The sequence below is a fragment of the Shewanella sp. ZOR0012 genome, from assembly GCF_000798835.1.
Classification (GTDB): domain Bacteria; phylum Pseudomonadota; class Gammaproteobacteria; order Enterobacterales; family Shewanellaceae; genus Shewanella; species Shewanella xiamenensis.
The window spans coordinates 1-55,289 of the sequence record NZ_JTLE01000018.1 but is presented as its reverse complement, the minus strand read 5'-3'; the positions used below and the strand labels follow the sequence as shown (position 1 = coordinate 55,289).

At 43.3% G+C, this 55,289-nt stretch carries 70 protein-coding genes (1 of these 70 running past the window's edge); 29 read left to right on the top strand and 41 right to left on the bottom strand.

Going from position 1 to position 55,289, the window contains the following annotated elements; translation table 11 throughout:
- From L976_RS00730 to L976_RS00645, 18 genes are all read left to right on the top strand, one after another.
- Positions 1-3, top strand: partial view of a hypothetical protein gene (locus L976_RS00730; RefSeq protein WP_052183933.1) — the 3' portion only. It extends 405 nt beyond the left edge of the window; only the last 3 of its 408 coding nucleotides appear in the window; its start codon lies beyond the left edge, outside the window; it ends in the stop codon at positions 1-3.
- Between the two features lie 474 nt (positions 4-477).
- The gene (locus L976_RS00725; protein ID WP_047533119.1) at positions 478-1,422 is read left to right on the top strand and encodes a DNA-binding protein; all 945 of its coding nucleotides are present in this window, start codon (positions 478-480) and stop codon (positions 1,420-1,422) included.
- Positions 1,423-1,864: 442 nt separating this feature from the next.
- Positions 1,865-2,107 carry a hypothetical protein gene (locus tag L976_RS00720; RefSeq protein WP_047533116.1) on the top strand — a complete coding sequence of 81 codons (243 nt, stop codon included), beginning with the start codon at positions 1,865-1,867 and terminating at the stop codon, positions 2,105-2,107.
- A gap of 24 nt (positions 2,108-2,131) precedes the next feature.
- Positions 2,132-2,668 (top strand): hypothetical protein, encoded by a 537-nt coding sequence (locus L976_RS00715; RefSeq protein WP_047533112.1) that lies wholly within the window; start codon positions 2,132-2,134, stop codon positions 2,666-2,668.
- Positions 2,669-2,681: 13 nt separating this feature from the next.
- Entirely contained in the window at positions 2,682-3,152 is a 471-nt protein-coding gene (locus L976_RS00710; RefSeq protein ID WP_047533109.1) for a hypothetical protein, read from the top strand.
- A 25-nt stretch (positions 3,153-3,177) separates the two neighbouring features.
- Positions 3,178-3,492: a hypothetical protein gene (locus tag L976_RS00705; RefSeq protein WP_047533105.1), complete on the top strand. Its 315-nt coding sequence runs from the start codon at positions 3,178-3,180 to the stop codon at positions 3,490-3,492.
- 75 nt (positions 3,493-3,567) lie between these two features.
- Complete coding sequence (locus L976_RS00700; RefSeq protein WP_047533103.1) at positions 3,568-4,158, top strand: hypothetical protein; 591 nt, start codon at positions 3,568-3,570, stop codon at positions 4,156-4,158.
- Positions 4,159-4,806, top strand: coding sequence for a hypothetical protein (locus L976_RS00695; RefSeq protein ID WP_047533100.1), 648 nt, complete (start codon positions 4,159-4,161; stop codon positions 4,804-4,806). It abuts the gene before it with no gap.
- Between the two features lie 15 nt (positions 4,807-4,821).
- The gene (locus L976_RS00690; RefSeq protein WP_047533096.1) at positions 4,822-5,019 is read left to right on the top strand and encodes a hypothetical protein; all 198 of its coding nucleotides are present in this window, start codon (positions 4,822-4,824) and stop codon (positions 5,017-5,019) included.
- On the top strand, positions 5,009-5,179 hold the full coding sequence (locus L976_RS23045; RefSeq protein ID WP_156143127.1) for a hypothetical protein: 171 nt from the start codon (positions 5,009-5,011) through the stop codon (positions 5,177-5,179). Before L976_RS00690 ends, L976_RS23045 begins: the two co-directional genes overlap by 11 nt.
- A 34-nt stretch (positions 5,180-5,213) precedes the next feature.
- Positions 5,214-5,585 carry a hypothetical protein gene (locus L976_RS00685; RefSeq protein ID WP_047533093.1) on the top strand — a complete coding sequence of 124 codons (372 nt, stop codon included), beginning with the start codon at positions 5,214-5,216 and terminating at the stop codon, positions 5,583-5,585.
- A gap of 17 nt (positions 5,586-5,602) precedes the next feature.
- A complete protein-coding gene (locus tag L976_RS00680; protein ID WP_052183932.1) occupies positions 5,603-6,226 on the top strand; it encodes a recombinase family protein in 624 nt (207 codons plus the stop codon).
- Positions 6,227-6,777: 551 nt separating this feature from the next.
- Entirely contained in the window at positions 6,778-7,161 is a 384-nt protein-coding gene (locus L976_RS00670) for a hypothetical protein (protein ID WP_047533086.1), read from the top strand.
- Positions 7,161-7,433 (top strand): hypothetical protein, encoded by a 273-nt coding sequence (locus L976_RS00665; RefSeq protein ID WP_047533084.1) that lies wholly within the window; start codon positions 7,161-7,163, stop codon positions 7,431-7,433. The genes L976_RS00670 and L976_RS00665 overlap by 1 nt, the downstream gene beginning before the upstream one ends.
- Positions 7,434-7,547: 114 nt before the next feature.
- Positions 7,548-7,877 carry a hypothetical protein gene (locus L976_RS00660; protein ID WP_052183931.1) on the top strand — a complete coding sequence of 110 codons (330 nt, stop codon included), beginning with the start codon at positions 7,548-7,550 and terminating at the stop codon, positions 7,875-7,877.
- A 171-nt stretch (positions 7,878-8,048) separates the two neighbouring features.
- Positions 8,049-8,708, top strand: coding sequence for a DUF3560 domain-containing protein (locus tag L976_RS00655; RefSeq protein ID WP_047533081.1), 660 nt, complete (start codon positions 8,049-8,051; stop codon positions 8,706-8,708).
- Between the two features lie 88 nt (positions 8,709-8,796).
- On the top strand, positions 8,797-10,389 hold the full coding sequence (locus L976_RS00650; RefSeq protein ID WP_047533078.1) for a DNA sulfur modification protein DndB: 1,593 nt from the start codon (positions 8,797-8,799) through the stop codon (positions 10,387-10,389).
- A 62-nt stretch (positions 10,390-10,451) separates the two neighbouring features.
- On the top strand, positions 10,452-10,802 hold the full coding sequence (locus tag L976_RS00645) for a hypothetical protein (protein ID WP_047533073.1): 351 nt from the start codon (positions 10,452-10,454) through the stop codon (positions 10,800-10,802).
- 215 nt (positions 10,803-11,017) lie between these two features.
- Here the strand turns inward: L976_RS00645 and L976_RS23040 are convergent, their stop codons facing one another.
- Complete coding sequence (locus L976_RS23040; RefSeq protein ID WP_156143126.1) at positions 11,018-11,158, bottom strand: hypothetical protein; 141 nt, start codon at positions 11,156-11,158, stop codon at positions 11,018-11,020.
- Here L976_RS23040 and L976_RS00640 point away from each other — a divergent pair.
- From L976_RS00640 to L976_RS00610, 7 genes are all read left to right on the top strand, one after another.
- The gene (locus tag L976_RS00640; protein WP_047533070.1) at positions 11,157-11,645 is read left to right on the top strand and encodes a hypothetical protein; all 489 of its coding nucleotides are present in this window, start codon (positions 11,157-11,159) and stop codon (positions 11,643-11,645) included. The genes L976_RS23040 and L976_RS00640 overlap by 2 nt on opposite strands.
- A 95-nt stretch (positions 11,646-11,740) precedes the next feature.
- A complete protein-coding gene (locus L976_RS00635) occupies positions 11,741-12,052 on the top strand; it encodes a type II toxin-antitoxin system RelE/ParE family toxin (protein ID WP_047533067.1) in 312 nt (103 codons plus the stop codon).
- On the top strand, positions 12,049-12,357 hold the full coding sequence (locus L976_RS00630) for a helix-turn-helix domain-containing protein (protein ID WP_047533064.1): 309 nt from the start codon (positions 12,049-12,051) through the stop codon (positions 12,355-12,357). The genes L976_RS00635 and L976_RS00630 overlap by 4 nt, the downstream gene beginning before the upstream one ends.
- Positions 12,358-12,461: 104 nt before the next feature.
- The gene (radC, locus tag L976_RS00625) at positions 12,462-12,908 is read left to right on the top strand and encodes a RadC family protein (protein ID WP_047533061.1); all 447 of its coding nucleotides are present in this window, start codon (positions 12,462-12,464) and stop codon (positions 12,906-12,908) included.
- A 75-nt stretch (positions 12,909-12,983) separates the two neighbouring features.
- A complete protein-coding gene (locus tag L976_RS00620) occupies positions 12,984-13,319 on the top strand; it encodes a hypothetical protein (protein ID WP_052183936.1) in 336 nt (111 codons plus the stop codon).
- Between the two features lie 11 nt (positions 13,320-13,330).
- Positions 13,331-13,738: a hypothetical protein gene (locus tag L976_RS00615; protein ID WP_052183930.1), complete on the top strand. Its 408-nt coding sequence runs from the start codon at positions 13,331-13,333 to the stop codon at positions 13,736-13,738.
- Between the two features lie 196 nt (positions 13,739-13,934).
- On the top strand, positions 13,935-14,204 hold the full coding sequence (locus tag L976_RS00610; protein ID WP_047533058.1) for a PapB/FocB family fimbrial expression transcriptional regulator: 270 nt from the start codon (positions 13,935-13,937) through the stop codon (positions 14,202-14,204).
- Positions 14,205-14,270: 66 nt separating this feature from the next.
- Here the strand turns inward: L976_RS00610 and L976_RS00605 are convergent, their stop codons facing one another.
- Genes L976_RS00605 through L976_RS00595 form a run of 3 tightly spaced genes read right to left on the bottom strand, consistent with a single transcriptional unit; the run spans position 14,271 to position 15,838 of the window.
- Positions 14,271-14,720: a hypothetical protein gene (locus tag L976_RS00605; RefSeq protein ID WP_047533055.1), complete on the bottom strand. Its 450-nt coding sequence runs from the start codon at positions 14,718-14,720 to the stop codon at positions 14,271-14,273.
- Positions 14,717-15,442, bottom strand: coding sequence for a nucleotide-binding protein (locus L976_RS00600; protein ID WP_047533052.1), 726 nt, complete (start codon positions 15,440-15,442; stop codon positions 14,717-14,719). Before L976_RS00600 ends, L976_RS00605 begins: the two co-directional genes overlap by 4 nt.
- Positions 15,443-15,451: 9 nt before the next feature.
- Positions 15,452-15,838 carry a TraK family protein gene (locus L976_RS00595; protein WP_052183929.1) on the bottom strand — a complete coding sequence of 129 codons (387 nt, stop codon included), beginning with the start codon at positions 15,836-15,838 and terminating at the stop codon, positions 15,452-15,454.
- 357 nt (positions 15,839-16,195) lie between these two features.
- On the opposite strand from L976_RS00595, the gene traJ reads away from it, so the two are divergent.
- Positions 16,196-16,585, top strand: a complete 390-nt coding sequence (gene traJ / locus L976_RS00590; RefSeq protein ID WP_047533050.1) for a conjugal transfer transcriptional regulator TraJ — start codon at positions 16,196-16,198, stop codon at positions 16,583-16,585.
- Positions 16,582-18,735, top strand: coding sequence for a TraI/MobA(P) family conjugative relaxase (gene traI / locus L976_RS00585; RefSeq protein WP_047533047.1), 2,154 nt, complete (start codon positions 16,582-16,584; stop codon positions 18,733-18,735). The genes traJ and traI overlap by 4 nt, the downstream gene beginning before the upstream one ends.
- Before the next feature lie 45 nt (positions 18,736-18,780).
- On the opposite strand, the gene L976_RS00580 is transcribed toward traI, so the two are convergent.
- From L976_RS00580 to L976_RS00410, 36 genes are all read right to left on the bottom strand, one after another.
- Entirely contained in the window at positions 18,781-19,029 is a 249-nt protein-coding gene (locus L976_RS00580; protein ID WP_047533044.1) for a hypothetical protein, read from the bottom strand.
- The gene (locus L976_RS00575; RefSeq protein ID WP_047533041.1) at positions 19,022-19,222 is read right to left on the bottom strand and encodes a hypothetical protein; all 201 of its coding nucleotides are present in this window, start codon (positions 19,220-19,222) and stop codon (positions 19,022-19,024) included. Before L976_RS00575 ends, L976_RS00580 begins: the two co-directional genes overlap by 8 nt.
- Before the next feature lie 28 nt (positions 19,223-19,250).
- Positions 19,251-19,550 (bottom strand): hypothetical protein, encoded by a 300-nt coding sequence (locus L976_RS00570; protein WP_156143125.1) that lies wholly within the window; start codon positions 19,548-19,550, stop codon positions 19,251-19,253.
- A 159-nt stretch (positions 19,551-19,709) separates the two neighbouring features.
- Positions 19,710-22,967: a zincin-like metallopeptidase domain-containing protein gene (locus L976_RS00565; RefSeq protein ID WP_047533036.1), complete on the bottom strand. Its 3,258-nt coding sequence runs from the start codon at positions 22,965-22,967 to the stop codon at positions 19,710-19,712.
- On the bottom strand, positions 22,960-23,145 hold the full coding sequence (locus tag L976_RS00560; protein WP_047533034.1) for a hypothetical protein: 186 nt from the start codon (positions 23,143-23,145) through the stop codon (positions 22,960-22,962). The genes L976_RS00565 and L976_RS00560 overlap by 8 nt, the downstream gene beginning before the upstream one ends.
- Positions 23,146-23,197: 52 nt before the next feature.
- Positions 23,198-25,255, bottom strand: a complete 2,058-nt coding sequence (locus L976_RS00555; RefSeq protein ID WP_047533031.1) for a DNA topoisomerase 3 — start codon at positions 25,253-25,255, stop codon at positions 23,198-23,200.
- 12 nt (positions 25,256-25,267) lie between these two features.
- The gene (locus L976_RS00550; RefSeq protein WP_052183928.1) at positions 25,268-25,597 is read right to left on the bottom strand and encodes a single-stranded DNA-binding protein; all 330 of its coding nucleotides are present in this window, start codon (positions 25,595-25,597) and stop codon (positions 25,268-25,270) included.
- 88 nt (positions 25,598-25,685) lie between these two features.
- Positions 25,686-27,572: a type IV secretory system conjugative DNA transfer family protein gene (locus tag L976_RS00545; protein WP_047533028.1), complete on the bottom strand. Its 1,887-nt coding sequence runs from the start codon at positions 27,570-27,572 to the stop codon at positions 25,686-25,688.
- A 24-nt stretch (positions 27,573-27,596) separates the two neighbouring features.
- A complete protein-coding gene (gene traF / locus L976_RS00540; RefSeq protein WP_047533025.1) occupies positions 27,597-28,124 on the bottom strand; it encodes a conjugative transfer signal peptidase TraF in 528 nt (175 codons plus the stop codon).
- Between the two features lie 11 nt (positions 28,125-28,135).
- Entirely contained in the window at positions 28,136-28,756 is a 621-nt protein-coding gene (locus L976_RS00535; RefSeq protein WP_156143124.1) for a hypothetical protein, read from the bottom strand.
- An 11-nt stretch (positions 28,757-28,767) separates the two neighbouring features.
- Entirely contained in the window at positions 28,768-28,959 is a 192-nt protein-coding gene (locus tag L976_RS00530) for a hypothetical protein (protein WP_047533021.1), read from the bottom strand.
- Between the two features lie 2 nt (positions 28,960-28,961).
- The gene (locus L976_RS00525) at positions 28,962-29,621 is read right to left on the bottom strand and encodes a hypothetical protein (protein WP_047533019.1); all 660 of its coding nucleotides are present in this window, start codon (positions 29,619-29,621) and stop codon (positions 28,962-28,964) included.
- 59 nt (positions 29,622-29,680) lie between these two features.
- Positions 29,681-30,109, bottom strand: a complete 429-nt coding sequence (locus L976_RS00520) for a hypothetical protein (protein WP_047533017.1) — start codon at positions 30,107-30,109, stop codon at positions 29,681-29,683.
- Positions 30,102-31,121: a trypsin-like serine protease gene (locus L976_RS00515; protein WP_047533015.1), complete on the bottom strand. Its 1,020-nt coding sequence runs from the start codon at positions 31,119-31,121 to the stop codon at positions 30,102-30,104. The genes L976_RS00520 and L976_RS00515 overlap by 8 nt, the downstream gene beginning before the upstream one ends.
- Before the next feature lie 361 nt (positions 31,122-31,482).
- A complete protein-coding gene (locus L976_RS00510; protein ID WP_047533013.1) occupies positions 31,483-32,160 on the bottom strand; it encodes a hypothetical protein in 678 nt (225 codons plus the stop codon).
- 11 nt (positions 32,161-32,171) lie between these two features.
- Positions 32,172-33,035 carry a hypothetical protein gene (locus L976_RS00505; protein WP_156143123.1) on the bottom strand — a complete coding sequence of 288 codons (864 nt, stop codon included), beginning with the start codon at positions 33,033-33,035 and terminating at the stop codon, positions 32,172-32,174.
- Between the two features lie 104 nt (positions 33,036-33,139).
- A complete protein-coding gene (locus L976_RS00500) occupies positions 33,140-33,652 on the bottom strand; it encodes a hypothetical protein (RefSeq protein ID WP_047533011.1) in 513 nt (170 codons plus the stop codon).
- Between the two features lie 8 nt (positions 33,653-33,660).
- Complete coding sequence (locus L976_RS00495) at positions 33,661-34,155, bottom strand: hypothetical protein (RefSeq protein WP_197062259.1); 495 nt, start codon at positions 34,153-34,155, stop codon at positions 33,661-33,663.
- Positions 34,156-34,265: 110 nt separating this feature from the next.
- Positions 34,266-35,297 (bottom strand): hypothetical protein, encoded by a 1,032-nt coding sequence (locus L976_RS00490; RefSeq protein WP_047533008.1) that lies wholly within the window; start codon positions 35,295-35,297, stop codon positions 34,266-34,268.
- A 9-nt stretch (positions 35,298-35,306) separates the two neighbouring features.
- Positions 35,307-36,923 carry a GspE/PulE family protein gene (locus L976_RS00485; protein ID WP_047533005.1) on the bottom strand — a complete coding sequence of 539 codons (1,617 nt, stop codon included), beginning with the start codon at positions 36,921-36,923 and terminating at the stop codon, positions 35,307-35,309.
- An 8-nt stretch (positions 36,924-36,931) separates the two neighbouring features.
- The gene (locus tag L976_RS00480) at positions 36,932-37,528 is read right to left on the bottom strand and encodes a hypothetical protein (RefSeq protein WP_047533002.1); all 597 of its coding nucleotides are present in this window, start codon (positions 37,526-37,528) and stop codon (positions 36,932-36,934) included.
- An 11-nt stretch (positions 37,529-37,539) separates the two neighbouring features.
- Positions 37,540-38,667, bottom strand: a complete 1,128-nt coding sequence (locus L976_RS00475) for a hypothetical protein (RefSeq protein ID WP_047533000.1) — start codon at positions 38,665-38,667, stop codon at positions 37,540-37,542.
- Positions 38,664-40,160, bottom strand: a complete 1,497-nt coding sequence (locus tag L976_RS00470) for a type II and III secretion system protein (RefSeq protein WP_047532997.1) — start codon at positions 40,158-40,160, stop codon at positions 38,664-38,666. The genes L976_RS00475 and L976_RS00470 overlap by 4 nt, the downstream gene beginning before the upstream one ends.
- Positions 40,161-40,172: 12 nt before the next feature.
- Positions 40,173-40,970 (bottom strand): hypothetical protein, encoded by a 798-nt coding sequence (locus L976_RS00465; protein ID WP_231570462.1) that lies wholly within the window; start codon positions 40,968-40,970, stop codon positions 40,173-40,175.
- Positions 40,971-41,035: 65 nt separating this feature from the next.
- Complete coding sequence (locus L976_RS22165) at positions 41,036-42,367, bottom strand: TrbI/VirB10 family protein (protein ID WP_081990882.1); 1,332 nt, start codon at positions 42,365-42,367, stop codon at positions 41,036-41,038.
- Positions 42,360-42,803: a hypothetical protein gene (locus tag L976_RS00455; protein WP_047532993.1), complete on the bottom strand. Its 444-nt coding sequence runs from the start codon at positions 42,801-42,803 to the stop codon at positions 42,360-42,362. The genes L976_RS22165 and L976_RS00455 overlap by 8 nt, the downstream gene beginning before the upstream one ends.
- A gap of 4 nt (positions 42,804-42,807) precedes the next feature.
- The gene (trbG, locus tag L976_RS00450) at positions 42,808-43,689 is read right to left on the bottom strand and encodes a P-type conjugative transfer protein TrbG (protein ID WP_052183925.1); all 882 of its coding nucleotides are present in this window, start codon (positions 43,687-43,689) and stop codon (positions 42,808-42,810) included.
- Positions 43,689-44,408 carry a type IV secretion system protein gene (locus L976_RS00445; protein WP_052183924.1) on the bottom strand — a complete coding sequence of 240 codons (720 nt, stop codon included), beginning with the start codon at positions 44,406-44,408 and terminating at the stop codon, positions 43,689-43,691. Before L976_RS00445 ends, trbG begins: the two co-directional genes overlap by 1 nt.
- Complete coding sequence (gene trbL / locus L976_RS00440; protein ID WP_047532991.1) at positions 44,408-46,060, bottom strand: P-type conjugative transfer protein TrbL; 1,653 nt, start codon at positions 46,058-46,060, stop codon at positions 44,408-44,410. The genes L976_RS00445 and trbL overlap by 1 nt, the downstream gene beginning before the upstream one ends.
- A gap of 10 nt (positions 46,061-46,070) precedes the next feature.
- Positions 46,071-46,829 carry a P-type conjugative transfer protein TrbJ gene (gene trbJ / locus L976_RS00435; RefSeq protein ID WP_081990881.1) on the bottom strand — a complete coding sequence of 253 codons (759 nt, stop codon included), beginning with the start codon at positions 46,827-46,829 and terminating at the stop codon, positions 46,071-46,073.
- A gap of 22 nt (positions 46,830-46,851) precedes the next feature.
- Entirely contained in the window at positions 46,852-49,287 is a 2,436-nt protein-coding gene (locus tag L976_RS00430) for a TraG/VirB4 family ATPase (protein ID WP_047532986.1), read from the bottom strand.
- A gap of 2 nt (positions 49,288-49,289) precedes the next feature.
- Positions 49,290-49,583, bottom strand: a complete 294-nt coding sequence (gene trbD / locus L976_RS00425) for a conjugal transfer protein TrbD (protein ID WP_047532983.1) — start codon at positions 49,581-49,583, stop codon at positions 49,290-49,292.
- 10 nt (positions 49,584-49,593) lie between these two features.
- On the bottom strand, positions 49,594-49,941 hold the full coding sequence (locus L976_RS00420; RefSeq protein ID WP_081990880.1) for a TrbC/VirB2 family protein: 348 nt from the start codon (positions 49,939-49,941) through the stop codon (positions 49,594-49,596).
- Between the two features lie 10 nt (positions 49,942-49,951).
- Positions 49,952-50,893: a P-type conjugative transfer ATPase TrbB gene (trbB, locus tag L976_RS00415; RefSeq protein WP_047532970.1), complete on the bottom strand. Its 942-nt coding sequence runs from the start codon at positions 50,891-50,893 to the stop codon at positions 49,952-49,954.
- A 716-nt stretch (positions 50,894-51,609) separates the two neighbouring features.
- Positions 51,610-51,807, bottom strand: coding sequence for a TraY domain-containing protein (locus L976_RS22580; protein ID WP_081990879.1), 198 nt, complete (start codon positions 51,805-51,807; stop codon positions 51,610-51,612).
- 102 nt (positions 51,808-51,909) lie between these two features.
- Entirely contained in the window at positions 51,910-52,176 is a 267-nt protein-coding gene (locus L976_RS00410) for a helix-turn-helix transcriptional regulator (protein WP_047532968.1), read from the bottom strand.
- Positions 52,177-52,304: 128 nt separating this feature from the next.
- Between L976_RS00410 and L976_RS00405 the strand changes: the two genes are divergently transcribed.
- Positions 52,305-52,487, top strand: coding sequence for a hypothetical protein (locus L976_RS00405; protein ID WP_047532966.1), 183 nt, complete (start codon positions 52,305-52,307; stop codon positions 52,485-52,487).
- Positions 52,488-52,937: 450 nt separating this feature from the next.
- A complete protein-coding gene (locus L976_RS00400; RefSeq protein WP_047532963.1) occupies positions 52,938-53,690 on the top strand; it encodes a hypothetical protein in 753 nt (250 codons plus the stop codon).
- Between the two features lie 617 nt (positions 53,691-54,307).
- Here the strand turns inward: L976_RS00400 and L976_RS00395 are convergent.
- Entirely contained in the window at positions 54,308-54,979 is a 672-nt protein-coding gene (locus L976_RS00395; RefSeq protein WP_047532960.1) for a DNA adenine methylase, read from the bottom strand.
- Positions 54,980-55,289 lie beyond the last annotated feature (310 nt).

Below are 55,289 nucleotides of genomic sequence, written 5' to 3'. Positions count from 1 at the left end.
TGATTTTATGTATAACATTAATGTTATACATATCTAGGATGGTTAGAGCGGTATCTCACCACCGCACTAACCAGTAACACACTTAAAACTTTCGGGGTAAAAAATATGTCACAGCACGACTATACATTAGTTGCTAATACTCGTCTAATCGATTTGCGAAACCTGCCTATTGAGCTGGTTCAGCAATGGTTATCGCTTAAAGATGCATGGACACAGAAACAATTTAGGCGGTTCTTAAGATAACCATTCCTAGCAGTGTATAGCTTCAATGTTATACGCTGCATTCTTTTCTTTATAAGTTTAGCCCCCAGTACAGGGGGCGGCGGCTCAGACGCTGTTCACCGTGGAATCCAAGCCGTTAACTATCACATTATCAGTAAAACCTTACCATTTCATTTGATTTATCCCTTTATTGTATTTGTGTAATAATGTAATGTATTACATAATTACATTACATTATTACATTAAGGGTTAAGTATGATTGATAAATCAGAAAAGATTACACAAGAGTTAGTGTTCGACTTAGCTGATCGCTTAACCGCTCAGGGGGTTGAACCAACAAATCTACGTATACGCGAATTAAACGGAAATAGAGGGAGTCTGACTTCGATCACTCCATTGTTAAAGGCTTGGCGAGAGCAGCGTACCTCACAAGCGATTGAATCCTTACCTGATATGCCTACTGATCGCCTTTTAGGGCTTTTACAGCCTGTTTGGGCTGAATTGGCGCGAGAAGCACAAGCGTTGTTTAAAGCCGAACAAACGGCCTTTGATAATGCGAAGAAAAGGCACGATGCCGAGGTGACAGGCTATATCGATGAAATTGACCGCCAGAGTAATGAAATAGAGAGTGTGAATTTAACTCTCAGCCGTGCCATTGAAGAAAACCAAGATCTTAAGCATCAATTGGCGGCATTATCTGAGCGTGAACGGCAACAAGTTACGCAAATATCAAGTTTGCAGCACGATATTCAGTTGTTGAAGTCGGCAGCTGATGAAAGTAACCGGGTTAATGCAACGCTGAAAGCTGAGCTCGCGGCGGCAAAAGTAGAGCTGACCTTGGCTAAAGAGTCTCTTACCTTGGCTAAAGAAGCCGAACAAGAAAAGGCCGTTGACTTGCGGGTTGCAGAAAATCAACTCAATGGCTTAAAAGAGCAACTGGGGTTTGCCAATCAGCAAATTACGGATCTAAAACGTTCACTTGAGTTAAGCGCGCAGACCAATACCGAGCTTGAACAAAAAAATGCCGTCCTAACTAATACAGCCAATAACGCCGAGCGTAGCTTAGCTGAATTAAAGGTTTCATTGCTTAACGCCAGTGAGCAATTAGCCCAGGCGAATAGCCGTGCCGATATTGCCGAGGGTAAGCTGAGCGCGTTGACCTTAAATGCTGCTCAACAAAAGCACGGTAAATCAAAGTAAGAAAAAATCAGTGTATATCATTGATGGTATACATAGGCGCTAGAGCTGGCCTAGCTCGTTTAAGTCGGGGCTTTTCGGGTAGCTCTTTTAAGTTGGTGTAAGTCTTTATGAGCTTGGTGTTTTGGCTGTGGCTCGTTTGGGTATACTTAAGTTGGCTAGTATAAGGTTTGGGGTTGAAATTTTTCCTTAGTAAGAGTATTAATTGATTTGGCTAGTTCCTGCCGAATAGGCAGCTGAAAATAATCTCAATGAGATCACTCAGAAAAAAGTTGTTTACCTGCCGAATAGGCAGTTTGTGAAATGAGAAAGCGGAGCCCCTAGGTAGGAGTTCCGCTTTTTTATTACCTTCTCCGTGCCCTTTTAAAAATCACAATTAAACACTTGTGTTTATAAGCGTTTTTGCTTACAATTTATTTAAGTTAAATTCAACGTGAAAAACATCATGGCTAGTAAATTGAAAGTTGAGATTGATCAGTATGGTCAGACTTACGGGGCGTATATCTACAACCAAGAGTTAGGATCTGGCGAGTATATTTTGAAAAAGATTTCAAGAAGAAAATACTACCCTGATGTGTTGTCTCGAAACCGTTCAGAAGAATGTATTCTCGATGCTATTAAGAATTATAAGGCTGAACTTGCAGCAAAACTCGAAGATATAAAAATAAAAGTTCAATTTGAAAGATAAAGACTAACTTAGGGGAGAGTGGCCTTGAAACAGCAAAAATTTCCAAGCTCAGTAATTAAAGTTGGTGCAGTTCTTTTTCAAGTGACAGCCTACTATCACGATGGTAAAACATGCGTAGATGTTGACGAATGGCATGTAAAGAGTATTCGCAAGAGGCGTGGTTCTCAGACTAAAAACGGTTTTAATGTGCCTGTATATTTGAGAAATGATCAGGTTTACGTTAACCTCATTGCTAAAATTGAAGGTGTAACGTGGGTGCGCTTGTCTCGCAAAGTTGGTGATATAGGTTGGAGTCCATCTATCCCGGCAAATTTCAGGAAACAATTTGCGGTAGGTCAAGAATTACCTTTAGGCATTTACACGACAAAGCTACAAGCTTTTAAATATGCTTTGGAATCGTCAATAAAATATATTAGTAATCTTAATATTAGGTTGGAATCGGAGTTGAATACTGTTGATAGAGAAGAATATGAGCAAGAATTGCACGAAGAACAGCTTATATTAAAAACTTTAAAGTCCCATATAACTCGTTTAAATAATAAATCAAAACTTAAGAAATAAAACGGCGGTGTTTATGTATATAGAACGTTATAGTGTGCCTTCTACGACCTACGGCGCGGCTGATGTGGTCAAGGAAAAAATAAAGGAAGCTAAAGGCATTAAATCAATCGTATTTGGTGCCCGGGATTCTGATCCTAATCGCTATGCAACTTCAATTTTATTGATTGCTGACGAGGGATCATACCTTTTTGATACGGCCAATCTCACATTGGAAAGAACTGAGCGTGAGCGAGAAATTTTAGGCATTTTCGAAGTAATTAAATCTGTGGGCGCTTTGGATAAAGCGGTATATATCCCAGCTAGAACGCCCAGTACAGATCACCTACCAGCGATTGAAGCTGCCCGGGTGCTTAATCATTTTGCGGTTAAACGTGTTTTCCCTGATTGGCGTGGTTTTGCGGCCATATATAATGAAAAATTTGAAATGTATTCAGTGGATTGTTATTGCTCAAGCCGTTGGCAAGGGCTATCAGAAAACCTCTGATTTACCCGCTTAGGAGTGAATTTTAGTGATTAAAACTATTATAGGGGCGGTTGGCCTAGTGCTTATATCGGCTGTTGTGTTTAATAGTAGTGGCGTTAAATCTTTCCTTAATGAGTCTAAGGGGGTTGTTGAAACCACCGAGGCCGGAAAAATGATTTCACTTTCATTTGATAAATCATTTTGGGGAGACACGACCACTTTAACTACCGATAAGGGGGTGTTTATTGTGAACGGGCTCGTTTCAATGATGACAGGTGAACCCTTGGTAATTAAAAAAACTCAGGGTGGAAAATCATTTTTATGTGTTGAAAATAATGATGTGTGTCATTTGCTTAATTAGTTTATAAGCACTTGTGTTTATAAATATATTTGCTTATAATTGCCTTATGTTCATTTGTATAGGCGTAAGGCTGTTATGAAATCAACTCAAGATCACTTCGATAAAGCTACCGAGCTATTCAATGCTGGCTTTTACAGTCAGGCCGCTAAGAAACGCGCTACCGATTACCTGAATCGTGCCTACGATTTGATAAAATCACAAATGCAGCATGAAATCCTTGAGCAAAGAAAGGCCAGCCCTGAACAGTTCGAGGCATTAACAGACTTGTATTACTCTGTGCCTAACCTTCATCACTGGAAAGAAAAACACGACACTTTGTTTTCTTGTTATCCCTTGCACGTAGCACAAATTAAGATGCTTATAGAACTGCGTGGGGCGATTAAGGGCGCAGAGATCATCACTGTTGAGAGGCCAGAAATTGAGGTAAAAGCCGAGCAGGTTAGAAAAACCATCGCTGAGGAAATGGCGCTGAGAAAGCAGCAATATATTGAAAATTTAGACCTTGCTAAGTTGTTTAACGGCTTAAGTGTCTCTGTTAATGCTCACTATGTTAATCATCACCAAGGGACTGTATACACTCGCTATTTTTTCTACCTCAATGGTAAGCTAACATCATTAAACATGATCATGGCCGTTGCCTACGCTTTTGAAGAAACCACTAAGTAAATGGATAAGTTTGAAATGAAAGCATATACATCATTCCTAGGTTCTTCGGTTGATAAAGAAATTCAAGTGTTGCGTGAGGTCAAACAAAACATTGTTTCGCTTGACTCACTCACCACAGCTCAACAAATCATGGCATCGATAGCCTTTGATAAGCCTGAAATGCTCCCTAGTCATTGGCTTGATAAGCCTCGCGCAAAGTTGTTTAAAAGGCTGAGTATTGAACAGCGTTATGCAATTAAACTCTACCTTAAGCCTTATATGAAATATGTGTATTGTTGGCTCAAGGAGTTGTTAATAATAGCTCCTATGTTGATTGTTCCATTTTTATTTTACTTTTCTTCATTATATTTTCTTGGTGTTTTTGAAGCAAAAGATGCTAACGACCCGTTTGCAAATTATTTGGATTCATATACTAAGTTGTGGAGTTGGTTTTTTTCGTTTTTTATGTTAACTGGGATTTGGGTGTCAAAGTTTTTTGTATTTGATTCTAAGTTAAGAATTATTGATATTGTTTACCACTTTTCAATATCAATGGCATTGCTATATAGCGCCTTTAATTCTTTAGATAATCTTCCTGTTATTATTGTGATTGTTACTGAGATTGCGGCCTTAAGGTTTATTGTTGAGTCGGAAAATAAAGATAATTAAGCTATTGGGGGGATTATGGGATCACACGCTAACGAAAAAAACTGGATGGTGATCGGCTACAGCAAGACAGAAGGGGAATACCCGGTACGCCTTAACATCACTAAGGCCGAGGCTCTTGCTCTTGCTGAAAAGAACAACCAGAGCAAGCCTAAGTACCCTGATGTTGCTCGTTGTATGACAAGTTCGGAAACGGGGCGTGATAATGCGGATTAAGCCGGGGGGCGGTAAGTGGCTGTTGGCCGCGCTGTTATCGGGTTCTGTCGCGGGGGGGATTTGTCTCTTTGTTGGGCTCCCACAGATTCTAGCTAATGTCATTCCCTTTGGTGTATCAGCTGCGGTATTTTATGCGGCTAGAAGTCAATGGCTGCAATAGCGGGAATAAGTCTGTTAATGATAAAGGATGATATATGCTTTTAACTTATGTTCGATTATTTCTTTTCTTATGTTTGTTTAGTTTAATCGCTGGAATAACGATAGCAGTTAAAAATGGTAACTATTCTTTTTGGTTTATCATTATGTTTGTTGTTAATGTTTTATTGTTGTATGCAACATTTAATTTCGAGGCTAACAACAGTGAAAAGTCAGCATGGCAAATGAGAAAATCAGAAGTTGCGCCTGATGCAGAGCTGATAAACGTTGAAGTCCGGGCTAAAGACGGCAGTAAAAAAATGATTTGGAGAGTACGCCCTGATGCTGTTGATTTCACTGATAGCGCGAGCGAACCTGTAATCAGTTTTATGATTGTAACGTTACCCGCCCAAAGTGAGCCCTCTAATTGAAGGTTGCCCGAATTTACATGCGCGTAAGCGCCGATGACCAAGACCTACAGCGTCAAGAGCGCCTTATCTCCGATGCAAAGGCGGCGGGGTACTATGTGGCCGGGGTTTATAGAGAAAAAGCCTCGGGCGCTCGCTCAGACCGTCCAGAGCTGCTACGCATGATTGCGGATTTGCAGCCGGACGATGTGGTAATTGCTGAAAAACTCGACCGGATTAGTCGTTTGCCGCTGCTCGATGCTGAAAAGCTGATCCAGAGCATTAAAGATAAGGGAGCCAAGCTATCAATCCCGGGACTGGTTGATTTGTCTGAGCTGGTTGATGATGCGAGTGGGGTTGCCCGAATTGTTTTAGATTCAATCCAAAGCCTGTTGTTGCGCTTGTCGCTTCAAGCGGCGCGGGATGATTACGAACTGAGGCGGGAACGTCAAGCGCAGGGCATTGAACAGGCCAAAATGAAAGGTCTTTACGAAGGCCGAAAACCCAATCAGCAATTGCATCATTTCATCATTGCGTTGCGTAGCGCGGGTGACTCAATTTCTCTCACGGCCACGAAAGCCGGTTGCAGTGAAGCTACGGTAAAACGTGTCTGGAAAGAGCATGTGAAAACGATTAAAAGTCTTGAAGCAAAGGAACTGGATTAATGGTCTTTATCGATCAAAAAACGTTTAGTGAGTTAGATTGGCATTGGGTTCGTAAGTTTAGAGCAAGTAAGTGTATCGATACGTTAGAGATCCAAGCGTCCGGCGCTGAAAGAAAAGTTTCTGAAAATTTAAGTCTCTCATATCAAGAACGTTCGGCTAATCTGTCATCAATTAACACTGCATATTGTTTCCGAGAATTAGAGCTGCAAGGATTCTAAAAAGGGCGATACCCGCGCTTCTCCGGGTTCGCTAACCGCTCATCCCCTTCGGGGACTAAAGCCCTACATATCGCTATCGCAAAAGCCGCAAAAGCACACAGTCTCGCTCAGAGCTAGGCAAGTGTGACTAAGCGGCGCTCGTTTCTTTCGGTGTCATGTTTGCCCCAGGATTATCCCTATCGTTTATCGCTTCCGTTTGATCTGTCGCAGACCACAACCCGCCCGGCAAGGGTTCGCTGCGCCGCTTCGCGCCCTTGTCAGTCAGAACGATGGTAAGCGGCCAGAACGTCAGGCGAAAACGAAGATGATAATCCCAAACGGAGCAAACCAGCCATGACACACTCAATCACTACTCTTGCAAGTCTCACTAAGCCTATCGCTGAACAAGCCAGCAAAGAAGCTAAAAGCAGGCTCTCCAAAGACGATATTCAAAAGAACACCATAAAAGAAGCTGTGCCTGTGTACGACTTCCGCAATGCCATTGATAGCCTGTTTGATCAGGTTAATGTCCATTATCACGCTTGCGTGGGAAGTGGGGAAATTGCGGACTTTTTAGCGCGGTTGAAGCGCAATCATACAAGGCTTTTAGGGTTGACATGCAAAAGGGCTAAACCTTGCGACTTTGAGCAATATGAACGCGCTCTAGCAGCTGCTGAGGCATGTTATCCCAAAGCAGAAGCTAGACTCGCCCAAGCCAAAGCAAAGGAGGCTAAATAATGTCTCAGAACCAACATTTGCAGTTATTAGATAACACCTTGACGTTTATCAATACTGGCACTTATGCCACTGTTGAGGAAGCTATTGCATGTGGTGCGGCGTATGTGAGTGCCGATATTTCCGCACTTGAAAGCTATACCGATGGTTTTAGAATCCCTTTATATGATCTTCAAGATACGTTAAATGCGTATTCTGAATGCCTTGGACACAGTGATATTCGTGGGTTTGTACTCACTTCCACGGGGTATGTTAGTATCAATGATCTTGATTAATTTTGCTTTATATCAAGCAGATAGATTAATTTAAATATTTACACCGCCCCAAAGGGGCGGTATAATCTTTTTGTCGGTCGGGAATAGTCCATGACCTCAAACGGAGATTAGTCCATGTTTACAGCAAATCAAGAAAGCGAAGCGGCCAAGGTTCAAAGAGTAATGGCTTGGCTGGGTGATATTTATGTCACTAATGGCGTGAATGCGTTAACACCATCGCACTCTGACAAATTGGCGCTCACAGAATTGTTTTATCGCCATGCTGCGGGTGATTGGGGGGATATGGCAGAGGCCGATAAAAAATTAAATGACGATATGCTTGTTAAGGGTGGCCGAGTGCTTTCAACGTGGAGTCTTGGGGCTCAAAAGATTTTTATCATTACCGAGCCAGATAGAACTCGCACCACTGCAATGTTGCTAAATGATTATTTATATGGTCATTAAGGCTTAATCGTTCAAGAAAGCGCACTCAATGAGTGCGTTTTTTGTTTGCCGCTTATGTAGAACATTAAAGATATACATATTTATTGATAAAGTATTTACACCGCCCCGATGGGGCGGTATAATCTCTTTGTCGGTCGGGAATAGTCCATGACCTCAAACGGAGATTAGTCCATGAACTCATACTATAAATTTGCCCCTAACGTCTTTGTTGCAAAATGTCGCGAAAAACATCAAAAAGGTGATGTTATTCCAGTCTGTTCTAAGCACGGCACAGAAAGGGATCATATTGTTTTTAACTTTTTGGGCAGCAGTGTTAACGGCGAATTTCATTATTATTCGATAGTTCGGTCAGATGGTTATAACGCACAGGAACACGCCAAGGCCAAGGCCGCAAAATATGGTGATTGGGCAAATAAGGCGGCTGTTAAAAGTGATGCGTGTGTTAGTGCCGCTATGGAAGGGCATGAGTTTTTATCGCTCGGTGAGCCTATCAAAGTCGGGCATCACAGCGAAAGTCGCCACCGTGCGCTTATCGCTCGAAATCATGCTCGTATGGATAAGAGCATAGAGTTACAAAATAAAGCGGAATCCCACGCATCCAAAGCGGCGTATTGGGCGAGTAGAACGGACGTTATAAACCTATCGATGCCTGAAAGTCTTGAGTATTTCGAGCATTTACTAGAAGTCGCACAGGATAAACACGCTGGCCTTAAGTCGGGTAAATATCCAAAGCGTCACTCTTATTCGCTGCAATATGCCAAGAAAGAAGTTAACGAGTGTAAGAAAAAATTAGAGTTGGCCGTTAAGTTATGGGGCGAACAAGAAGAATAAAATAATCGTTTACACCGCCCCGATGGGGCGGTATAATCTCTTTGTCGGTCGGGAATAGTCCATGACCATTTTTAAAAGGAAATATCCTATGTTTTATCGTGTAGCTACTGGAGGTTTCTCTGATTCTGTCGAATCTTGCCGTGGTGACTTCGGCTTAGTGCTGGGTCGTCATAATGATTCTTATGCGGCCTCTCAAGCGGCATTTAAAGGCCGTACCTCAAGCAATGCGCTTAAACGCATTGAACAAACTGTGATTGAATACAATGGCGACAGCCTAAAGGTCGATGAAAACCACCGTGAAATATTTTGGCTGCTGTACCGTGATTTAAGAGCTGGCGTCCAAGCTGCTCGATGCGCTGATGTGATTGAAGCCATTCGCACGGGGCAAAAGTCTGACGAGGCATGTGCTAATCTCCATTGTTTTGACGAGTTTGGCGCGGATATGTCCTTTGATGATTGGTTTGCCAAGTTTGAAAAAAGCGCGTTAGAACTGCTTGAAGAACGCGATTTTAACCGCCAAAAAATGGCCGAAATGAAGGCTAAACAGGCGAGCGTGGTTGAATCCTTTCAACAGGCCGCATCAGAGTACACCTATTCATTCCCTGCTGTGAAAGGGATTCAAGCCAATAAAGAGTTTTACATTGCCCAAGTGCCGTTTAAATACTTGGTTAAATTCTTCACTTTCGCGGATGAAACCCTACCCGCTGAACTACGTGCGCAGCGTGTCGTTAACCCCGCTCATGCGCGAGATATTGCTGATTATGTTGTGTCTAACCGTGATAGCTACGTGCTGCCCAGTCTCACAGTAAGCGTTAACGCTTCTATGGTGTTCGACCCGCTTAATGTCGGTGGCTTGGCTGATCGCCTTGGGGTTCTGCGAATCCCTGTTGATGCCACGTTGTTGATCAATGACGGCCAGCACCGCCGTATGTCTGCGGAAACATTTATTCAATTAGATAAAACGCTTAGAGACGAAACTATCCCTGTGGTGTTTTACTTTGACGAAGGGCTGGCACGGTCAAAACAAATGTTTGCGGATCTGAATGCTAACTTATCTAAGCCCAGTGCTGCGATTAACGCGCTCTATGATCTTCGCAATCCGTTTAACCGCTTTGTCCTCGATGCGCTAGAGCGTCATCCAGAGATTAACGCTCTGATTGATAAGGAAAGAACAACCATCGGCGCGAAAAGCGTTAAATTGTGGTCGCTGGTGCATTGGAAAAAGTTTGCTGAGAAATTACTCGGGGTGAGTGAGGCGGGATTTGCAAACCTTCCTGAAAATGAAACCGAGGCTATGGCTAAGTTTTTCGATACCGTGGTAGGTAACATGCAGCCGACATTTAGGCTTTTAGATAGAGTGGTTACAGGGGTTATTTCGCCTGAAACCCTCAGAACTGATTTTATCATTGGTCATGCTGTATTTTTGGAGTCGCTAGGGCTGGCCTTGAGTGGTCTTGCTGATGAAACCGCTTTATTTACGCTCGATGCCATGAAGTCACTATCTTCTCTTGCATACAATAAAGATAATGATCTTTGGGCTGGTCGCTGTGTTAAAGCTGATCGCATGGTTAAGAATAACGATAGCGTTAAGCTCACTGCGGCGCAGCTGCGCCGAACAATGGGATTAGAGCTTTCTAATAGCATGATTGAAACCAGCTTGCGTCACGGTTTAGATTACTAATCTTCAATAAGAACGGGAGCCGCGCTGCGGCTCTCCTTCATTCAACATTAAGAGATTGGCTTATGAGTGAGTCTGTATTGCCGTTAACTATCGCTGATTATGCGCCGTTGCCCTGTGTCCTGCATAAATTTGAACCGGGTTATGTGCCCCCCGGGGCGGCACAAGTGAAACAGCTTAGGCTGCTAATGGGGTACTCTCAGGCGCAGCTGGGCGTGTTGCTAGGAAAGGCCATTTCACAAAAAGGCTGTGATAAGGTCTATAAGTGGGAATTGCCTGAAACGAGCAAATATCATAAGCCCATTGAATATTTAGCATGGCGTCAAATGCTTTACTGTGCTGGGCTGGCGTCCATTCAAGATGACATTGCGATTGCGGACAAATATAAAGAGATCCTAAATGCACAGAACTTGTAGCCCCCCAAGGGGGAACCCGCTCTATTTCACACGCTCACAGGTTCGCTAGTGAAACTAAGCCCTCACAAGTTCGGTCTTAGCCCATTCGGGTAACGATCGGGGCTAGTTAAGCAAAAATCAAAGGCTTTCACTGTTAATTGCCAAGTGCCTCTACGTTGTGACGTTTTTTGCGTCATGGCTTCCCGTTGCTTCACATCTACGCACTCGCTAGTCGTTCACTTTTGCTTAGTCACAACCTGAATCGCAAGGGTTCGCTGCGCCGCTTCGCGCCCTTGCCATTCAGAACGATGCCACGCTGCAAGTACGACTACAGGCGAGGACGAAGATGATAACGAACCAACAGGAGAAAGCGCCATGACACATTCAACTTACCCAACTACAGGCACTAAGCAGTTACCAGCGACCAGCGTATCACCGCTGGGGCACTCAGGCTCCAACAAAAATGATATTCCCGCCGAAATTATGGCTCTCTCGAAATATCAAGGCTTGAGTCGTATGATTGCTGACACCAAAGCGAATATTAGTAACTTACGTAATACCTTAAGCAAGCGACACTATCACGCAAATTATTTAGCCCAATGCAATGAAAGCTTAAAAATATATGAGCAGGAATTGATCAAGCTTGAACTCGCTAGCGAGGTGGCCGAGCAATTGAAACCTAAGCGAGTGCCTATATCACAAGAAGATTTTAACAAAGTTGCCGAGGTTGCCGCCAGAGAAGGGCAGTTAAAACGGCGGGACGGTGAATTTGGGGCTGAGTTTGCCATTTTCCTTAACGGTCACTTGATGATGATTAGTCAAGTTAACAGCGAAGATGAACGGGAATTTTATAAATATTTCTAGTTTCATTAAAGGGAAATGTTAGCCTATAGGTTAATATTTCCCTTTGTGCTAATTCTATCCAGTGTTATAATGCTTGCAGTAACAGGGAGTTTTTAATGTTTGAATTGATTTTTCATCCAGAGGCCGAAGCAGAGATCTTAGCATTGGCTAGTAACGTGCAAGGTAAGGCACTTCGGGCACTGGCAAAGCTAGAAGCAGAGGGGCACCAACTGCGCTATCCTGACACCGCCCCGATAAGGGATGGTTTGTTCGAGTTAAGGGCAGGGGGGAAGGATATTACCCGCACCTTTTTTGCGTTTAGCAAAGGGAAACAAATCTATATTTTACGGACGTTTGTTAAGAAAACCGCTAAAACGCCACCGTCAGAAATTAAACTGGCATTATCAAGATTGGAGCAATTGCTATGACCACTAAAGTAAAAGGTGTTTCATTTGCCGATGTGAAAGCTAAAGCATTCAGAAATCCAGAAGTGCTTGAGGCGTACTTGGCAGAACAACGCAAAGATGAATTAAAGGCGCTTTTGGCTCAACTGCGTAAATCTGCTGGGATCAATAGCGCACAAGTAGCGGCCAAAATGGGCGTGACCCCTGCCACTGTATCTAAGCTAGAAAATCGCGCTGATAGAGCGAGCCTTGAGACATTAGAACGCTATGCCGCTGCCTGTGGCGCGAGCCTTCAAATCAGTATTCAACAATCACCAAACCATGTATAACAGTAAATATATACATTAAAATAATTGTTTACACCGCCCCGCTGGGGCGGTATAATCTCTTTGTCGGTCGGGAATAGTCCATGACCCTAAACGGAGATTAGTCCATGTTTTCAGTTGAAGAACAACACATTTTGGCTCAAGCCGCTGAGATTATCCGCTCTAAACTTATTTATACCCCTGTTTTTACTAATCCTGACTTAGCACGGGAGTTTTTACAAAATCAATTGGTTGCTCGCGAGCATGAAGTTTTTGCAATGTTGCTGCTGGATAGTCAGCATCGTTTAATTCAATTCGTTGAGTTGTTTCGCGGCACGATTGATTCCGCCAGTGTTTATCCTCGGGAAGTAGTTAAAATCGTGTTGCAGTATAACGCTGCTGCGGTCATTTTCGCCCATAATCACCCGTCTGGCATATCCGAGCCAAGCCAAAGCGATAGACGTATCACAGGGCGGTTAACTCAAGCGTTAGCGACAATTGATGTGGCTACATTGGATCATTTTGTCGTTGGGCGTGATTCTGTTACCTCGTTTGCTGAACGTGGCTGGCTCTAAATGACACTGGCCGCGCTGCGGCCTTATTCGTTCTGTGGGCTGCAATGCAGCCCTAAACAACCAAAGGTAAATTTTATGGAAACTACAGCTCAATATTGCAATTCTGTGCCGCTAACAGTCGATGCGTTTAAAAATCGCCCATGCTCATTGCCAGCTTGTCATCCTGACTATGTGCAGCCAACCCCCGAAGAAGTTGCCGCGCTGCGTGTACTACTAGGGTTTTCGCGTGAAAAACTGAGTCTTTTTGGTAATGTGAAACTGTCTAGCAAAGGTAGCGGGGCGGTTCGCAAGTGGGAGTCGCCTTTAAATTCTACAGAGAACCGCCCTGTTAACTATGGCGTTTGGCGCATGATGCTTTATGCGGCTGGGGTTGCTTCCATCGATGATGATTTAAGAGCGTTGGATTTATAGAGGGCTAGGCTATGCGTTTTTTTGACGAATTGAAACAAGTGATGTTAGAAGGGAATGACCCTGAAACTATCGTTATTGCTACCGATGACTTTTGCTGTACCCGTAGCAGCAACAGAGCGAGCTTCGCATTTGAAAATGTGTTTGGCGATTATCGTTACCCTGTATCGCTTAATTTCTTGCCGTCAGGGGCGGTTAATGTCGTTGTTGGCGGGGGGCGCTCTCGGTGTCATGCGAATGATATTTTTATCATCGAGGACGATTCGGCTAATGATAATCCGACACTTGAACATTTGAAATTTTTGGTTGTGGCCGGAGGGCTTAACTTCAATGTTTCGGCTAGTGTTCACTCGCAGCTAAAAGAGCATCCAGAGTTCAAACAGCAAAAAAGCATGGTAGAGTATCAAAGTCAAAATCTTTAGTGATAACACCCTTTTGAAATAAAACCCCACTTAACAGGGGGTGTTAGGGTGTCAAAATGGTTTTGCAACACCCCCACTTAACAGGGGGTGTTAGGGTGTTAAAATGGTTTTGCAATACCCCCACTTAACAGGGGGTGTTAGGGTGTCAAAATGGTTTTGCAATACCCCCACTTAACAGGGGGTGTTAGGGGGCGTTGTGAAAATACATCGATTAATCCAAGGCCAAGTATCTGAAAAGCAATTTCAGTGCTTACTGCGTTTTACTAAGTTTAAAAGCGAGAAAAAGATCGATGCCTTGAGGGATTACTTGGTCAAAGGACTCGGCAAAACGTCTGCATTCACGGCTAATGATTTATCATCAAACAAGTTCGATGAAGCGTTAGCGGCGTTAAACGAAAAGTGGGCGGCACATCAAGATTTGATCGATGCGACCAATGAATTATCTGGCTGTGGCCAACATAGATAATACTGACTATGCTCGATACTAAAAAGTGGGGGAACCCTGCTGTTTGAGGGTTCCCACTGCTACCCATTACAACACAGTGACTAAGGTGACAATGACTGCACTAGCCAGTGCAAATATTGATGCAATCATGCTGAATTTGGCTAACTGCATTCCCTTTGCGCTTTCATTCGATAGAATCGTTTTAAACTCTATCAGTGAGCCATTAAGTGTTTTAGTTAGCTGGTTATTAAAACTATCAATTTGTTCACTGGTTGCGCGTTCTATATTGGCGCGGCTAGCATTTAACGCAGCCGAAATAACCTTTTCAGCCTTATCCTTAGATTCTTCACTCAATTGTTTCATTGAAAGCTGAATTTCTTCCTGAAATGCTTTTAATTGGTTTTCTTGTGCCTCAGTTGCTCTTTTAAGCAGCATTTCGTTTATGGTGTATAAAATCAGTATTGGATCGTTACGGCCAATAGTGATGTTATGGATTTTGGCAATGTCTTGAATGACGTTTTCTATATCTTTGTTCATACGATTGACGCCGCAGTGATTAACTTGAATATATCGGTTTTTAGCATTTTTAAACGCTGGCGATTCATAATCGTTAGTGATTCATCGTTAATCGCTTCATCAAATGTTTTTTTATCGCGCAGCATATCTTCAAAATCACGCCCAAACGTTTCTTTTTTCAGTGTTGGCAGCTCGATAATAGCCGATACTTTTTCTTTGTTAACTGTATAGGCTTTCATGTTCTCAAAAGATTTACCCTCAGCCTCAATCGCTCCCCAATAGGGGTTTAACCAAACAACAAAAGAGCAATTTTCAGGATATTGATTTACTAGAGAGACAAAGCCGTTCAACGTATCAGATAGAGCCTGACCGCCTGTAATTACTGTATGAATAATTAACTCATGGCCGAGTTCTTGGATAATGTCTGCTATTCCATTCTGAATAATATAGCTTGATAACGGCACAAAAGAGCTTGCGCCGTTATCAATTATAATATCATTTTCGGTTTGGGCGATTCTTTCAATAAGCGCGTCAAAGCTGCGAATATTGATTTCGTCATTTTCTAATATTTTAAATGTGTCTACTTTTAATGATTTGTAACTAGCAAAGGTGGCATTTACTGGATCGGTATCAATACAAGTCACTTTGTCTAGTTGAGCTGTTTTGTATTGAGCAATTAGCGAGGCCACTAATGATTTGCCTACACCGCCTTTGCCTTGCAGAACTAAATGGATTTTGCTCATAGGTTTACCTTAAATTAATTCGCTTTTTTGGGGTTCGGGATTAAATTCAAATGTTTTTGGTTTATCGGCTTGCACCTTCTTCGGTGCCTTAATTTCTTTAGGGGCAGGAGCCGGGGCTTGTTCATTGGCCGCTGATGTAGAAGCGGCGGCCGCTGTTCTGATAGGTTTTTGCTGGTACTTTTTCACATACCCGCGAAACGTGTCATAAGAGCACTTGAGCTTTCCTTGATCCGTCAGGTATTCATGGATCACTTTCAAGTTATACCCTGCATCAAGCGCCGCAAAAACTTCATCCGATACCGCAAGAAATAGCACCCACCCACCTTTGCGGCGGTTTTTGTCTTTTTCAGGGCGACTTGCAAACCATTGATCTATGCCACTGGTGCCTTTAACCATATAAATCTCTTTTCCGTATTTATCGCGTTTTTTGCGATCATTTATCACTGATTTTGATCTGATTTACTCCGTATAAGCTGCGTAGAATGCAGGTAAAACGGCGTTTTTACGCAGTTTATCACCCAATTTCTCAAGATCAAGCAATAAACGGAGTATGTACGTTGTTTGTGCAGGCTCAAACCTTGGTGTAAAATGGCTTTTAAAACGGGCAGGATGTGTAAAGTACATGTACCACGGCAAGCCGTGTCCATGACTTTACTTTTCACTTATTCGCACCCCTTCGGGGATGCTCAACGTGTCCTGCTCTGCGAGGCTTACTGACTACCGTCAGTTAAAAAATCAAGAGAATTTAGTGCCATGAATGAACCGACTTCAAAACCCAAAAATACATCTAGAAAGGGAAGTCAACGCATTACTGTTTATTGCCTCCCAGAAGAAAAAAATTTGATTGAAGAAAACGCAAGGGCAGCGGGTAAAACAGCGTCATCATATTTATTGACCGTGGGGCAGGGATACCAAGTCACCGGGATCGTTGACGCAGAACAAGTGCGCGAAATGGCAAAAATTAGCGGCGACCTTGGCCGCTTGGGGGGGCTTTTAAAATGGTGGCTAACTGATGATGCTAGAGTGGCAAATTTTACGCCCGAGACGATACGCACTGTGCTTTCAAAAATTGAAGATACACAAATTGAATTAGGTTCTGTTATGTCGAAAGTTATTCGACCACGATTAGAGCAAAATAAATGATTGCGAAGCATGTACCTATTAATTCATTAAAGAAAAGTGACTTTGCAAACCTTGTTAATTATATCACGGATTCACAGGATAAGATTGATAGGGTTGGTCAAATTTCATTTTCAAATTGTCATTCTAATAATTTAGATATGGCAATAAATGAAATTTTAGCCACTCAGCAAATGAATACTCGTACAACTAAAGATAAGACCTATCATTTAATTGTGAGCTTTCGTGCGGGTGAAAATCCGAGTAAAGATATTTTAAATGATGTAGAAAAAACTATCTGTAAAGATTTGGGCTTTGCCGAACACCAGCGAGTAAGTGTTGTGCATTATGATACTGATAACGTACACATGCACATTGCTATTAATAAAATCCATCCTGAAAAACTAACGGCTATTGAGCCTTTTTATCCTTATAAAACATTAGGGAAATCGTGTGCTTTCCTAGAAAAGAAACACGGCCTAGAAATTGATAATCATATTGGCCTTAAAATTCCTTCCGCTGGTAGAGCGAGTGATTTAGAACATCACTCAGGTATTGAAAGCCTTGTCGGATGGATTAAACGGGTTTGTTATGAAGATATAAAGTCCTCTAAGAACTGGGAGGAACTTCATAAAGTAATGGCTTTTAATGGGCTGGCTTTGCATAAAAAGGGAAATGGTTTTGTTATTGAGAGTATTGAATCAGGCGTGTTTGTTAAAGCGAGTACAGTTGATAGAACATTTTCTAAAGCAAATTTAGAGGCGAAATTTGGCGAGTTTAAAGAGTCTGATTTTGTCAGTGACAAAACTCGTTCTTATCAGAAAGAGCCCAAGCAAACACGAGTTGATACTAGCGATTTATACGCTCGTTATTTAAAGGAACAGGCCAGTAACAAGAAGCGGAAAGCATCAATGTTAAACGCTTCTAAACGTCAAAAACAATTTGAAATTGAAATGATTAAACGCTCTAGTAAATTAAAGCGAATAGTTATCTCATTGTCAGATAATTATCTAATGAGAAAGGTTCTCTATCGTCAAGCGAGCAAGTCATTACAGGATAATATTAAGAAAATAAATCAGAAGTACCAGAATGAACGGCTCGCATTAAACAAGAATAATCGCCGTCATACGTGGGCTGACTGGTTAAGGGAACAGGCCGAGGCGGGGAATGTTGAGGCATTGAACGCATTAAGAGCCCGGAAGGGTACGACCTTAAAAGGTAATACCTTCTCAGGCCAAGAGTCACGCCATGTAAAGAGCGGAGAGGTAGTCACTAAAGGGGGGGCGGTAAGTTACCAGAAGGGCATCGAGGCGGGAATACGTGATGACGGCCAACAGCTAAAAATTGCTCGAAATATTACCGCTGAGGGCGTTATTGCTGCGCTGAAAATGGCACAGGAGCGATTTGGTAACACGATCACCATTAACGGAACAGATGAATTTAAGACCCTCGCAGTTAAGGCCGCTGTCGTTGGGAATGTGCGGGTTACGTTTTCTGACCCTGAACTGGAAAAATTAAAACATAACTTACTATTGGGAAAACAAAATGCCGAAATCAAACGAAGAATTATTGCCGGACGAGGATTTGATCGCTCTAGCTATGGCGCAGATGGACGAAGAACTGCCAACCGAAACGAATTTAGACCCGGGGATGAGTTTGGTTACAGAGATCGACCCGAACAAAAGCCAGACCTTGGAGTATTTGGAACGAGAAGCGGCAGACCGCCTACCACCGGATATAACAGCGTGCGCTCAATGTCCAGCATCGATGTGGCAAGCATCATTAAGCCAAGTGCAGTGTTATTGCCGGGTGATGCACGTAATAACATGGACAAGCACAAAGAAAGACGAAGTGCTGACTCATTGCGATGGAATGTTTTTCACACCAAAATAACGCCTGTTCAAATGGCAGCGGCAGAATCCTATATCACTGAGCGTTTAGAGAAGAAACAGCAAGGGATCTCAATACCTGAGCATCGACCGTTAACCAATCCGACTAAAGCGGCTTATCTTGGCGCGAGAAATGTTAACGGAGTTCCGTTGATGCTATTTGCTGAACCTGATGGAGCCGTGGCCGTGCTACCTGTTAGCACGTTGAAGCAATTCAAAGTCGGTGAGTTGTTATCGATTAATAAGGATGGTTTGGTATCGAGGGCGAGGAAGGTTAAGCGTTAGTGAAAGGAAAGCGCCTAAACGGCGCTTTTTTGTGGTGGGGCTGGCTTATTTTTTACCCATGAGAATATTTATCAAATCAACTTGATTAGAGAGCATTTTTTCTATTGTTTTTACACTTTCATATGCAGACCCAGCAAGATTATCTCTGTGATTTTCAATTTCATCATCGTTACCTAAATAGTTTGCAGCGTGTGTAAATGCTGCGTCACTTTCACGTTCTGCTTGTTGTAACTCAATATTTAGTTGTGCCAATTTTTCAATAGCGGCGCTTAACTCTGGATTGTTATTATTCATATGAACCTTTCATTGACCTATGACGGTGGATTTTGCCAACTATGGAGCGGATTAGGAATCCTAGCCCCACAGCAAACAGCAGTTGCAAGAGCGTTTCAAAACTTAATGTTGGTAATTTACCTTTCGCAGCAATGATCATCCAGATCACTGCGCCGAGTGACATTAAAAGCGAATCTGATAAAAATTTCTTCATATATCTGCTTTCCATTGATTAGTTGGTGTTAGATCCCTAGCTTTTCCAAAGCAATTAAAAGCTCATTTCTATTCATCACTAAAAGCTGATCTATAAACGAACTAGAAATAAGGGCGTTATGCGTAAACTCATCCTGCGTATAACAAACACACCATCCATCCCCCGGTTGAAATGTAACATGGGCGCTATCATCTTCAAGTATATTGCTGAGGGCTTTGCTTATAGGTTTGATAAGTTCATCGGACTTTTCTCTGAGTTTATTGGCTTTTTTTAGTGCTATCGATGCTTTTAGCATGAATGATGTTTTGTTGGTGATCGTTACAGCCAATATAAACACATTTGTTTATAAGCTCAAGTGTTGTTTTTGAGGTCTAAAGGTATAAATGAAAGGAAAGCGCCTCAATAAGGCGCTTTTTCTTTGATAACGTAATCCGCGCCCTAGATATTAACGAGAGCGTAAAACGTCACTAAGGCTTAATTAGAGGGGTTAGGCGGGGCTTGCGGAGCGGGTTTTTACGTGTGACTTTTTAGTATTTTGTTCCTGTGTCTGTTCCTGTTCCTGTTTCTGTGTGTGTTGCAGATTTTGTTTATTCAAAAGTTCATTGATTGCGAATTTTACCTGACGTTTTACCCCATCGATGCCCAAGACACTCTTGGTTTTTACATCATTAAAATCGGTGTATTTTTTCATTGTATCAATGGCTTTCATTTGTTCCTTAGTCACCTCTTTATTGCGCCACAATTCAGGGGTGACAATAGGTAACTCGGGAGGGTAAAGCTGTTCTTTTGGAGCGAAAATAGGGAAAAGCGTTTGCCCTTTAACGGCTTCGGCGGCTGCGGTCGCTTTTTCCACTCCTACGTTTTTACCTTCGGTCATTACTTGGTGAGCGTCATTATCACCACAAATCAACATCGGTTTATTAGGGTGAATTTCTCGTAAGGCTTTAGCCACCGTGACAAGATTACCTGCATCAAAAGCTGATACTACGGGTAATACTGCTGCTTCACTTAGCGTATCAGCGGTTGCATAGCCTTCGCTCACAATAATCACCGGGGATTTAGCCAGTGCGTCCATATCGCCCCCGACAATATGAAACGAGCCCGTTTTTTGTGAACCCGAAGGAAACATTTTTGTGCCGTTTGGCTGGATGGTTTGAGCCGTCCAAATTTTGCCGTTGGCATCATGCGCAGGAACAACCAGATCACCAGTGGTAAAAACTACGTGAGAGGGGTTCTTTTCGCGTAGTGCCTGTGATTCTCTCCAATTTGCCCCGATTAACACTTTAGGGTCATTTGGCAAGGCTGATGGTTCAGGTATGACGAGCAAGTTACCCGCTTTGGCTTGTTTAACTTGCAAGTATTTCTCATTTCCTGTCGGTAAATTGCATACTTCTAGTAAACGAGTGATTCCTTCGCCCACGCTTTGATGTTCAGCTGCTTGAGCCGCTTCTCGCTCTTGCTTCTTCGCAGCCGCTTGAGCATTTAAAACCGCTTTTTCCTCATTGGTCATTGAATAGCCTTTCGATGACCAATTTTGTGATTCCCCGGTACGATTATTTGAGATATAAGCCGCTGGTATGCCGTCTGTAAATGCAACGTACATACCTCCACCGCTTTGATCTTTCACAGAGGCTTTATCAGAGAGCAGTCGGCATCGATGTTTCTTGCCGTCCATAATGGGATGCTCACCAGTCACATCAAAGCCCATTTCTTTCATCACAAGGGCTAATTCTTCTCTAGGCGTTAGGGCTGGGGCTTGCTCAGTGGGGCGATTTTCAACGAGCCATTTATCAATCAATTTCTTATCAGTGTTAGGGTCAACATACCAAGATTTTTGATGTTTATCCCATTTTGCACCAATGCGTTTAGCCTCATCTTTTTCTGAATATGGCACTGCAATAAACAGTTTGGTTTCAGGTTTGGCTTCAACCTGAACAACAGGCCATTTATCATTAAGTTTAGATAGCTCTGATTTATCAATAGACCAGTAACCAGCTGATCTATCCCATCGAGCGCCAGCTGCTTTGGCTTCGTCTTTTTCTTTAAAAGGTACATCGATAAAAACCTTTTCAGTTTTTTTATCCATGCTCTGAGACTCCAAATTATGGGCTTGGTTGTCTTGGGTTTGGCTTTGATTTACTGCGCTTAGTAATAGTTTTTCGACACTTTGAGCTGCATCCAATGTTTTGAAGTTGGCCGCTACGTCCCACACTTTACCATTGTCAGACAGACTCAACATTAATGAGTAATGTTCAGAGTCATTATGAAACCTTGGATCTTCTGGCTCTTTGCCAAAATTAGGTTTCATAATATGAGTCTCGCCTATCCATTTGGGGTTTATCTTTAACCCTTCATCTACGATTTCCCGAAATGGCAGAGTTTGACCAACAATAGAGAGAGCACTAGCGGGTATATCACCATTTTTCACGCCAATTAAAGCCAATGCTAAATGACTTACTGCGCGGGTTTCTGTGTCCATTCCGATAGGTGATTCAGTCGCTAATTCAAGCTTTTTAGTGGCTGTTTCAATGTACTTTGTCACTACAGTTGATAAGGCGGCCTCAAGAGCTTGTCCTTGCCATTCATCGGCGGTAGTAAAATTAGTGCCCGGTACTCGTTCACCATTTACGTATGTTGCTGCTTTACCGTCCCCGTTTAACAAGGCCGTGTAAATCGGCAGTTCGCCATTCTTAGCTGAATAAGTAATTTTAAAATCAGCCTCGGCATCATTACTTTTAGTTAACTCTGCTTTAAGTCCTAAATCGTTTGCATAGCCCTTTAAATTCCCCCATGACTCATAGGCTTCGGCATTCAAATCTTGCTCTACATTTTGCACTTGCTTTTGCTCGTAACTGAGTAAAAGTGTTTGAATTTTTTCAGCGTCAGCAGCTGCGCGAAAAATTTCTAGTGGGTCATCTTGTAAGACTTTGATCCAGCTTTTGACGTAAGCTGTATGTTGTTCTGGATTGTGACCTATCCCGAGTTCTTCACCCATGATCATTGATGATATTTCGGCGCGTAGTTCTTCCTTGGCGTAAGCCTCACTGCCGAAGGGATGCCCTAAATCACGATTTAAGCGGGAGGGGTGCCCTGTCCAGTGGCCTAGCTCATGCAAGGCGGTGGCGTAATAGCCAGCTGCATCACTGAACTGGTTCTTTTCGGGTAGGGTAATGCTGTCATTTCCGGGGCTGTAAAACGCCCTATTTTGCGATTTGTGCATGATATTCGCGCCAGATGACGCGAGAATTTTTTCCGCTCGATTTACAGCGTCCCACGTTTGTTCGGCAGTTTGAGGTTTAATTTCAATCGGGGGTAAACCCTCGATCTGTTCTGCGTTAAACACAGAAGCAAAAAACACTCTTGGCCGTTCTAACGGCACAATAACCGTTTTGGCCTTGCCTTGGCTGTCTAAAATAGGTTTCCCGTTGTCGTCTAATAATTTCTGTTCTTCGTTGAACTTCCAATATTGAACGGGGGTACTTTTTGCCCCTTTTATCACTTGAGCATTAACCGAATTTGCTTGGTCGTATGTCATCCAGCGCGGATCAGAAAAACCCTGTGACATAAGGTTTAAGGTATTGATACCTCTGTATCTTTTGCCAGTTGACGGATTGTACGGTAAGGAGTGGTTATCGTGCCCTGGCACCCACGGTTTTTGCCAAGGTGCTGTGCCTTGTTTGAGCTGTTCTATCAAGCGTTCTGCAACAACTTCATGGAACGGTTGTTTAGGGGGTTTCTTATTCATGTGAACCCCCATCCAGTGCGGACATTAGTGCATCTTCTTCACTCATAGCGTCCTCGATGAATGCGCCCATCAAATCCGCTTCGATTGGTGAAACCTCAACTTGTAGTTGAGGGGTAAGAGCATCATCCAGTTTTGCATCGATAACTGACTGGTCAGTGACGTTAATTTCATTACTCATGGGATTTCCTTACTAGAAATGAAAAGAGCGCACTAGGCGCTCATTTAGGGGGTTATTGTTGGGGAACTTTTTCTTTCGGCACGATCGGTTTTGAGTAATTCGGTCTGCCGTTAATATCTGCGTACATTTGTTCACACGTTGGATAATGGCTGCAACCCCACCAGAAGCGCCCTTTAACCGATGTTGGGCGGCGCACTAATCCATGATTACAGCGCGTACATTTATAAATATCAGAGATTGGCAGAGGTGATTTCGCACCGGCTATTTTTACCGCCCCGACATTGGCCTTTTCAACTTGCTCCGTAACAAACTTTACTTGTGCTGCGGTAAAAGCATCGAGAGACATTTTGCCGGATTCTACGTCTTTAAGTTGGCGTTCAACTAACGCAGTTAACACCGGGCTTTTTACCATTGTTGGTAAAGCATCCACGACACTACGGCCAAGGGGTGAACTAACTAATGACTTGCCTTGTTCGACCAAATACCCCCGTTCTTTAAGTTCGGTAAGGATTCCGGCTCTTGTGGCTTCGGTGCCGAGTCCATCTTCTTCACGGAGTAATTTCTTCATGGCTGGATCATCGACAAACTTATGAATCCCCACCATTGCCGCAAGAATCGAACCCTCATTAAAGCGGCTTGGTGGCTTTGTTTTCGCGTCTTTGCGCTCAATGGCGCGACACGTTAACGCATCACCTTTTTTCACTTTCGGGAGGTTTTGATCATCCTCTCTTTCACTATCATCTTCCGCTTCACTATAAACGTCCTTCCAGCCGTTAAGAGTGATGACTTTACCCGAGGCCGTGAAACATTCGCCGCCAATATCAATTTCAATATTGGTGCTGCGGTATTCATGCACTGGGTAAAACTGCGCTATGTAGGTACGCACAATCAGCTCATAAATGTTGCGCTCCATTTCGGATAGGGTGCTTTTGTTTGCCACTTCGTGAGTTGGGATAATGCCATGGTGCGCGGTTAACTTGCTGTCGTCCCATGTTTTGGATTTCAGCTTCGGATCGGCTTTATCAATGACAGAAACCAGTTCAGGGTTAACCTTTTTCAGTGATTCCAAGATGCCCGGTACATCGGTAAATTGTGATTCAGGCAAGTAACCGCAATCCGTCCGGGGATATGTGGTTAGCTTGTGTTTCTCGTAAAGTGATTGGCATGTATCAAGTACGTTTTGTGCGGAATAACCATACTTTTTACTGGCTGTTATAGTTAGATTAGATAATGAGTAAGTTAACGGGTGATGTGCTTTTTTAGCCGTTGATTTAGCTTCCGTTATCGATGCTGCTGCGCCTGTCATGCTTGTAACCAGCGCATCGGCTATTTCAGTGTTAGTCAATCGACCTTCGCTATCGAGTCCGGCTTGATCTTCTTTAGCTTTCCACTTGGCGTTAAATTCCCCATCACTGCTTTGTAAGGTGGCGCGTAACGTGTGAAATGGAATTGGCGTAAATTTTTCAATGTCGCGGTCACGATTGACGACCATCGATAACACAGGTGTTTGTACTCGGCCAACGGTGATCAATGCCCGGGAACCCCCGCGCTCCGCTCGTAGCGTGAAAGCCCGGCTAAGGTTCATCCCAATTAACCAGTCAGCCCTTTGACGGCCAATGGAGGCATCCCCGAAAGTCTTTTTTTCTGCATTATCGAACAGAGAATTTAAGGCTCGCTCCACCGATACTTTATCGTTACCGCTTGACCAATAACGTAATACAGGAGCTTGGTTGCTGTAATAAATTATTACCTCGTCAACCAAGTGCTGGCCAGCCCTATCGGGGTCACCACAGTTGACAATGGTTTGCGCCTGTTTAATTAATGCGCCAATTTGTTCTAACTGATCCTTGGTATCTGCTTTGGGTTGAAGAACCCACTCTTGAGGGATGATTGGCAGATCTTCTACTCGCCAGATTTTCTTGCCATCACGGGCGGGGGCGTCAGCTGGGGTGTAGTAATCGGGTTCGGCTTGTTCAAGTATGTGGCCTATACACCATGTAACGGTATCAGAGCCGCATTCAATGTACCCATTGCCTTTGCGTGTGACTCCTAGCACTTCGGCTATCGCCCTTGCCACACTGGGTTTTTCCGCGATAAATAATCTATTCATTGCGCCCCCTCATTATTGAGCTTGATTGGCCTGTGATGGACTGCCAGAGGTAAAATCAATGTTTACAACTCGGCATTTGAGTTTAGCGCCTGTTGTTTTATCCGATCTTTGGAATGTCTCAACACAAAGATCATCGGCAGTTAGTACGATTTGACGGCCTTTAGTGAGCTTTTCAGCTAACTTCTGGCCGCGCTCCCCCCAATATTCAGCTTCAATCCATTGGGTTGACTCATGTGCCCCAAATCCCACGTTATACGCGCAAGAGATAGAAGTTACGGCGGTGCCCCCGGGAGTAACACGGGTTACAGCATCTTGTCCTATACGGCATAGTTGAATGAGCATACGGATAGTTCCTTTTTCATTAGTTTGTTTGGAAAGTTCACGACAGTTTTTACCTGAGTTATCCACTGAAAATGTGGATAACCGGGGATTAGTCGTTGAGGGTGAATTTTTCAGGGGTAACAGGGGTTCTTAACTTATCTGTTTGCTGTGGCGCTGGGATTTTTACGCGTTCAGAGAAAACAGGATCTTGGAAATACAAGATTTGACGGCCATATATAGCGGGAAAACCCGCCGTGTAAATAATCATATCTCCCGCCTTGGTGATCTCCCCTTTTTCATTTTTTATCGGGGCGGGTAAGCGCATACATTCATCGGGGGTTAACAGCGTTCGCTTGGTTTCCGTGAAAGTGCGGGAAACGTTGGTATTACTGGTCGCAAACCGTTTACCTGATGTGGTTATTTGCTCCTTAATAATGGTGGTTTCACCTGTCAGGTTTGCTAAGTGCTGGGCTGTTTCAAGGCGGTTCGGTGGATAGGCGTTTTGTACGTGACAGTTTGAGGTGATCTGTTCGTCACGGCCATAGCCCGTTTTTTCGCTTTTCAACTGATTAAGGTCTTGGCAAATCAGATAAAACTTAATGCCGTAACCCGCCACGAAAGCGAGCGATTCTTGCAAGACATCGAGCTTACCTAAACTTGGAAACTCGTCAATCATGCCGAGTAATCGATGTTTGTAGTTATTAACGGGTCTACCGTTTAAAAATTCCATATCCGCAGCTAACAGACGAATAATCATGTTAACCATAATTCTAATTAGTGGCTTGAGGCGGTCTTTATCCACTGGCAAGGTGATGATATACAGGCTAACTGGGTCGCTATGGTGCATAAGGTCTTTTATCTTAAACTCAGACTTGCTCACCACGTTTGCGACTACGGGGTCACGATATAGCATCAAATAACTTTTGGCCGTAGAGAGAACAGAGCCAGCTTCTTCTTCTGGCCTATCAATCATATCTTGTCCAGCAGCAGCAGATAATGGATGCGCTTGGCCGTCAATGTGCGGATATGAAACCATTTCATTCCACAGGTCTGAAATGTTGCGGTTGGGTTCTGATAGCATGGCATCGATAGCCGGGAGTGACGCTGTTTTACCTTCGGCTTGGGATTTATAAATCGTATGAACAACCACGCCACATAACAGCGAAAACGCCGTTTTTTGCCAGTGGTCATTTAGTCCTTTACCGTCTGGATCAACTATCAAGGTGCATAGGTTTTGAATGTCGCCTACTTCTGCATCTGTACCAACCCTAATTTCATCGATTGGGTTCCAACAAATACTGTTATGACTGGCTGGTTCAAAACGTAATACCTTCTGACCGATTTTTTTTCGCCAGCCAGCAGTTAGTTGCCAAAGCTCTCCTTTTAAGTCAGTAATTAAAGCGCTTTTTCGCCATGATAAAAGTGTAGGAATAACTAACCCAACTCCTTTACCTGAACGTGTCGGGGCGTAACATAAAATGTGTTCTGGTCCATTATGCTTTAGATAATGGGTTACGCCTTTTTCATCAACCCATCCCCCCACATAAACGCCCTCGCCCGAATCCTCGTTAGCTGAATTGGCTTTTTTCAAGAGGGCTGCGTTTTCAATATCAGAGCGGTTTGCCCACCGCGCAGAACCATGTAAAAACTGGTTTGGTTTGGACTTGGTGGATTGCTGTATTTTGTTAGCTAATGCAGCAACAAAACCGAGGGCTGTTCCAATCATGCCCACGCTACCAGAGGTAATAAACTGTTCGGGGTAAACTGAGTACCAATCAAACGCCCACGTTAGAATTTTTGTGGGTAGGTATATATGATTCAGGTTTTCGCCCAGCTGCGGCTGATAGCCGAATGTGTGGGCAAAATGCTGAGTTGCCATTTGCAAGCCAACTAACACTGAGGCAGAAACAAGAGCAAGCGGCATAAACTTACTTTGGCTTTTTTGGGGTGAGCGCATTTCGCCACCCACCATATTGTTGTGATCTTTGATTTTCATTTGTAAATACTCGGCGTTAAGGCGTTACAGAGGGAATAGAGCTAAGGGGCGAATCGTGCCAATGATGTTTTCCATCGGTACATCACCGAAATAGCGGCTATCAAACGAGTTTTTAGGGGCGTGATCTGAATAAGCGAAAAACGAATTATTAGAAACCGTGAACGGCGGGAGCTGGGGCAATGCTCTATTTTCACCATCAACTTTTAAACGAATTGAGCCCGGCAATTCTGAATTGTTGATTTTGACTGTTGGGGTGAACGTTACGTAATCCCCGGACATACCGACAATGCGTTTTATGATTGGAACCGTGCCGCTTTCACAGCGGCCTGTGTCAATGTAGCCTCGTTCTATTGCATGTTGTATCACGGCTTTATTGGGAGGGCAAAACAGCACTAAATCATTTTTCTTATAGGAATTAGCTTTTGAAACAATATAAATCCCCGGGGGGAATGATTTACTGGTATTTATTCTTATTCCAATGAAGTACGCGAGTGAAACTGCGGCGGTAAATATGCTTATAGATAGGAGCCAGTATTTTGCGGCTTTGCTCATGGATACACCTTTTATAATTCGATAACCCCCAAAGCACTTGCTTTTTCAAACAACGCAGCCAATGGGTGTATACACACATTTTTAAATGAGTCATCTGAAAGTTTTGGCTTAACTTTTATATGCTCATTTGTTTGAGAGTGTAAGGATGAATAAGACAAAATCCCTGTATTCTCTTTATCAAAATGAAATCCGTTAAAATATAAAGGGATTTTGTTTTTATAAAACCATGTGTCTGTGTAATTTTCCTTTACGCTTTCAAATTCCAAATTTATTAGCCTTTGTATATATCGACAGACAAGGAAAAAAGCTCTTAGCGTTTCTGGCGGGGTGTCTATAAATGTGATAACGCCTTTTTGGATAGTGAACCTGCCCATTGCCCAAGTATCGGCGCGGGTCGCTTTCGTTGGGAGAGTCCACAGCCCCGTAAACGAAAACACGCCTTTGGTTTCTTTGGTTATGTACGCTTGCGCGTAAGCGTTAAAGGATTCCGTCAGGCCGTCCTCGCTGGCTGGCAGCTTCAATACGATAGCGCCCAGTGATAGCGTGTCACCATTTCGCATTTTGTTTAATGTAGCTTTGTAGTAGATAGGTCGGTGCGCTTTTTTGAAAAAAGCGATATTGCTCATTTCCAAGGTGTGACTCCTTAGTAAGACTGAAACTTTAAAGCTGTTTGAATTTCTGACTCACTTAAACCTAAATTTCTAAGCTCATTTTTGAATGCATATAATTTCTTTGTTTTTAAATGATGCTCTGATAATGAGTTGGATTGTTCATGCCGCTTTTTTTTTGGAGTGTGAGATATAGTGCTATTAAACGCTTTATTTACTTCTGCCATTTTTAGCCTTCCATCTTTATTGTTAAAACGTGCCACTTATTCAGGTTGATATTATTTAACTTCTCTTTTTTATTTTTGGCGCTATCAATCATCATGCTTATTTTCCCAAGGAGGTTTTGCCAAGGCTTTGACTCATGGGTAATTAATCTGGCGTTTTTTTTAGCTAAGAGTTTTTCTAAGGTCGAAAAGTCTCTTAGTGTTCCGTCAGGGTGATAAAACATCGGTGAGGTTAAATTTATGTTTCTAACACCATAGCTAGGGAGCGTTTCAACTAAAAATAAAAGTTCTTTATAGGTACGCATGGTGAAGGTTTGGTATTTGTTGCGAAGGTGTATATCTGCGCCCTTGCTGAATATTTTTTTTGTGGTTACAAGCTCTGAGTTATCATCGATAACTAACTCAGGAGGGATAAACAGGGCTAAAGTCGCAAATGCCAGTGTATAGCTGAACATTTCGGCTATAGGCAGTAAATTGATGGATGCCAGCGGCGCAGTGATACAAATAGAATGCGCTAAAAATCGGGCGGCGAGATCTACTCTTGCGTGAGCAAATCCGTTAGCTAATAAATTTATCGGGCGTTCTTTGAGTTTGGTTTGTGGGAGCTGTTTCAGAAACCACAATAAAAAGACAATTAGCACCAGTGTTAAAATTAACTTGGTCATAGGGGCACCTATAAAAAACCCACTGCGTGAGTGGGTTCTGTGTTGGCATCGGGTTTAGATTAGTTCACTGGGGAAAACTCTAAACTCGGGTCATTTTCGTTAGCTGCGGCAGAAAAAGCTTTGCTGTATGCAGGAAAAGTATCAGCTAAATTCTTAGCAAGGAAAAACCGAGCGGGGCATCCTAACTTTATTGCTAATTGAGTCGAATCAATCTGAATTATATTTTTGTTCTCCAACAAAGTGATTTTTGTGCCAACTGATTGCGTCATACAATGAGGCGACATTGTTTGAATCACTTTATCTTCGGTTAAATAAAACTCTACTGGAAATGCACCTAAGCCTTTTAATGTATAAGGAAAATTAGCTAGGTACTCAGCTTCTTTCTTTGCATCCTCTGCATCTTTCTCTGCCTCGTAAACAACTAAGAGCCCCGTCATTACACCGCTGAACACCAACAGAATAAAAAACGATATAACCTTGTTATCCATTTGTTTTCCTTCTCATAAAACCAAGCCCTAATGCAGCGATTAGTGACATAAAGCCCAGTGAACCACCGCCGCCTGAACCCGTTTCAGGGTCTGGTGTAGGGGGGGTAACAGGTTTAGTGCGACCTTTGTTAATAGTGATTTTTTGTTCACCATCGAGGGTTACTGTGCCTTCATAGCCGTTACTTGATACGGTGTATGTGCAAATATCAAATGGCTGTACCGTTGCGCCCGAACAAGTACCGCCAGTGATGGTTGCATCACCGCTGGACGTAGCATTATCGATAACGCTATCAGCGTGTAAGCTTTGGACTTTTATTGTTACTGAGCCGCCTGATGTTGGGGTATTAGCAAGCGTAGGATAGTGCCAGCTGTTAACGGTCGATAATATGAAATCACGGGCAAAGTGGAGACGAGTTCCATCAGCTTGTTTACCTGTTTCGGCATCGAAAACACCGCCGTAATGAACTCCTATAACAAGATTATTCACATCGGTATAAGGAGCCCCAGAGTCTCCCGGTAATGTGGTGCCGAGATTATCAATTTTCAGTTGTAACTTACTTAGCGGCACTCCATTAATGATGTATTGAGGTGTTGATATTTGTTCTGCGACAGCTAAGTCTGTTTGAGGTGTGTTGTTACCAGCCCCAAAACCAGTAATTTTAATCCGTTCATCGGCATCAACATTTCGCATCGACATAAACTTTACACTATGTGTATCGGCTTGTTTTGCTAACTGCCATAACGCAATATCGATGCCGTTTGAAATGTAATCCTCGTGATTATAAACCTTTGTGACACTCACATTACCATTTACAGTTGTTACACCTTGGGATGCTTCTTTATCACAATGAGCGGCAGTTAACACCCACTTTCCGCTTACTATTGTGCCCGAGCAATTCATTTTTACCATGTCATCATTTTTAGACCAGTCAAGGATAGTTCCATTTTGAATGGCGAAGGCTGGAGCAGAAACAGCAGATATAAGAGCTAGAACAATTAGTGATTTTTTCATGTGCAACATCCTTTTTTGTTTATACGCACTCATAATAAACGATATTGTTTATAAGCACAAGTGTTTATTTTGATTCTTTTACCGTTATCTTTTTGGATGACGGTTTGTATAGCTCGCCTGTCAACAGGTTTACGTGGTGGGTTTTTTTCCAGCGGGTGAGTTCTTGCGGCAGAATATGGGAATTGTCTCTTAGAAAATCTGCTGTTGCGCCTCTGTGGGTGCCGTAGCGAGTCTTAATATATTCCTTTAGTGTCATATGTATGCTTAAAATGAAGGGTAATTACTCTATTGTAAGCATTTTTGTTTATAAGTGGCAATGTTTATCTTGTGGCGACAAATATCGCCACAAGATACATAGTATTTAAGGGCATTCACGATCGCGGCGTACACACAGGGGAGGTTTGCTTTCCCATGCATTCCACAAACCATTCGATGCGCACGAGCGGGTTTTGTAACCTTCCTCGCAGAGCTTTTCAACAGAAGGATTTGGACAACTGTAGTTTTGTGTGCCCTCACTTTGCCCCGGAGTGCATTCGTTATACATTTTTATCGCAATTTCTTGTTTAGCAATAGATGTAATCGAGGGAGTTGATTCCCTGATGCCTATCCCATAAAAAATGCCGTTTTTATATTCTACAAACCAGCTTTTTTCATAGCCGTACATGCTGACTGCGCTACTACGCTGTAAAGTCGAACCATCAACTTTTAACCACAGGGAGGCTACTGTATCTGTTGGTTTGTATGGATCTGCTAATTGAATTAAAAAAGCCCCTTCTCCCCATTCGTTTTTGACTGAGGTTGACTTACCAGACCACACTTCTTGCATTTTACCACTTCCCCCCGAAGAACTTTCAGTCGGGGCTTTTACATAGGTATTCCAGTTATCGATAGTTTCCTGTAATGGAACCGAATTGTTATGGAATGTTTTTTTATCAGATTCCATCGCTTTTTCGTATGTCATCTTTTCAGTATTAGCAAAACTATTCCCTGCTAATAAAACACTAGCAATCAATAAATTTAGTAAGGGTGATTTTTTCATATTTACCTCGATTAGTTTTTGCAGATTAAGAATGCGCTGATTTCACCGTCATGCTGCAACGTCCAAGTGGAAGAACCTTGTAATTGCGCATAATAATCAAGACCAAGCGTCCAATACGTGCTGTTTTCCGTTGCGTAAGTTTTGCTTTGACTTATTGTATTAATATTGTTTGCATTGTTTTGAGCGAAGATACTTTTAATGCTTACAATAATTGATGGCGTTAAGTTTTCAGGGCATTTGTGTTTATTTACTCGTTCATTGTGTTTACCCACAAATGCCCTAACTACACCAGTCCCCACGCTGCGCTGACTTCCATCACTATTGCGAATAGTGAAATCCTTTGCGTTGGTGATTGCGAAGTTACCGCCAACGTCCCAGTCCCCCGTTAATGTCGAATCATCACCGCTGCGTTTGACAAGGGCGTCTTGTTGTACACCAGAGTCAATGCGCTCTATCCACACAAATAGACTGTTGGTAGCTTCGTTAAATTCGCTCCCGGGAAAGCGGCCAAGGCTTTCTAAAACGGCTTGATGCTCTAGCCGTGTTGCGTCATTTGTTGCGTTCGGAAACGGAATTTGAATTTGTAAACGATAACGAGGGGTAACTGACGGGGGCACTGGACTGTTAATTTTTGTCATTAACATCGAGGTTCCCCACGGCGTTTGTTCCGGTTTGCGACACTTGCCAGCGTTGTTATCTGTAGTAGAACAGTTAGGTAAATACGCTGGCTGTAAATCGCTCCAAGTGTTTGGAAATACAGCCGCAGAGCTAGGCGGCCAGCCTTGCGCTATCTGGTCAACCTGATAGGCATTAACCTGTTTAGTTATGTATTCCAGTTGTTGATAAAATGGGGTAACAAAGGCTTGAATACGCATAATTTTACTGCGTTGTTGCCAGTGCATAATGAGCATCGATAACACCGATAAACCGACCACCATTATGACAATGTTTGCAAAGCCCCTTTGGTGCTTATGTGATCTCAATTTAGGCATCCTGTGGCGGGGTTGAATGAACGCCAATCCACATTAAATGTGATTGGCTGCGTGAAACGTAACTGAGTTGGACTAATTAGAGTTGCATTCAAGTAACCTGCAACCCGCTCTAGTTCGTCAGAATTTGCAAAAGTAACATCGATATTAATTGCCGTTGGCCGTGACCAAGCGCCATTAGATTTCAATACATAATCAACAGAGAGTTGATATTTTTTGCCGTTCACTAGGTCAGCTGCGATTAGCTGGTTATTAACTAAATTATTAAGAGATAGGGTTTTAGACGGCTGGTAACAATGAGTTTCGCTAATGTCTTTACCGTAGTAATTTTTTGCTGCGGTTTTCGCGTTTTCAACTACAGTTTCAATTTCTACAGCATCGAAGTAATTAAGTAGCGGTCTAATGACCGCTACCCATATCACGACAGATAACAATAACGAGCAGGTCAATGCAATCTTAAACTCAGTTGTAGCCACTCCGTTTTGATAACGAGTCGTGAGCATACAACCTCTTAGAACGTCATTGTTAGCGTTGTTCCTGTTGCTGTAATCGTTGTACAACCAGAAGCTTGAGTACAGTTACCACGGGTCGCGGGTGCCATGGTATCTGCTAAATCATTCATACGTGTTGGATCGTTAGGAATAGTCGCAACGATGTTGTATAGCCCCGGGTTTGCGTTAGCAACTACTGTCCAGTTACCACCAAATTGATTTGTAGACACACCGTTATTCGTTGAACCGCAAATAGACTCAGGTAAGTATTTGTCGGTACACAACGCACCAATGCTTATGCCTGTGTAGTTAGGGCGCATCTTTTTCCAACGATATGCAGCATCACTAATGGTTGAGACGTCAGACTGAAAACCTGAAACTCTCATTGCATAGCGAATATCCGGCACCTTTGAAATAGTGAAAATTAAGGCAATGATGATCAGTGCTGACCAAATGATAATATCTGTAGTAGACGCACCACGTTGACGATTTTTCATGTTTACGATTTTAGCCATTTTATTATGTCCTTGAGTTTTAATAAGCCGAATCCCTTCCCTTTATTTAAGAGAGAAACGACAGGAGGGTTAAAAATTAAGATTAGATTGATTTAAATTGATGATTAACGTTAAGCCGCTACGTTTGTAGCTATGTCCATTATCTGCGAAATAATGCCACCTCCCATCAGTGCGCCAATACAGAAACCAATTATTTTTAATGCGTCGATTCCAATTGATTTAATTAACTCTATTTCTTCGGTTAACAATTCATGGTGAATATCTGCACTGTTTAAAAGCGTTTCAGATGTTCCCCCAATTTGCCCGAGTAAATAAAGCGAGTTTTCTTCTGATTTGTTTAGTAGTCCCGTTGCCATAATCGTTCCTAAGTTTTTTTCTCCCCATTCAATCTTTTTAAGCATTTCGGCTATATGGTGTAATAAATAGCGATTTGCATGTTTTTTTGTTTGCAACAGCGCTTCTTTTAAACCAAATCCGGCTAGCGTCAGATTGCCCATCGAGCGTAAAAATGCGCCCGTTTGGATCATTCTGTATTGACGATATACAGGGAAGTTATCAATTTGTTTTCGAAAGTTGCCTGTCATCACTGATAGGGACAGAAAGACCGCAACAACAAATAACAATGTGATGGAACCTATTAATAATCCCCAATCTAGCCAAAATTCGCCAAAATTCGCCGCCAATTGTGGGATTTGCCCTTTCGTACCTCGAAGCATAATCCCATCGAGCATCGGGAACATATAAAAACTAATACCCGCAGAGACGGCCAGCATTGCAACAATCCCCATAATCGGTTTCCAAAGCGCCTTTACCAATAATGAGGTCGAGGCGCTTTTTGATGACAGCGTGATAATTGCGTTTTGAACTCCCCTCGCCCACTCGCCAGTGTGCTCCCCGGCGGCCAGTGCTTCGTATGCCAGTGAATCAAGCCAAGGCTTCGTTCCAAGAGAAAATCCTTGGCCGTTTGCTATACTGCGCAAAATCCCTTCACCAATTTTTCGTTCTGTCGGTTGACCGTACTTAATAAGCTGTTCAGCAATTAATTTTTGTTCAACGCCAGATCGAGCGAGCCTGTGAATATTACGCAGGAGCTTAATTTGCCGTTTGTGATTAAAAAGCAGTTGTTCAAGTGATTTGGACATTTCCCCGCCTCACATTTCAAAGGTTTTATAAATGTCGCTAGAAGTCACAGGAAGAAGATCATTTACTTTTCCCGATGCAGTAACCACATCAATCATTCCAGATTTTATTTTACTGATAGCATGATCTCGGACGTCCTTAAAGCCCTTAGCTTTTAAGGCTTTTTCCCAGCCGAGATAGTCTTTTTTGATGATGTATTCTCGATCTTCATCATCGAGAACAATCATTTCAACTAATGCCGTTCGGCCACGCTCCCCTTCAACGCACTTCTGACAGCCGTCAGGATTTTTAAATCTGACTTTTTGAGTTTGACCGTCACATAGATCCTCAATGTTATTAAGCCAGTGCAAGACTTTAGGGTCTTGTTTGTCTTTGTAATATTCAGTTGCTCGTTCTATCGTGAAACTGCAATGAGGGCAGACTTTCCTAACTAACGTTTGGTAAATCCAAAGCCGCATTAAAGCAGGTGCTGCAATCACGGCGGCGGGGACGTGCATTTGCTCAGTGAGTGTGTGCGCGATACCCATTGCCGATGATGTGTGCAGCGTGGTGAACATAAGTTGCCCCGTTTCCCCCTTGCGGGTCAGTTCCATTGCACCGACTTTATCCCGTACTTCGCCGTGCATTTCTACATCGACATCATGCCGCAGTGTCTGTTTAGAGTAGTAACTAAACCCCCGCATTTCCTCGCCTCCTTCTTTTACGGGGGTGTTAGGCTTAATTTGGATTTGAATGGCTTTCTTTAAATCAAACTCAGGGGGATCTTCTAGCGTAACAACACTGCGTTCTACGGGGATTTCGTTTAACGCTGATGCAAGCGTGGTTGTCTTACCTGACCCTGTTTTACCCGCAATAATGCAAACGCCCGAAGGCGTATCAAGATAATTTCGAAGAACTGCTACATGCCCTGTAGTCCATCCCATATCATCTAGCTTTGGAATGTCATAGCTGGCATCTAACCAGCGGAATGTGCAGCGGCCACCGCGTTTAGCGGGAACATACGCAACCCGCCAACGTGTATTACGCTTTACTTTATTTATGCTGGGTTCACCATCTATGATGGAAATATCGCGACAATCTAGAATTTCTTCAACGTGGCCGTTATTTGCATCTTTCTCCACAAAATCCGAATCTTTTTCAGTCGCTTTCGAGTTGAAAATATACGAGAACAACTGCGAGCCGTAACTTGGATCGGGAATTTCTGACAACAGGATTCGGCGACCATCGACCCGGGCATAGATGACTGTGCTATTTTCATGCACTTCAATGTGAATGTCAGAACACCATTTTTCTACACCAGATTGAAGATATTCGTGCAGTCGTTTTGAAGGCTCAGAATCAGTCACGTTTGCATTGCTAGCGCCGCTTGATTGTGATTCGAGTTGGCTCAAATAGTGCTCAATTTCTGAGGCTTTTACCTTTTTTACGGTTGTCGGTTTGCCAAACAATAAACCGTTGTGAAGGGTTTTAGCTGTTGAAATGTATTCTTTGATTTGAGGAATTTTTTTGGCGTTATAGTCACTGGTTAAGACCGTTCCGTCTGATAACGCCACCGACTTTCGTTCCTCAAAATATAACGGAATTAAAACTTTGTCGCTTAAAATAACAGGAGCTTGTGAAGGTAACATTTATCACCTCAATAACTTTTTACTCTGCGGGTTTTAGTTGCGTGTCCGTCTGAAAACGTAATTGAATCAGCTGTTATACCGATAACCGATACATCGCCAATTCTAGAGCCTCGTTTCACATCGATAAGCTCCCCTCCCACTGACACCATGCCCACAATTTCCCCGCCGGATTGAATCAGGCTTTTTACGACTATCAGATCGAGTAGTGACGGTTCTTTAGGTTTTTCTGCCATTTGCTCAATTAATACAGCAATCGGTGCAGTTGGGTTATTTAGCTTGTTCGCTGCGTCATCCGCATTTTTTTGGGCAGTGAGCGCGTTAAGCCGTGCGTTTTGTACACTGGCCTGTTTTTCATACGAGATAATCTCACTGGCCGCAGGACTTGGAACAAAAACAGCTTGACGAGATACCACAGGCTCAGGTGTAGGTTGATTTAGCGTGTCCACCGAATTAAGTGAACTTGGAGCCGTTTCTTGGAAAGCGGTCGCGGGTATTGTAGGGCTCATTGAGTCATACACTACGTATGAACCATAACCCACCACTGCTACTGCTAACGCTACGGCCAAGGCAATTTTTGATTTTGGAACGGGTTGTTTTGTTGTCATAAGTGAATCTCTTATAAAACGGCGTCAACACCTTCGATAATAAGGTCTAAAGAGCAAGTGACGTTGTTACCCGTCCCTTTGCTCACGCTTAACTGCTGTAAAAAAACGGGCTCAGATTTAACGCTATCTGCGATCATGCCGAGTAATGCCGGAGGCACATCGGTAAAGGTTGCGGCAATCTTTAAGCGACTGACAGAACCAACGGGGACAGAGTTGGTTAAGCTGACGTTTGTTGCGCCCAAATTGAGCAGCGCATCATGTAACCGCCGAGGATAGTTGCCGAGCGAAACTAATTCAGGTTTTTCCCGGGGCGCAACAGCCAGCACTAATTGCCTTGCCTCGATGTTTAGATCTAGCTCTGGATACATCGAGGCGAATGCTTGCAGATTGTCGTATTTTGCTTGCCCTTCGGTGAGTGGCTTTAGGGGCATGACAATCGTTTGACCATTTACCATCACGCCGTCATTTGTCCAATCTGGGGGTAGCAAGGCTTGATACGTCAGCGCTATTGAAACTTGCTTAAGCGCCGAATCCGCTGGCGCTTGAGACATAAATTCCATTGTCCACTGTTGCCACGGGTCTATCTGTTGCTGCTGTTGAACTGGATCAGGTTGGCTAGCCCACAGTAACAGCCCTAACACTCCGACAGTGAGGGTGGCACCAAGCCCAATATGTAGCGGTTTTATGCTCGCGCTGCTGGCTAATTGATAGTCAGCTGGAATGTCTCCAAGATTAATTTTTATCACTTTAGGCTCTACCGCTGGCTCATACTCCAGCGGTAGCCGTTCCGATGATAAAACGATTTGAATGCCCTGATGCAGTTCGTAACCGAAACTGTCAAGAATTGCGCCATGCTGGCCGATTTGCTCACGTTGAACTAAATGACCTTTGACGTGCAGAGCATAAATTTCTTGGTTTTCCAAAACGTGAAAAAACAGAAATTCATCATCATCGATTGCTGTATCAGCGATAAATTGACCAACACACATCGAGGGTAAATCAGCATAGTATCGAATGATTTGATCATTTTTGATGAAAATCCGCTCATATAGCGCGGGGTTTGTTTGCCTATGCTCTTTTAACGCCCCTTTTGAATTGGGTAGCGTTGCAAGATAGGGTAAGTCGAGCGTGTGGATCATTGCACCCTCCTCGGAGTCAATAGAACCAGTGTTTCTACTGTCTCGCTAACTGTTCCTTCACCCCCAAGCGCGTCAACCCCGAAGTTTTTACTGGCTTCTGCTGTTTTGGATACTTGCTTGATTGAGCCAATGACAACGGTTTGGCCGTAGAGCAGTTTATTAGTGAAGTTGATTTCTGATTCACGGGTATCTAAAAACTGTAATTGCACATCGTGTACCGTTTCAGAGCGTTCCCCGACTATTTTTGACAGCTTGCCAGCGATACGTAACCACACTGCATCGGTTTGTACTTTCGGGGTAATCATCATATCCACCCCTTCGCTTTGGGTGGCACGAGTGACTGATGCTGATACTACGTTTTCGTTGGACTCTGATTTGACTTCGTACAAATACGGTTTTGTGAGAGTCTGCGCGATACGACTAGGCTGATTGCTCAGAGCTAGTGCCGTGATTGGTGTTTCTGTTGAAACGGTGCCTTGTTTTTCTAACGCTTTGATAAACGCAGTCGTCCCATCCCATTTACCAGTGCCCTTAAAAGCCATGCCGTAGGCGCTGCCTTGGCTCACGGTGTTAGTTCCTGGCACTATAAATTCTAGTGAGCCAGAGCCTATATCTTTAACGAGATTCCAATCCACGCCTCGTTCTTTCCCACGGTTAGAGCGAAATTCGAGGATGCGAATATCTAACATCACTTGCTCACCAAATTGAGATTGGAAGCTGTTTACTAAGCTGCGAACCTGTGCCATACGGCTTGGCGTTGTTCTGACAGCGATAGCGGTTAGGGCTGGTACAACTTCAACACTTCCAACAAGTTTGTCATCGTCAGAATCATTGTCTTTCAGCAAAGCGGCAATGCTGTCTTTAATTTGCGAAACGGGATCAACTTCTTTGTAAGCAGTGTTCAGGTATTGACCTTCTACTCTTGTGTTTAATGTATCTGCGCCGCCCCCTGATGATTTTGCCGTTCCTTGAGAGCCCAGCTGTCCAGAGTACACGCCCGGGGGAATTGTGATCACAAACGTTTCAGATTCAAAGCGGCTAATAGAAACCTTGTCGTCAGTTGTATTAATGCCGTATTCGGTTTGCCGGGCGATCAAGTTCAATACGTCCTCGCGGCTCGCCTTGAATGAAAGCGTGACACGTTTATTTGGGTCAACGTCACCATCAAACCAGATGCGGACTGGTCTGTTGTAATACTCCGCGCCGTTCATCACTTGCGACATCACCAGTGACAACGGCACATCGTTAGCTGAAATGCTTACCGCTTCACTTAACCAAGGAATATCCTTTTTAATCACTAGCGGCGTAGTTGAAATAGGAGGGCGGCTGATGCTTCGCACTTGCGAGCTATGTTTAACTTGAGAAAGAGTGCTAATCCTTTCGTGAACCGAATCAGCTTCGTTTTTCGTGTCAGTATAATTTTGCGAAACACAGCCGATTAATGATGTTAGCGCAGCGGCTATGCCGATAGTTTTTAATAGCTTTAACGACATGATATGTCCTTATTATTTGGTATCAACGATAAACAGGGTTTGAGTGCTATCCAGTAATTGAGCTGAGACGGGAAACCCTTCTAAAACCACCCCTAACGCCCTTGCAATATCGCCTTGCGGGGTGACAATCGGATAGCTCGTCAAAAAGGGATAATCATTAGCCGCTAACCAGCTGGGGCTTTGTGCTGTTTCGTTCCAGTTCCAGCCATAATCCCGCGCCAGTTTTTCAATAGCGGCGCTTAGGGATTGCCCGTTCACTAGCGTTATTTGCACTTGGCGGTTATGCCATTGGTGAATCGCGGCTAGTGATGACGTTTCAGCAAAATACAACGGCACACCAATTTGTTTAGATAACGTGGGTAGCACGGTTCGGACTGAACCCGCAAAGCTCACAATGCTTTTAGGGCGTTTCGCTAGTTCCTCGCTGGCCTCGTCATCGATAGACCATGCAACTGTTGTGTAACCGTCATTTCTCAACCAGCGATTAATCGCGTCATAAAACGATTCATCGGGATAAATAAACAGGTTGTGAGTGATAACAGGCGTTGGCACTGCGGCGGTTTCTTGTGTTGGTTGCGCTGTTTGAGCGGCCATTTCAGAAACCATTTCAGTAGGGGCTTCGGGAGCAACTTCAATCGCTTTTATTTGGGGTGGAGACTGCGGGGCGACTGGGGGGCTTTTTCTCAGTACATCGGCACTAATCACAATTCCGTCTTGTGAGTATGTGGCCGATTCATTTTCGATTTTAGGCTGCATTGCCAGCGAAACGGTAGGCACGGCCATTAGCAATAGAGCAAGTTTTTTAGACAAAATGGTTCCTTACCGGCTTTTATAAAAAACCGGGTTTGACTTTGTTTTTATGTGAGTGAAAAGGGTTAGCGAGACGGTTTGTAGGGGGTCAACATAATGTCTTTATTGACCATGATATTGAATTTGTAACCCGGTCTAATTTTGATAGTTGGTTGCACATCGAGGTTCTTTTGGATCAATGTCGAACCTGTTTGCGCGAACTGTTGAGTTACACCGTCAGCAATGGCGCTTTTAGTGTCACTGTTGCGACTATCTTCACTAATCCCCGCTTGAGTAGCGCCTGAAATCATCCCAAGGAGTGCCGCATTACCAAATGTTTTCCAGTAGTGATTGTCCACTTGATCCTCAAATCCGCTATAACCTTCAACGTCCATCCCGCCCATGCCGCCGAGATTTAGGCGTGTACCATCGGGGTAGTTAATGCGAGTCCATGCGCTCACTGCACGGGATTGCCCATAGGATACGTTGCTGTCATAAACGCCGTACAATTTTGCGCCTTGGGGGATCAATAAATGTTTCCCTGTGGCGCTGTCATAGACGTTTTGACTGACTTGAGCAATTAGCGCCCCGGGTATGTCAGAGTTCATACCCGAAATAAGCACTGCGGGGATAATGGTTCCCACGTTTAACTCAAAGGGCGATAACGGCACATCACGAGTAAATTCTAAGTAATCATCACTGCGTTTTTGACTCAAAAACGCCTCTTTTCTCGCTTGTCCGTTTGGGTCTGATTGCTGCATTTGAGGCAACATTTGATCTGCGGCCATAGCAGACGACATAAACGGATTTGAGCCTAGGGAGCCTAAGCTAGATTGCAATGACTGAATTTTATCTTGAGCTTGCGCGATACGGCTTTCTCCGTCACCTAAACCACTTTGTTGTCCTCCACCCCCAAGCGACACTGCTTGATTATTATCATTCAGTCGTACTTCGGTATCAGCTGAAAGTGCGGCTAGGTATTGTTGTGCCCTATAATCAGCAATCCGCAACTCTTGCTGGATTCTGCGTTGTTCTTCTAAAGACGGCGGGGGCGGCGCTCTCCTTGGTTGGTATGAATCCTCATAAGCGCCAGCATCGTCATATTCATTGTCTTGATAAGCTGGGCGCGGCGGTGGCGGCGGTGGGGTGTTCGCTGCTGGTATTGAAGGTTGTTGACTAGCTAATTGCAATGCCGGGGGAATTGCTGCTGTGCTGCTACCTTCTTTTCGTCCAGAGCTTTTAGACTCGTCTTTTTGCGCTGCGGCCTCTTGTACTTGCTGCCCCTTGCTGCCAATCGCATAAAGCACAATCAAAACCAGAAACCCGGCAAATGCAATCGCGATTTTAATCGGGGATTTTTTTAACGATAACCCAGTGTGATGTTGTTGCGGGTCGCCCATTGGAGAAATTTTACTCACGATTTTTTACCCCTTCAAACACGGTGGTTGTTGGTAGTGGGAATAATTGCTCGTCTTGATAAATCCAAATCCGCTGAAATGAAAACTGATTATTTACAACGACACGAATATAAAACTGACGGTCGTTAAGCTTCGACAAGGTGTAATACAACTGATTGTGCTTACCTTGCTTTTCAGTTTCAGAGACATAAACACCAATGCCGAGGCGTCTTAATTCAGTTTCAACAAGTTCAGAAAAGTGAGTGCTGGTTGACCACATTGGATAATTAAAATCGAATACAGCGTTAGCGCCGTGCTTCTCTTTAATATGCCATGCTAGATCTTTTGCTATGGTCACTTGGTCAGCATCTTTTACCGGAAAATCGTAGTAGTTCACTTCTGAGGTAGCGCAAGCGGAAAGTAAAACTGATAGCAAAACGGCTAAAAATATTTTCATGGTGTTAGCCCCTATGCTTTACAAGGATTGATTCTTGATCGCCGCCGACCCCCATTGTCAAAATGAGTTCTTTTGAGACTTGATCAACAATAAAGCGCCCGTTAATTTTTCTGCCGTCATCCTGTGTATAGCTATTTTGATAACGGTAATTAACGAGCTCTTTTTGCGAACCATTCACAACCAAAATCACAGGTAAATTGCCCTGTTCAACTTTAGGGGGCATTTCTATATAGGTTTTTACTCCATCGTTATAAACGCGCAGCGGCTTGAAATACGACTTGCCGCTTACTTTGTAGTCAAAGTCGAGTTCAGGGATATACGCCCCGTCAGACAGCGTGTTTTGCTTTACTTGCTGCGCCATAGCCGCCTGATACGTTTCCCATTCCATTTGGCGCTGTTCTGGATATGAAAACGACACATAGGGCATCCATTGGATTGGGTCTGAAATCAGTTTGATTTGATATAAACGTCTATCAGTTGCAACGGTCATCGTTGTTTCAAGGGCTATGTCTGTGGGCTTTACAATCAAGTTAGTGCGTTTATTCGCGCCTGAACCAGATACGGCCATGCTGACTTTCCAGCGGGTACTATCACCCAGCTGTAACCCGCCTTGCGCTATCATTTCCCCTTCTTCCAGCTCGATTACACACGTTTTTATCGGGGCACAAACTAAAGATGGTAACGAATCACCAAAGTAATAGGTCACTCGGCCAGTGCCGTCAGTAATTGGCGTGGTCGGTTTATCAATCCACTGGTTTGAGATTGTGAGGGCGCTATTTTCTTTTAGTGAGAGTGACGGGGCTGGATAGTCATCTTCGAAATTGGCGGCATTAACAAAGGGGATAAGAATAGAGGATGCAAATACGAGAATTAAACTCGGTTTCATTATAAACGCTCCGTGACGTTGAAGAATTTCACCCACAAACCAGTCGGGTTGCCCATAAACTCTTGAGGCGTTGAAGGGACTTCATAGTAGATTTCAACAGCCGCTTTAAAGTGCTGAGGTAATTTAGCGTTGCCTTGGCGGTCTGTTATGTTCTCAGTCCATTCGATTTGATAGGTGGATGACTTATCACCAATGGGCAAAATGTTGTCGATTCTGACCGTGACGGCTTCGGTTTCAGCCCTTTTATGGGGCGGTGCTGTTTCGCTTAAATATTGGTTCACTTGTATAAATGCCGGGTCGGTACTTCTCAAGTGCGCATAGGCTTTTATGACGTATTCACGCTGCGCGTTTATGTCTGTAAAGACTGATCTAACGTGAGTCACAAAATCGCTCAACTGAGTAATTTCAAGCCGTTTCTTTTCATCCGTTGGCATCCTTTGCGCCGCTTGCAGTGCCACCAATTTAGTGTCGCTCATTGCTAATACATACGGCTCAATCTTGCTTTGTGCGCCTATGTATATCACTCCGCAGACGGCTAATAACGTTACTAGCCCTGAAATAATTGTGATAGTTATAAGCCTGTGGTTGAATGCAACGATATTTCCCAGCCTTTCGTCCCATTCCATCCTTGCGCGTTGGTAAAGCAGCGTAAGTTCGTCAGTCGCCGCTTTAGGCTGACTGTCATTTGCCGTTTCTGGCAAAGCGTTATCATCTTTCATTATTTATCCTTGTGATGTTCTTGCGTGTATTGCACATATTTATTTAGGTCGTAGGTGTTTGAATCTGATTCACTACGCCAGCGTGTATGCGCTTCTTTAGCCGCCGCTTTTTGGTCACGTGAGAGATTGTTATAACCACCGGACTGAGAAAACCAATCTTTACCACTGCCCCCGCTATTGCCTTGGCTACCTCCGCTTTGAGGTGATGCTTTAGCATTTTCTATCGGTGCGTCTTGCGAGGGGTCGCCAGCGGTTTTACTGAGTGAGTTTGCAGCACGGCCAATAACAGTGTCTTGATTTCGGTTTTCAATCGGACGCTTTAAACCGCTCAGGAAGGCATTTTTGGCGCTTGATAGGGTTTCTTTGGCTACTGTCGCCCCTGCAATTTGTGCCGCTTTACCAGCTGTCGATAACATGCTGCGTTTTGCGGCTGGGGCGCTCGCGCTCGATGACGGTGAGCTTGAATCTGTCGCCGTACCTGACGAACTAGGTGAGCCAGAGCCAGAAATTGAGCCTTGGAAGTCGCCGCCGTCAGCGTTTCCGCTACCTCCATTGTTTCCGTGAGAGCGAGGAAGATCAGAACTCATATTACTTGAACCTGTTGAGCCCGAGCTTTCGCCGCTTCCGCTATCGTTATCTGGAAGTGGAGATGTGGCAGGGTCGCTATCCGTTCCGTTTGCTTGATCCCAAGCATTACGGAGCAAGTTACCCATATTTGCGCCGCCACCCATTGCGCCGCCACCCATTGCCCCTGCTGCTGCATACGCCCCCGCGGCTAATGCTGCGGTAGCGGCCACGGCTTGCATAGCCCCTGCAATTGAATTGCCTGATGTGCTATCGGTGCCAGATATAAGGCTTTGAGCCAGCGCCGGAACTTCCCGAACTAACCCCCAAATGACGATGATGCACGGTAAAATCAGTAGTATTTGCGTCCACGTTAAATCGCTTGTGTTTAACCAGCCTTGTAAGATGGTTAACGATAACGCGACAATCATTTGCATACTGAGAAACTTAACGCCTAGACTTAGCATTAGACGGAAATAGTTAATCGAATATTCTCTACTCCATTCATGGCCTAAAAATCCCATCATAATCACACCAAGATTGAGCATGATGTAATACTGAATAATGACTAATAGCATTTCGAGAGCGATAAACGCGAAAACAATTAAAATCCCTATCCCGGCCAGTACAAAACCAAGGCCGTCAACCATATCTGTCCAACTCAATTTCTTGATAATTTCACTCGCTAATGAAAATCCAATATCGAAAATTGAGCTGGGGTGTATGTATTTCCCCGTCAACGCTTGCGCTAAGAACTGGAACCCTTCAACAATTTTGGCCGCAATCCATGTACCATCCATGAGTAACCAATAAAAAAAACCAATCATCAAGGAACGGCGCGCTAATTCAGCTAACAGTTCCGTAATATTGGCTTCTTTAAAGGCCATCCACATAAATGACCATGCCCACGATATTGTGACTAAAGCGACAAACACATAAGTTGCATACTGCCGAAGCACTGGCGGCCATTGCCCGGCTGCATTTTCAAATGTGCGTAGTAGTTCATCGATTGCGCCGGATTCAGGAACACCCTGAGCGTAAGCATTTGGTATCAACAGCAATAAAAGCAACGTGATCACCAAGCGCATAAGATACCCCTTAGAATTTTTTGAGTTCAAATGTCTCAAGTTGGCGAGATTTTAAAGGTGGTGCATCACCTTTTTTAAACTCGCTGGACTGGGCGGCGGCCAGCTGCTCTTTCTCATTCTCTGCTTGCACAAAAGTGCTGGTTTGCTGGATTTGTGCGCTTAATAGCGTTTCGATTTTTTGCAGTTGCCGAATGATTTGAGCGGATAGCTCATTACCCGCTTGAATGGCTTCCATCCGGCCAGCGGCACTTTGGGAGCGTGATTCAATGCGATTTAAAACACGCTCATCTTCATTGCGTTGGTTATAAATCCCGTTAGCAACTTTTAACGCAGCCCCCGCAGAGTCACCCATTGACTGACTTAATTGCTGATAATGGTTTTCGTAATCTTGGGGGGATATTTCACGCTGCCAATGCTGATAACCCTTATAGCGTCTATCCATTTCAGCGGTGAGGTCTGACGCTGAATAGGCAATGGATTGGCCGTGTCGGGCGAGTGCGCTTAAACGCTCAATCTGATCAAATGTATTACCCCATTCACCGTTGGCTAGTGCCTTGGTGTTTTTGATTTGGTCATTGATCATTTTGACTTGGTTTAGGGTTTGTCGAATCTGTTCTGAATACGACTGAACGAGCTGAATGTTATTCATGATCTGCGTCCATTCGGTGCCGCAGTTAACACAAACGACAGGCCACGCATTTGATGACGGCAAATAAGCTGCGGAGCCTATACACAGCGAAATACTCAAAGCGATTATTTTACTTTTCATAGGTTAAATTCCTTTAAAAAATCTATGCTACTTCTAAAATATCTTGCTCAGTCAAAACCTTGCGCTCTACTAACCAGTGTTTATACCAATCATCTTGATATTCATTTACTAGCTCTTTCATTCGGGCAATATCCTCTTTACCTCCAGCCCCGACAAACGACAGCGTTAACTCTCCTAAAGACAAGTCAAACAGCCGATTTCCTTCGGGTGAAGTGATGTAATAGTGCCGCTTCCGAGTAGCGTTATTGATAATGTCAATTTGACGGTCATTTAAACCGAATTTTTTGTAGATAGGCTTAACTTCATCTGTATTGGCGCTGGGATTCGCTAGGAAAATCTTTGTGGGGCAGCTTTCAATCAGAACATCAAGAACACCTGATTTGACAGCATCACTTAAAGACTGGGTAAACATGCCAACTACGCAGTTAGCTTTACGCAGTACTTTAAGCCATTCGACAATCATTGCTTTAAAGATTGGATGACCAAATGCAACCCATGCCTCGTCTATAAAAATAAACGCCGGGGAACCATCTAGACCTCGCTCTATTTGTCGGAAGATATAGAGCAGAACAGGGATAAGTTCATCACTTCCTCTATTCATTAGTTCTTCAATCTCAAAGACTTGTAAGGTGCCGTCCTTGAACGTATCAGCCTTTGAATTCAGTAGATTACCCGCGCTGCCGATGGTGTAAAAGGTCAGGGCTTCAATGATTTCTACATCGTTAGCGATGTTAAGAAACTCACTGATATTGATTTCTTCAATGTCTGAATCTGCTAAATCCTTTAGCCCTGCCTCAATTAAGTTGCGCTGTTTGGCCGTGACCTTAACGCCTCTTAAGTCCAGCAGTTTGATGATGTAGTTTACACACCATGTAAAATCATCTCTTAAGTGCGATAACGGCGCAAAGGTGACTTTATCATCGATACAAATATCATAGTGCGCCCCGCCACATTGACTAATTGCATAGGCGCTGCGCCCTTTATCAAAGATAAATTGCTTACAGCCTTTATAGCGGTTGGTCTGCGCGGCCAGAGTTGCTAATAAGGTCGATTTACCTGTACCAGTTGGACCGAATACTAAGAAGTGTCCTAAATCATCCACGTGCAAGTTGAGCCTAAACGGGGCTGCCCCTTCGGCGCTACATTGCATAACTGCGGGTGAGTTAGGGGGATAAAATGGACAGGGGTTAGTTAATCGACCTGACCAGATTGACGACATAGGTAACATATCGGCAAGATTAATGGTTGATACCAACGGACGGCGAATGTTATGCAGTGAATCCGATGGCAGTGAGCCTAAAAATGTCTCAACAGCGTTAACCGTTTCGACTCTGCAACCAAAACCGAGGTGTTGCACTGTTTTTTCGATTTGTTCGCAGCAATAATCTAGGTACTCGCGATCTTCATTCATCACGATAATTGACGGGGTGAAATGCCCATATTTCAACTTACCTGAACGAGCATCATTAAGCGCCTGTTCGTACTGCCAAACCATTTGCACAGCATCTTGATTCTGCTTTGGATTTGGTGTTTTCATTAATTGGTCTTTAAAGCTAATAACTTTTTGAGACCATGTTTTGCGCTCTTTTTCCAACGCTTTTTCAGCGTCAAAAGCATCAAAGAATGAATAGCGACTTGACCAACGATAAGCAAACCCCAGCTTGTCCAAATGATTTAGAATGTTGGGGGTCGATTGGTCAGGAAAACTCTCAATGCTGATCGCTGCTAAATACTGTTTATTTAATTTGGGACTTAAACCCGTCCACAGCTCATTAGCACCGATTAGCGAGTCAATACCAATCGGCACAAAGGGCAATCTAACTGGGCGGTCAACGCCTGTGACCATTAAATTGATCTTCTGCAATAGTTCGCAGTACCAATGTGTCGAACCATCATCGTCATTCAACTTATACGCTAAAAGCCGTCTGATTTTGATATACGACTCTAATCGGCTTTGAACGTCCCGCAGTTTGCGATTGAAGATTTCAAGACTTTTTGCAAATAGAGATTTCTTTTGGAGGCTATCTTCGAACATCCAATCTCGGATTTTTGCCTTTGATTTTGAGGGGGGCATATATGTTACAAACATATAATAGCTACTCTCGTAACGCTCTGCGACTCGCGAAAAATAGTCGTATCGTTCTGCGTCAATCATGGCAAAAACAGGGTGGCTAAAATGTGACATTTCCTGATTTAAATACTCAGGGGAAGTTTGTCTAACGGCATCCACATGGATCATCCAACCTGTGCCGAAGCTGACTAGCAAATCAGAGATCCGTGAGGTCAGGTGATTTCGCTCCTCAATGGTGGAGCTAGATATATCAACCCCGCGAAAAACAAAACCCGCCGTAAGCGAACCGTCTTTATTTGCAATAACTCCATCATCACAGAGAATGCCGTAATTGAGTAAATCAGGCATACCTTTAATGGATTTTCTATAAGATGCCGTTTTGAACATCGTTAATTCCTTCTTGAGTAGTCTTTAGGGGCGTGGGGAGGGTAGTAAGGTTGATAGGTCGTAAATCTTTTAAATACACGGGACATTTCTGGATCTGCATTGCCCATCATTCGGAGTAGAGGCATTCCCACAATCCATAAAAACACCCCTATAACAAAGGTGAACCATGTTTGCAGGGTTACTACGAAAATGATTACTACCAAAAGCAACCCATAAACGATCTTACGTTCTCCGCCCAAAACTAAATTACTGCGGTTAAAATTGAATATTGGAGTGCGATTTAGTTTTGACCCCATTTTTAACCCCTTAAATAAGCGTTGAAGATATACCGAACACTGAGGACAGAATGTTTGTTGCAAACACGATGACTGAAACAACGAGTGCTATGTAACATAGGGTTTTAATCAGGTTGGTAATTTCACCACCCCAAATTAGAGTGATGCCAGACCCCGCAATGGCTATAACTGAAATCCCGAAAGCAATCGGGCCAGTAATGGATGAAACGATTTTTGAGAGTGGGCTTTCCCATGGCATACCTGTATTACTGGATGCGTGAGCCATATCGGGGAACATCATCATTAGTAATACAATCGATACACCAATTAGGAAGGGAAGGTGCTTGTTAAAACTAAGCGTGGGTGCGTAGTTAGTCATCATTAATCCTTTAAGCAAGTTTTTCATATAGATATTGGTTGGATTTGGAGTCATACCCTGTAACCTGAATCACCTCCTCGATTTTGCGGCCAGTTGGGTGCTTTTTGATAAAAACAACGACATTGATAGTGCTGGCTATCATTGCCTTGTTTACGTTTGGTGTTGCTTCTGAAAGAAGATCTTCTAAGCGTTGCAAGCCTTGGCTTGCGCTGTCGGCGTGGATTGTTGCAATCCCGCCCGGGTGTCCAGTGTTCCAGCCCTTAAGTAATTCAAGAGCCTCACCGCCTCGAACCTCACCCACTAAAATTCGGTCAGGTCTGAGTCGCAATGTTGCTCTCAGTAGACGGTTAATGCTGGTGTGTTCGTTGCTGCGAAGGATTACAGAATTTGGAGCGGTGCATTGCAGTTCGTTGGTGTCCTCCATAATAACAATGCGCTCATTGATATTATTATTTACCATTGCATCGATAAGAGCATTGGCGAAAGTTGTTTTACCTGAACCAGTACCGCCGACAATTAATATATTTTTGTGTGACTCAATCGCATCCAAAAGCGCCTTAAATTGATGCTCGCTCAATATTTGGCTTTCGATGTAATTATTCAGGGTGAAAACCCTGAGTGCTTTTTTGCGGATTGTAAAAGTGGGGTTCTTTGTCACCGGGGGGAATATCCCCTCGAATCGTGAACCATCCAAGGGGAGTTCACATTCTAAAATGGGCTTTTCATCACTAATTGTTGTGTTGTGATAACCCGCAATAGCTTTCATGAATAGGCTAGCTTGGCCGGGCTGCATTGTGCCAAATACGCTCATGGGCTCGCCAAATTCTTCAACCCATAAATTGCTGTCAGGATTTAACATGATTTCAATCACATTAGGGTCGTTCAATTTTTCAAATAAGGGTATACCCATGTGTGCTTTGATACTTTGAATTCGGGAATCCATTAAATCCATTAATTCACCTTTTGCGTAATTTCAGTTGAACAAATGACAAGATATTTAGAAGTGTTATTGCTGCGAAAATGAAAAGAATGTGTTCCATAGTCATCATTTAAATATCCTTTAGTGCAAGAAAGGCGTTAGTAAGACACGGCGCAACCCCTAACCCTTTCCTTTGTCCATGTTAGCTCAGGCGCAACTTATGAAATCCGCTGTCTTATGCAGACGTCATCGTTAATATTCGTTAGTTTCCGTTACTCACTCACGCCTGTTGTGATTCGTAACTCGTCCACATGGAAGTTGCTAATTACATAAAATGCCCTCTTAATCATAAGTTTATCCAACCTATTTCAAATGACTTTATAAATTAGTTTGTCATCCCAATTGATAAAATCACTATCTAACACCCCCTGTTAACAGGGGGTGTTGAAGATGTGGTTATCTACCAAACCAGCCGAGCTGGTGCCGCCGATAACAGGCGGGGCTATATGCGTTTGTGGGTCATGCTCACAAGTCGGGATTACTTCCCTCACAGGCCGCAGGTGTTTCCTGCGTTTTAACGCTTATCTGGGCGTTCCCGTGCTCGGTCGCCACCAGAGGCACATAGGTCTATTTCAGCGGTTTCCTTTACTCCCCCACTGGACGCCGGGAGTGACCATTTCCACCATATATTGCAAATAATGGATGGTCTTTTATGGCTCAAATTGTTAAAGAACGGTAAACATTATTTGTTAACTACGATTATTTTCGTCAGTCTTTGAAATAGGAAGGTCATTGAATCTAATTAAGCTGTCTTTAATTCTTAAAAAGATTTCCGCTCGCTTACTGCGACATGAACGACCACAAGAACTAATAAGTAAATCGTTTAGATCACCCTCTAAGAGAATTGTTATCCTAGAGTGGTTTTTTTTAATTTTTTCAGCTGGCATGTAGTCCTCAATTAGCATTTGTTTTGAATTTAATGCTGTGAGGATATTAAGTTAAAATAGATCACTCCGTTAGTTAGGAAATTCCTAACTTGATTTGTGATTTTATTTATTAATTGCAGTAGCCTGTAAAACTTTTATTACTACATTATTAAGGAATATGGTTCTTATTTCGTTTGATGACGTACAACCAAATTCAGCTCGAAGATCTGCTAAATGTTTTTCAATAGCAGTTCGAGAGCAATTTGCTTTGGTTTGTAATTGTGAAGTTGTCATCCCCAGTGAAAAATCTTTCATCACTTCTAGCTGTCTAGGTGTCAGCGTGGGGAAAAGCTCTTTTAGCAGATTGTTTTCGTTTTCATTCAGAGTCATGGTTTTACTTCTTTATCGAAAAAACAATATGTTCTATGATCAGAATCAATAGACAAAGCGCCTTGAAGGTCTGTATAACAGTAAATGTACTGTTATACAGTACCGTGGTCAACTGAATTGTTATTTGAATGAAAAAAAAATATAAGCCTTCTACAACCTCAAAAACGGAGCTTATCGCTTTTAGATGCCCCATTGAGCTAAAAAAGAGAATAAATGATGCTGTTGAAAATAAGGAATTTCAGAGCGTTACAGATCTTATTGTGCAATCCGTGAGCGAAAAACTAGGCGGTGAATCTGATTTAGATTCATAGTTGATCTGTTTTGCATTAGTCTTGCTTTTTGTGTAATGAGCAATTAAAATATTCTGTAGATTTTGAAGCAAAAGTGCATTACATAGCACGCTACTACATAGTTTTCTATGTAGTGTATTTTTCAAAATTAGAGTGTGTTGGGGGTGGTTCCCTGACGTTAAGCATTCGACAACGAAGCCGACTTACCGAATGGGTCGGCTTTTTTGTGCCTGAAATTCAATGAATTGAAAGATCGTTGATCTTTGCGATCGTTTCGTTTAGAGTGATTAGCAATGTTTGATCTAACCAATCAAGCAGCCCTAAAACATTCGGAATCATAAAAAATGCCTTATTTCTTTTTTGGCTGCCGTTTGCAGCACCTAATCTATCGACACATAAGACCAATTTGCATAAGTCATGCTTCGATCGTTCGATCTTTGAAGCTGAACTACTGCATTGCGGGTATGTGTCATGCAAAAATCTAAAGCTGATAAAGCCCGTATCAAGCGACAGAAGCTGCGCTCGGCGAAACGAGAAGCCGCGCTACACGTTAAAAAGCATAAAACAGCGGTTGGCTCCAATGCCTATAAAGCAAGTCTTGAAGGCTTTAAGGCTAAAGGCGCTCGCTTACCTCGCTATTTTAACGAAGTAATCAATAACGCTCGTAAACTGATTTACAGCCGAAAGCTGGAAGTTGACGAGGGCGGCATATCTAGGGCTATGTCAGAACGGACTAAGCGCAAATTGTTTGAAATAGTCGTGACTATGATTACCACTTGTGATCTTCTGACTGGTCAAGTTGGTATGGCTAAGAACTTTGGTTTTGATACAACTAGCCACGATGCGCTTATGTTAGCTCATGCAAAACGCTGGGGCGAAGCTATCCCGAGTTCTACTTGGTATCGATACATCGATATGCTCAAAAAGCTAGGCGTTTTCACTGTGCAAGAAGTTAAAATAGCAGTCGAAGATAACAGCGCAGCCGGTGAGGAAAAAACCATTCGTTCAGTGGCGGCTTACAAATGGCTTTCTTCACGATTTTTGCAAGCAATAGGTGCCTACTCTGACACGATAAGAGCGCAGATTAAACAAGCATATCAAAGAGCTATTTCTAAGGGGTTGTCATTCACTTGGCGAGTATACAAACGCCAGCTGCCGACACAGCAGCGGTTTACCCCTGATCTTTTTTTCTCGCAAAGTCACTTATCACCCAAAACGCATTAAGCGGCATTTTAACGTACCGTCTAGCTTGACGGTGCCCTCCCCTGCCTGAATGAAAATACACACCAAATTAGAGGCGTTTCAGCGCCTAATCACTGCCTTAACGAGCTGATTATCGCCGCCTTACTACTGAAATAATCAACGTTTACGATCTAATCATGCTGGCCTGTGAATAACTCATGTATATCAATATTAAAATGGGAGTAAGAAAAAGGAGTATAAAGTGAGAGTCCAAAAGCTTTTTTCTTTTCAAGTAAAGATTATGTATTAATAAAAGATAAATTATTAAAAGGCATAAAGAACGGTGGATAAATCCACCTAGATAATGCCTCGCCATTTCCTAGCTATCGCTAGGGGCGAGCGTTAAAAGCACCGCTGAACATTTCTTTTGTCATCCGACCGTCTGACTACAAACCCGCTGAATATTCGCTAAAAAGCAAAAGCGTCTAGCAGGGTGAATTTGCAAGCATGATGCCAAAGAGTGTTATTTAGGGGCTAATAAACTATGTGATGTTTGGAAGTTAAAAGCCATTACACCATGAAAAGAAGATCATGGGGCAATGCGTTTAGAATTTAATTAATGGTTAAACCATACAATGGCAAAAAAGGCATACATTGGCCTATTCACTATGAGATAAAATTTCAAGCAGTGCAGATAAAAGTGCTTGGCGCTCACCAATCGGCAACGCTTCAAATTTCTTAGCCCATCTTGCGGCCTTTCTCTTGATGCGTTGTCGATCGGTAAAGTTTTTTCCGACAAACGTATGATAGTGAGTTTGACCGGGCTCAAAGTTACACCAAATTGTTTCTGTTCGGACGCCGCCGCGACTCATTGCCTGAAAATCCACACTCCACCAATCATATAGCGCTTCATCATACATTTGGTTTCGATAACCCGAGAGCAAGATTAGGCAAGGCAGTTCAACTATCAGATTCAGCAATTCCCGGTGCTGCTCGTCAGTTAGTTCGTACTCATACCGGGCGGTGCTGGTTCGGGTTTCATGCAGATATGGCGGGTCTAAATATAAAACCGTGCGACCGTTACTTTCATAATCAAAAGTACGCAAAAACTGAAACGCACAACACTGATAGAGCTCTGCTGCAGCATAGTCAAATCCGTCTATACATGCCTTGTTAAGATCAAGCCCAATATCCCGAAGCGCCGGGGCTTTCCTTTTCATCACAGCGCCAGTACCTAAAAACCCTTCAATGTAAGTGTCGTGAGGTGGAAGCAGATTTATTATTGCTTGGTAAACCCCACTACCATTTTTGCCGCCTAGGTAATTGTCCATTGCACAAGCTCATTTAAAATTTGGCACCATCATAGATAGAACTGTCTATGCGATCAATGTGGCCAACATAGTCAATTTCGTCTATGCGCGGCAGTGTTGCGATAGTCTGTAGTCGTTTGCGAATAAAAATTATACAAAACCATTGCATGTATAACATTGATGTTATACATTGATGTGGTGAGGTGATTTCAATTATTTGTGAGGGATTTATGTTTACGAATGGGAATGCCAAGTTTTTATTTCTGGTTTTACTGTCGGTTGGAATTTTCGGGGAATTTTGGGAATGGATGGATGAGTGGGCTTCGCATGA

Bases quoted from the DNA above. Each gene is read 5' to 3' on its own strand.
- L976_RS00600 (WP_047533052.1), bottom strand. From the start codon at position 15,442: ATGAGCAAAATCCATTTAGTTCTGCAAGGCAAAGGCGGTGTAGGCAAA.
- L976_RS00620 (WP_052183936.1), top strand. From the start codon at position 12,984: ATGGAAACTACAGCTCAATATTGCAATTCTGTGCCGCTAACAGTCGAT.
- L976_RS00700 (WP_047533103.1), top strand. From the start codon at position 3,568: ATGAAATCAACTCAAGATCACTTCGATAAAGCTACCGAGCTATTCAAT.
- L976_RS23040 (WP_156143126.1), bottom strand. From the start codon at position 11,158: ATGGCGCTTTCTCCTGTTGGTTCGTTATCATCTTCGTCCTCGCCTGTA.
- L976_RS00490 (WP_047533008.1), bottom strand. From the start codon at position 35,297: ATGTCCAAATCACTTGAACAACTGCTTTTTAATCACAAACGGCAAATT.
- L976_RS00515 (WP_047533015.1), bottom strand. From the start codon at position 31,121: ATGAAAAAATCACTAATTGTTCTAGCTCTTATATCTGCTGTTTCTGCT.
- L976_RS00670 (WP_047533086.1), top strand. From the start codon at position 6,778: ATGACACACTCAATCACTACTCTTGCAAGTCTCACTAAGCCTATCGCT.
- L976_RS00720 (WP_047533116.1), top strand. From the start codon at position 1,865: ATGGCTAGTAAATTGAAAGTTGAGATTGATCAGTATGGTCAGACTTAC.
- L976_RS00500 (WP_047533011.1), bottom strand. From the start codon at position 33,652: ATGCTCACGACTCGTTATCAAAACGGAGTGGCTACAACTGAGTTTAAG.
- L976_RS00400 (WP_047532963.1), top strand. From the start codon at position 52,938: ATGCAAAAATCTAAAGCTGATAAAGCCCGTATCAAGCGACAGAAGCTG.
- L976_RS00455 (WP_047532993.1), bottom strand. From the start codon at position 42,803: ATGAAAATATTTTTAGCCGTTTTGCTATCAGTTTTACTTTCCGCTTGC.
- L976_RS00685 (WP_047533093.1), top strand. From the start codon at position 5,214: ATGCTTTTAACTTATGTTCGATTATTTCTTTTCTTATGTTTGTTTAGT.
- traJ (WP_047533050.1), top strand. From the start codon at position 16,196: ATGAATGAACCGACTTCAAAACCCAAAAATACATCTAGAAAGGGAAGT.
- L976_RS22580 (WP_081990879.1), bottom strand. From the start codon at position 51,807: ATGCCAGCTGAAAAAATTAAAAAAAACCACTCTAGGATAACAATTCTC.
- L976_RS00505 (WP_156143123.1), bottom strand. From the start codon at position 33,035: ATGCGTATTCAAGCCTTTGTTACCCCATTTTATCAACAACTGGAATAC.
- L976_RS00615 (WP_052183930.1), top strand. From the start codon at position 13,331: ATGCGTTTTTTTGACGAATTGAAACAAGTGATGTTAGAAGGGAATGAC.
- L976_RS00710 (WP_047533109.1), top strand. From the start codon at position 2,682: ATGTATATAGAACGTTATAGTGTGCCTTCTACGACCTACGGCGCGGCT.
- L976_RS00550 (WP_052183928.1), bottom strand. From the start codon at position 25,597: ATGCTCATTCAACTATGCCGTATAGGACAAGATGCTGTAACCCGTGTT.
- L976_RS00655 (WP_047533081.1), top strand. From the start codon at position 8,049: ATGAACTCATACTATAAATTTGCCCCTAACGTCTTTGTTGCAAAATGT.
- L976_RS00605 (WP_047533055.1), bottom strand. From the start codon at position 14,720: ATGAACAAAGATATAGAAAACGTCATTCAAGACATTGCCAAAATCCAT.
- radC (WP_047533061.1), top strand. From the start codon at position 12,462: ATGTTTTCAGTTGAAGAACAACACATTTTGGCTCAAGCCGCTGAGATT.
- L976_RS00580 (WP_047533044.1), bottom strand. From the start codon at position 19,029: ATGAATAATAACAATCCAGAGTTAAGCGCCGCTATTGAAAAATTGGCA.
- trbG (WP_052183925.1), bottom strand. From the start codon at position 43,689: ATGAAACCGAGTTTAATTCTCGTATTTGCATCCTCTATTCTTATCCCC.
- L976_RS00510 (WP_047533013.1), bottom strand. From the start codon at position 32,160: ATGAAAAAATCACCCTTACTAAATTTATTGATTGCTAGTGTTTTATTA.
- L976_RS00555 (WP_047533031.1), bottom strand. From the start codon at position 25,255: ATGAATAGATTATTTATCGCGGAAAAACCCAGTGTGGCAAGGGCGATA.
- L976_RS00545 (WP_047533028.1), bottom strand. From the start codon at position 27,572: ATGAAAATCAAAGATCACAACAATATGGTGGGTGGCGAAATGCGCTCA.
- trbL (WP_047532991.1), bottom strand. From the start codon at position 46,060: ATGCGCTTGGTGATCACGTTGCTTTTATTGCTGTTGATACCAAATGCT.
- L976_RS00635 (WP_047533067.1), top strand. From the start codon at position 11,741: ATGTTTGAATTGATTTTTCATCCAGAGGCCGAAGCAGAGATCTTAGCA.
- L976_RS00445 (WP_052183924.1), bottom strand. From the start codon at position 44,408: ATGAAAGATGATAACGCTTTGCCAGAAACGGCAAATGACAGTCAGCCT.
- L976_RS00395 (WP_047532960.1), bottom strand. From the start codon at position 54,979: ATGGACAATTACCTAGGCGGCAAAAATGGTAGTGGGGTTTACCAAGCA.
- L976_RS00665 (WP_047533084.1), top strand. From the start codon at position 7,161: ATGTCTCAGAACCAACATTTGCAGTTATTAGATAACACCTTGACGTTT.
- L976_RS00640 (WP_047533070.1), top strand. From the start codon at position 11,157: ATGACACATTCAACTTACCCAACTACAGGCACTAAGCAGTTACCAGCG.
- L976_RS00595 (WP_052183929.1), bottom strand. From the start codon at position 15,838: ATGGTTAAAGGCACCAGTGGCATAGATCAATGGTTTGCAAGTCGCCCT.
- L976_RS00650 (WP_047533078.1), top strand. From the start codon at position 8,797: ATGTTTTATCGTGTAGCTACTGGAGGTTTCTCTGATTCTGTCGAATCT.
- L976_RS00680 (WP_052183932.1), top strand. From the start codon at position 5,603: ATGCGCGTAAGCGCCGATGACCAAGACCTACAGCGTCAAGAGCGCCTT.
- L976_RS00565 (WP_047533036.1), bottom strand. From the start codon at position 22,967: ATGAATAAGAAACCCCCTAAACAACCGTTCCATGAAGTTGTTGCAGAA.
- L976_RS00520 (WP_047533017.1), bottom strand. From the start codon at position 30,109: ATGGATAACAAGGTTATATCGTTTTTTATTCTGTTGGTGTTCAGCGGT.
- trbD (WP_047532983.1), bottom strand. From the start codon at position 49,583: ATGGGGTCAAAACTAAATCGCACTCCAATATTCAATTTTAACCGCAGT.
- L976_RS00695 (WP_047533100.1), top strand. From the start codon at position 4,159: ATGGATAAGTTTGAAATGAAAGCATATACATCATTCCTAGGTTCTTCG.
- L976_RS00630 (WP_047533064.1), top strand. From the start codon at position 12,049: ATGACCACTAAAGTAAAAGGTGTTTCATTTGCCGATGTGAAAGCTAAA.
- L976_RS00410 (WP_047532968.1), bottom strand. From the start codon at position 52,176: ATGACTCTGAATGAAAACGAAAACAATCTGCTAAAAGAGCTTTTCCCC.
- traI (WP_047533047.1), top strand. From the start codon at position 16,582: ATGATTGCGAAGCATGTACCTATTAATTCATTAAAGAAAAGTGACTTT.
- L976_RS00660 (WP_052183931.1), top strand. From the start codon at position 7,548: ATGTTTACAGCAAATCAAGAAAGCGAAGCGGCCAAGGTTCAAAGAGTA.
- trbJ (WP_081990881.1), bottom strand. From the start codon at position 46,829: ATGAAAAGTAAAATAATCGCTTTGAGTATTTCGCTGTGTATAGGCTCC.
- L976_RS00420 (WP_081990880.1), bottom strand. From the start codon at position 49,941: ATGACTAACTACGCACCCACGCTTAGTTTTAACAAGCACCTTCCCTTC.
- L976_RS00530 (WP_047533021.1), bottom strand. From the start codon at position 28,959: ATGGCAGAAGTAAATAAAGCGTTTAATAGCACTATATCTCACACTCCA.
- L976_RS00475 (WP_047533000.1), bottom strand. From the start codon at position 38,667: ATGATCCACACGCTCGACTTACCCTATCTTGCAACGCTACCCAATTCA.
- L976_RS00470 (WP_047532997.1), bottom strand. From the start codon at position 40,160: ATGTCGTTAAAGCTATTAAAAACTATCGGCATAGCCGCTGCGCTAACA.
- L976_RS00525 (WP_047533019.1), bottom strand. From the start codon at position 29,621: ATGACCAAGTTAATTTTAACACTGGTGCTAATTGTCTTTTTATTGTGG.
- L976_RS23045 (WP_156143127.1), top strand. From the start codon at position 5,009: ATGCGGATTAAGCCGGGGGGCGGTAAGTGGCTGTTGGCCGCGCTGTTA.
- L976_RS00485 (WP_047533005.1), bottom strand. From the start codon at position 36,923: ATGTTACCTTCACAAGCTCCTGTTATTTTAAGCGACAAAGTTTTAATT.
- traF (WP_047533025.1), bottom strand. From the start codon at position 28,124: ATGAGCAAAGCCGCAAAATACTGGCTCCTATCTATAAGCATATTTACC.
- L976_RS00480 (WP_047533002.1), bottom strand. From the start codon at position 37,528: ATGACAACAAAACAACCCGTTCCAAAATCAAAAATTGCCTTGGCCGTA.
- trbB (WP_047532970.1), bottom strand. From the start codon at position 50,893: ATGGATTTAATGGATTCCCGAATTCAAAGTATCAAAGCACACATGGGT.
- L976_RS00430 (WP_047532986.1), bottom strand. From the start codon at position 49,287: ATGTTCAAAACGGCATCTTATAGAAAATCCATTAAAGGTATGCCTGAT.
- L976_RS00725 (WP_047533119.1), top strand. From the start codon at position 478: ATGATTGATAAATCAGAAAAGATTACACAAGAGTTAGTGTTCGACTTA.
- L976_RS00560 (WP_047533034.1), bottom strand. From the start codon at position 23,145: ATGAGTAATGAAATTAACGTCACTGACCAGTCAGTTATCGATGCAAAA.
- L976_RS00690 (WP_047533096.1), top strand. From the start codon at position 4,822: ATGGGATCACACGCTAACGAAAAAAACTGGATGGTGATCGGCTACAGC.
- L976_RS00575 (WP_047533041.1), bottom strand. From the start codon at position 19,222: ATGAAGAAATTTTTATCAGATTCGCTTTTAATGTCACTCGGCGCAGTG.
- L976_RS00645 (WP_047533073.1), top strand. From the start codon at position 10,452: ATGAGTGAGTCTGTATTGCCGTTAACTATCGCTGATTATGCGCCGTTG.
- L976_RS00495 (WP_197062259.1), bottom strand. From the start codon at position 34,155: ATGGCTAAAATCGTAAACATGAAAAATCGTCAACGTGGTGCGTCTACT.
- L976_RS00405 (WP_047532966.1), top strand. From the start codon at position 52,305: ATGAAAAAAAAATATAAGCCTTCTACAACCTCAAAAACGGAGCTTATC.